The 55153-nt window shown below is 72.0% G+C and carries 58 protein-coding genes (1 of these 58 cut by a window edge); 33 read left to right on the top strand and 25 right to left on the bottom strand.

Annotation, left to right across the window (positions count from 1 at the left end):
- On the bottom strand, window positions 1–770 hold the 5' portion of the coding sequence (locus AB0J57_RS22090) for a neutral zinc metallopeptidase (protein ID WP_366130251.1). 181 nt of this gene lie to the left of the window's left edge; only the first 770 of its 951 coding nucleotides appear in the window; it begins with the start codon at window positions 768–770; its stop codon lies off the left edge, out of view.
- A gap of 169 nt (window positions 771–939) precedes the next feature.
- Between AB0J57_RS22090 and abc-f the strand changes: the two genes are divergently transcribed.
- The 3 genes from abc-f (at window position 940) to AB0J57_RS22075 (ending at window position 4044) form a co-directional block, all read left to right on the top strand.
- Complete coding sequence (abc-f, locus tag AB0J57_RS22085) at window positions 940–2538, top strand: ribosomal protection-like ABC-F family protein (RefSeq protein WP_366129979.1); 1599 nt, start codon at window positions 940–942, stop codon at window positions 2536–2538.
- A gap of 337 nt (window positions 2539–2875) precedes the next feature.
- Window positions 2876–3097, top strand: coding sequence for a helix-turn-helix domain-containing protein (locus AB0J57_RS22080; RefSeq protein ID WP_006123601.1), 222 nt, complete (start codon window positions 2876–2878; stop codon window positions 3095–3097).
- Between the two features lie 146 nt (window positions 3098–3243).
- On the top strand, window positions 3244–4044 hold the full coding sequence (locus AB0J57_RS22075; protein WP_366129978.1) for an enoyl-CoA hydratase/isomerase family protein: 801 nt from the start codon (window positions 3244–3246) through the stop codon (window positions 4042–4044).
- Here AB0J57_RS22075 and AB0J57_RS22070 read toward each other — a convergent pair.
- Window positions 4002–4724: a hypothetical protein gene (locus tag AB0J57_RS22070; RefSeq protein ID WP_366129977.1), complete on the bottom strand. Its 723-nt coding sequence runs from the start codon at window positions 4722–4724 to the stop codon at window positions 4002–4004. The genes AB0J57_RS22075 and AB0J57_RS22070 overlap by 43 nt on opposite strands.
- Before the next feature lie 91 nt (window positions 4725–4815).
- On the opposite strand from AB0J57_RS22070, the gene AB0J57_RS22065 reads away from it, so the two are divergent.
- Genes AB0J57_RS22065 through amaP form a run of 5 tightly spaced genes read left to right on the top strand, consistent with a single transcriptional unit; the run spans window position 4816 to window position 7101 of the window.
- Complete coding sequence (locus AB0J57_RS22065) at window positions 4816–5334, top strand: Asp23/Gls24 family envelope stress response protein (protein ID WP_366129976.1); 519 nt, start codon at window positions 4816–4818, stop codon at window positions 5332–5334.
- 21 nt (window positions 5335–5355) lie between these two features.
- Complete coding sequence (locus AB0J57_RS22060; protein WP_366129975.1) at window positions 5356–5547, top strand: hypothetical protein; 192 nt, start codon at window positions 5356–5358, stop codon at window positions 5545–5547.
- Window positions 5522–5920 (top strand): Asp23/Gls24 family envelope stress response protein, encoded by a 399-nt coding sequence (locus AB0J57_RS22055; protein WP_366129974.1) that lies wholly within the window; start codon window positions 5522–5524, stop codon window positions 5918–5920. The genes AB0J57_RS22060 and AB0J57_RS22055 overlap by 26 nt, the downstream gene beginning before the upstream one ends.
- Window positions 5917–6531, top strand: coding sequence for a DUF6286 domain-containing protein (locus AB0J57_RS22050; RefSeq protein WP_366129973.1), 615 nt, complete (start codon window positions 5917–5919; stop codon window positions 6529–6531). The genes AB0J57_RS22055 and AB0J57_RS22050 overlap by 4 nt, the downstream gene beginning before the upstream one ends.
- Window positions 6532–6537: 6 nt before the next feature.
- Window positions 6538–7101: an alkaline shock response membrane anchor protein AmaP gene (amaP, locus tag AB0J57_RS22045; protein WP_366129972.1), complete on the top strand. Its 564-nt coding sequence runs from the start codon at window positions 6538–6540 to the stop codon at window positions 7099–7101.
- A 436-nt stretch (window positions 7102–7537) separates the two neighbouring features.
- Here amaP and AB0J57_RS22040 read toward each other — a convergent pair whose 3' ends face one another.
- The 6 genes from AB0J57_RS22040 to AB0J57_RS22015 all read right to left on the bottom strand — a co-directional run bounded on the left by AB0J57_RS22040 (window position 7538) and on the right by AB0J57_RS22015 (window position 13281).
- On the bottom strand, window positions 7538–8293 hold the full coding sequence (locus AB0J57_RS22040) for an SDR family oxidoreductase (protein WP_366129971.1): 756 nt from the start codon (window positions 8291–8293) through the stop codon (window positions 7538–7540).
- Between the two features lie 4 nt (window positions 8294–8297).
- Complete coding sequence (locus AB0J57_RS22035; RefSeq protein ID WP_366129970.1) at window positions 8298–10088, bottom strand: glycoside hydrolase family 15 protein; 1791 nt, start codon at window positions 10086–10088, stop codon at window positions 8298–8300.
- A gap of 76 nt (window positions 10089–10164) precedes the next feature.
- Window positions 10165–10965 carry an SURF1 family protein gene (locus tag AB0J57_RS22030; protein ID WP_366129969.1) on the bottom strand — a complete coding sequence of 267 codons (801 nt, stop codon included), beginning with the start codon at window positions 10963–10965 and terminating at the stop codon, window positions 10165–10167.
- 109 nt (window positions 10966–11074) lie between these two features.
- On the bottom strand, window positions 11075–11311 hold the full coding sequence (locus tag AB0J57_RS22025; RefSeq protein ID WP_064071372.1) for a hypothetical protein: 237 nt from the start codon (window positions 11309–11311) through the stop codon (window positions 11075–11077).
- A 53-nt stretch (window positions 11312–11364) separates the two neighbouring features.
- A complete protein-coding gene (locus AB0J57_RS22020; RefSeq protein WP_366129968.1) occupies window positions 11365–12351 on the bottom strand; it encodes a DEDDh family exonuclease in 987 nt (328 codons plus the stop codon).
- 288 nt (window positions 12352–12639) lie between these two features.
- Window positions 12640–13281, bottom strand: a complete 642-nt coding sequence (locus AB0J57_RS22015; protein ID WP_366129967.1) for a TetR family transcriptional regulator — start codon at window positions 13279–13281, stop codon at window positions 12640–12642.
- A 108-nt stretch (window positions 13282–13389) separates the two neighbouring features.
- Between AB0J57_RS22015 and AB0J57_RS22010 the strand changes: the two genes are divergently transcribed.
- From AB0J57_RS22010 to AB0J57_RS21990, 5 genes are read left to right on the top strand one after another with little or no spacing between them, the layout of a single operon-like run.
- Window positions 13390–14196, top strand: a complete 807-nt coding sequence (locus AB0J57_RS22010; RefSeq protein ID WP_366129966.1) for an acetoacetate decarboxylase family protein — start codon at window positions 13390–13392, stop codon at window positions 14194–14196.
- Window positions 14193–15077 carry an SDR family NAD(P)-dependent oxidoreductase gene (locus tag AB0J57_RS22005; RefSeq protein WP_366129965.1) on the top strand — a complete coding sequence of 295 codons (885 nt, stop codon included), beginning with the start codon at window positions 14193–14195 and terminating at the stop codon, window positions 15075–15077. The genes AB0J57_RS22010 and AB0J57_RS22005 overlap by 4 nt, the downstream gene beginning before the upstream one ends.
- A 12-nt stretch (window positions 15078–15089) precedes the next feature.
- On the top strand, window positions 15090–16379 hold the full coding sequence (locus AB0J57_RS22000; protein WP_366129964.1) for an amidohydrolase family protein: 1290 nt from the start codon (window positions 15090–15092) through the stop codon (window positions 16377–16379).
- Window positions 16372–17589, top strand: a complete 1218-nt coding sequence (locus AB0J57_RS21995) for an amidohydrolase family protein (protein ID WP_366129963.1) — start codon at window positions 16372–16374, stop codon at window positions 17587–17589. The genes AB0J57_RS22000 and AB0J57_RS21995 overlap by 8 nt, the downstream gene beginning before the upstream one ends.
- Before the next feature lie 24 nt (window positions 17590–17613).
- Window positions 17614–18324, top strand: coding sequence for a VIT family protein (locus AB0J57_RS21990; RefSeq protein ID WP_366129962.1), 711 nt, complete (start codon window positions 17614–17616; stop codon window positions 18322–18324).
- A gap of 3 nt (window positions 18325–18327) precedes the next feature.
- Here the strand turns inward: AB0J57_RS21990 and AB0J57_RS21985 are convergent, their stop codons facing one another.
- Both AB0J57_RS21985 and AB0J57_RS21980 read right to left on the bottom strand, forming a co-directional pair.
- Window positions 18328–19740, bottom strand: a complete 1413-nt coding sequence (locus AB0J57_RS21985; protein ID WP_366129961.1) for a CoA transferase — start codon at window positions 19738–19740, stop codon at window positions 18328–18330.
- Between the two features lie 135 nt (window positions 19741–19875).
- Window positions 19876–21417 carry a S8 family serine peptidase gene (locus AB0J57_RS21980; protein ID WP_366129960.1) on the bottom strand — a complete coding sequence of 514 codons (1542 nt, stop codon included), beginning with the start codon at window positions 21415–21417 and terminating at the stop codon, window positions 19876–19878.
- A gap of 272 nt (window positions 21418–21689) precedes the next feature.
- On the opposite strand from AB0J57_RS21980, the gene AB0J57_RS21975 reads away from it, so the two are divergent.
- The 3 genes from AB0J57_RS21975 (at window position 21690) to moaA (ending at window position 24839) form a co-directional block, all read left to right on the top strand.
- Window positions 21690–22055 (top strand): DUF485 domain-containing protein, encoded by a 366-nt coding sequence (locus AB0J57_RS21975; RefSeq protein ID WP_366129959.1) that lies wholly within the window; start codon window positions 21690–21692, stop codon window positions 22053–22055.
- Window positions 22052–23686 carry a cation acetate symporter gene (locus tag AB0J57_RS21970; RefSeq protein ID WP_366129958.1) on the top strand — a complete coding sequence of 545 codons (1635 nt, stop codon included), beginning with the start codon at window positions 22052–22054 and terminating at the stop codon, window positions 23684–23686. Before AB0J57_RS21975 ends, AB0J57_RS21970 begins: the two co-directional genes overlap by 4 nt.
- Window positions 23687–23849: 163 nt before the next feature.
- Window positions 23850–24839, top strand: coding sequence for a GTP 3',8-cyclase MoaA (gene moaA / locus AB0J57_RS21965; RefSeq protein WP_366129957.1), 990 nt, complete (start codon window positions 23850–23852; stop codon window positions 24837–24839).
- Between the two features lie 54 nt (window positions 24840–24893).
- Here moaA and AB0J57_RS21960 read toward each other — a convergent pair whose 3' ends face one another.
- Both AB0J57_RS21960 and AB0J57_RS21955 read right to left on the bottom strand, forming a co-directional pair.
- A complete protein-coding gene (locus AB0J57_RS21960) occupies window positions 24894–25121 on the bottom strand; it encodes a hypothetical protein (RefSeq protein ID WP_366129956.1) in 228 nt (75 codons plus the stop codon).
- 200 nt (window positions 25122–25321) lie between these two features.
- The gene (locus tag AB0J57_RS21955; protein ID WP_366129955.1) at window positions 25322–25741 is read right to left on the bottom strand and encodes a DUF3099 domain-containing protein; all 420 of its coding nucleotides are present in this window, start codon (window positions 25739–25741) and stop codon (window positions 25322–25324) included.
- 215 nt (window positions 25742–25956) lie between these two features.
- On the opposite strand from AB0J57_RS21955, the gene AB0J57_RS21950 reads away from it, so the two are divergent.
- On the top strand, window positions 25957–26232 hold the full coding sequence (locus tag AB0J57_RS21950; RefSeq protein ID WP_366129954.1) for a GlsB/YeaQ/YmgE family stress response membrane protein: 276 nt from the start codon (window positions 25957–25959) through the stop codon (window positions 26230–26232).
- A 113-nt stretch (window positions 26233–26345) separates the two neighbouring features.
- On the opposite strand, the gene tyrS is transcribed toward AB0J57_RS21950, so the two are convergent.
- The 3 genes from tyrS to AB0J57_RS21935 form a co-directional block, all read right to left on the bottom strand.
- Window positions 26346–27614: a tyrosine--tRNA ligase gene (gene tyrS / locus AB0J57_RS21945; RefSeq protein ID WP_366129953.1), complete on the bottom strand. Its 1269-nt coding sequence runs from the start codon at window positions 27612–27614 to the stop codon at window positions 26346–26348.
- A gap of 88 nt (window positions 27615–27702) precedes the next feature.
- Window positions 27703–29094 (bottom strand): metallopeptidase TldD-related protein, encoded by a 1392-nt coding sequence (locus AB0J57_RS21940; RefSeq protein ID WP_366129952.1) that lies wholly within the window; start codon window positions 29092–29094, stop codon window positions 27703–27705.
- A complete protein-coding gene (locus tag AB0J57_RS21935) occupies window positions 29091–30614 on the bottom strand; it encodes a TldD/PmbA family protein (protein ID WP_366129951.1) in 1524 nt (507 codons plus the stop codon). Before AB0J57_RS21935 ends, AB0J57_RS21940 begins: the two co-directional genes overlap by 4 nt.
- A 197-nt stretch (window positions 30615–30811) precedes the next feature.
- On the opposite strand from AB0J57_RS21935, the gene fabG reads away from it, so the two are divergent.
- From fabG to AB0J57_RS21920, 3 genes are all read left to right on the top strand, one after another.
- On the top strand, window positions 30812–31516 hold the full coding sequence (fabG, locus tag AB0J57_RS21930) for a 3-oxoacyl-[acyl-carrier-protein] reductase (protein WP_366129950.1): 705 nt from the start codon (window positions 30812–30814) through the stop codon (window positions 31514–31516).
- A gap of 5 nt (window positions 31517–31521) precedes the next feature.
- The gene (fabI, locus tag AB0J57_RS21925) at window positions 31522–32289 is read left to right on the top strand and encodes an enoyl-ACP reductase FabI (RefSeq protein WP_366129949.1); all 768 of its coding nucleotides are present in this window, start codon (window positions 31522–31524) and stop codon (window positions 32287–32289) included.
- 189 nt (window positions 32290–32478) lie between these two features.
- On the top strand, window positions 32479–32832 hold the full coding sequence (locus tag AB0J57_RS21920; RefSeq protein WP_366129948.1) for a hypothetical protein: 354 nt from the start codon (window positions 32479–32481) through the stop codon (window positions 32830–32832).
- Here AB0J57_RS21920 and AB0J57_RS21915 read toward each other — a convergent pair.
- Complete coding sequence (locus tag AB0J57_RS21915; RefSeq protein WP_366129947.1) at window positions 32801–33490, bottom strand: FadR/GntR family transcriptional regulator; 690 nt, start codon at window positions 33488–33490, stop codon at window positions 32801–32803. The two genes, AB0J57_RS21920 and AB0J57_RS21915, sit on opposite strands and share 32 nt — an antisense overlap.
- A 79-nt stretch (window positions 33491–33569) precedes the next feature.
- Between AB0J57_RS21915 and AB0J57_RS21910 the strand changes: the two genes are divergently transcribed.
- The 4 genes from AB0J57_RS21910 (at window position 33570) to AB0J57_RS21895 (ending at window position 36027) form a co-directional block, all read left to right on the top strand.
- Window positions 33570–34901 (top strand): MFS transporter, encoded by a 1332-nt coding sequence (locus tag AB0J57_RS21910; RefSeq protein ID WP_366129946.1) that lies wholly within the window; start codon window positions 33570–33572, stop codon window positions 34899–34901.
- A gap of 17 nt (window positions 34902–34918) precedes the next feature.
- Entirely contained in the window at window positions 34919–35038 is a 120-nt protein-coding gene (locus tag AB0J57_RS21905; protein ID WP_366129945.1) for an SGM_5486 family transporter-associated protein, read from the top strand.
- 199 nt (window positions 35039–35237) lie between these two features.
- Complete coding sequence (locus tag AB0J57_RS21900; RefSeq protein WP_366129944.1) at window positions 35238–35450, top strand: hypothetical protein; 213 nt, start codon at window positions 35238–35240, stop codon at window positions 35448–35450.
- Between the two features lie 58 nt (window positions 35451–35508).
- Entirely contained in the window at window positions 35509–36027 is a 519-nt protein-coding gene (locus AB0J57_RS21895; protein ID WP_366129943.1) for a histidine phosphatase family protein, read from the top strand.
- A 161-nt stretch (window positions 36028–36188) separates the two neighbouring features.
- Here the strand turns inward: AB0J57_RS21895 and serB are convergent, their stop codons facing one another.
- Complete coding sequence (gene serB, locus AB0J57_RS21890; protein WP_366129942.1) at window positions 36189–37394, bottom strand: phosphoserine phosphatase SerB; 1206 nt, start codon at window positions 37392–37394, stop codon at window positions 36189–36191.
- 92 nt (window positions 37395–37486) lie between these two features.
- On the bottom strand, window positions 37487–39025 hold the full coding sequence (locus AB0J57_RS21885) for a streptophobe family protein (protein WP_366129940.1): 1539 nt from the start codon (window positions 39023–39025) through the stop codon (window positions 37487–37489).
- Window positions 39026–39292: 267 nt separating this feature from the next.
- Between AB0J57_RS21885 and AB0J57_RS21880 the strand changes: the two genes are divergently transcribed.
- On the top strand, window positions 39293–41986 hold the full coding sequence (locus tag AB0J57_RS21880) for an FHA domain-containing protein (protein ID WP_366129939.1): 2694 nt from the start codon (window positions 39293–39295) through the stop codon (window positions 41984–41986).
- Window positions 41987–42056: 70 nt separating this feature from the next.
- Here AB0J57_RS21880 and AB0J57_RS21875 read toward each other — a convergent pair whose 3' ends face one another.
- The 3 genes from AB0J57_RS21875 to AB0J57_RS21865 all read right to left on the bottom strand — a co-directional run bounded on the left by AB0J57_RS21875 (window position 42057) and on the right by AB0J57_RS21865 (window position 44871).
- Window positions 42057–42803, bottom strand: a complete 747-nt coding sequence (locus tag AB0J57_RS21875; protein WP_366129938.1) for a transglycosylase SLT domain-containing protein — start codon at window positions 42801–42803, stop codon at window positions 42057–42059.
- Window positions 42804–43120: 317 nt separating this feature from the next.
- Window positions 43121–44173, bottom strand: coding sequence for an S-adenosylmethionine:tRNA ribosyltransferase-isomerase (locus AB0J57_RS21870; RefSeq protein WP_366129936.1), 1053 nt, complete (start codon window positions 44171–44173; stop codon window positions 43121–43123).
- Window positions 44170–44871, bottom strand: a complete 702-nt coding sequence (locus AB0J57_RS21865) for an SDR family oxidoreductase (RefSeq protein ID WP_366129935.1) — start codon at window positions 44869–44871, stop codon at window positions 44170–44172. The genes AB0J57_RS21870 and AB0J57_RS21865 overlap by 4 nt, the downstream gene beginning before the upstream one ends.
- A gap of 173 nt (window positions 44872–45044) precedes the next feature.
- On the opposite strand from AB0J57_RS21865, the gene AB0J57_RS21860 reads away from it, so the two are divergent.
- From AB0J57_RS21860 to AB0J57_RS21850, 3 genes are all read left to right on the top strand, one after another.
- The gene (locus tag AB0J57_RS21860) at window positions 45045–46202 is read left to right on the top strand and encodes a GAF domain-containing sensor histidine kinase (RefSeq protein WP_366129934.1); all 1158 of its coding nucleotides are present in this window, start codon (window positions 45045–45047) and stop codon (window positions 46200–46202) included.
- Window positions 46195–46839 carry a response regulator transcription factor gene (locus AB0J57_RS21855; protein ID WP_366129933.1) on the top strand — a complete coding sequence of 215 codons (645 nt, stop codon included), beginning with the start codon at window positions 46195–46197 and terminating at the stop codon, window positions 46837–46839. Before AB0J57_RS21860 ends, AB0J57_RS21855 begins: the two co-directional genes overlap by 8 nt.
- 147 nt (window positions 46840–46986) lie before the next feature.
- On the top strand, window positions 46987–47232 hold the full coding sequence (locus AB0J57_RS21850; protein WP_366129932.1) for a chaplin: 246 nt from the start codon (window positions 46987–46989) through the stop codon (window positions 47230–47232).
- Between the two features lie 389 nt (window positions 47233–47621).
- On the opposite strand, the gene AB0J57_RS21845 is transcribed toward AB0J57_RS21850, so the two are convergent.
- Entirely contained in the window at window positions 47622–48425 is an 804-nt protein-coding gene (locus AB0J57_RS21845; RefSeq protein ID WP_366129931.1) for a hypothetical protein, read from the bottom strand.
- 200 nt (window positions 48426–48625) lie between these two features.
- Between AB0J57_RS21845 and AB0J57_RS21840 the strand changes: the two genes are divergently transcribed.
- The 4 genes from AB0J57_RS21840 to AB0J57_RS21825 all read left to right on the top strand — a co-directional run bounded on the left by AB0J57_RS21840 (window position 48626) and on the right by AB0J57_RS21825 (window position 51847).
- A complete protein-coding gene (locus tag AB0J57_RS21840; protein ID WP_366129930.1) occupies window positions 48626–49417 on the top strand; it encodes an ABC transporter ATP-binding protein in 792 nt (263 codons plus the stop codon).
- A gap of 52 nt (window positions 49418–49469) precedes the next feature.
- Window positions 49470–49898, top strand: coding sequence for an NfeD family protein (locus AB0J57_RS21835; RefSeq protein ID WP_366129929.1), 429 nt, complete (start codon window positions 49470–49472; stop codon window positions 49896–49898).
- Window positions 49899–50042: 144 nt separating this feature from the next.
- Window positions 50043–50993 carry an SPFH domain-containing protein gene (locus tag AB0J57_RS21830; protein WP_031072403.1) on the top strand — a complete coding sequence of 317 codons (951 nt, stop codon included), beginning with the start codon at window positions 50043–50045 and terminating at the stop codon, window positions 50991–50993.
- Window positions 50994–51076: 83 nt separating this feature from the next.
- On the top strand, window positions 51077–51847 hold the full coding sequence (locus AB0J57_RS21825; protein ID WP_366129928.1) for a sulfite exporter TauE/SafE family protein: 771 nt from the start codon (window positions 51077–51079) through the stop codon (window positions 51845–51847).
- A gap of 99 nt (window positions 51848–51946) precedes the next feature.
- Here AB0J57_RS21825 and AB0J57_RS21820 read toward each other — a convergent pair whose 3' ends face one another.
- The 3 genes from AB0J57_RS21820 to AB0J57_RS21810 all read right to left on the bottom strand — a co-directional run bounded on the left by AB0J57_RS21820 (window position 51947) and on the right by AB0J57_RS21810 (window position 53999).
- Complete coding sequence (locus AB0J57_RS21820) at window positions 51947–52453, bottom strand: HNH endonuclease (RefSeq protein WP_366129927.1); 507 nt, start codon at window positions 52451–52453, stop codon at window positions 51947–51949.
- Window positions 52454–52618: 165 nt separating this feature from the next.
- The gene (locus AB0J57_RS21815; protein WP_366130250.1) at window positions 52619–53155 is read right to left on the bottom strand and encodes a YbhB/YbcL family Raf kinase inhibitor-like protein; all 537 of its coding nucleotides are present in this window, start codon (window positions 53153–53155) and stop codon (window positions 52619–52621) included.
- A gap of 61 nt (window positions 53156–53216) precedes the next feature.
- Window positions 53217–53999, bottom strand: coding sequence for a sporulation protein (locus AB0J57_RS21810; RefSeq protein WP_366129926.1), 783 nt, complete (start codon window positions 53997–53999; stop codon window positions 53217–53219).
- 94 nt (window positions 54000–54093) lie between these two features.
- Here AB0J57_RS21810 and AB0J57_RS21805 point away from each other — a divergent pair, with 94 nt between their 5' ends.
- The gene (locus AB0J57_RS21805; protein WP_366129925.1) at window positions 54094–54738 is read left to right on the top strand and encodes a DNA-3-methyladenine glycosylase; all 645 of its coding nucleotides are present in this window, start codon (window positions 54094–54096) and stop codon (window positions 54736–54738) included.
- The last annotated feature ends 415 nt before the right edge of the window (window positions 54739–55153 follow it).

The following is a 55153-nucleotide window of genomic DNA, read 5'->3' as shown; positions in this document are numbered from 1 at the left end:
CCGCCCACCGCCGCGGCCGCGGCCAGCCCCTCGCGGACGTCGGCCTCCGTCAACCGCGCCGGCACCGGCCGGCCCGTCCTGCCGTCCGGGGCCGCCGCCGCGTGGCGCGCCCACACGCCCGCGTAGCAGTCCGCCTGGAGCTCCACCCGCACCGCGCCGCCATCCGCCCCCGGCCGGCCGTCCCGGGTCCGGCGCAGCGTCCCCATCAGGTCCTGCACGTGGTGCCCGTACTCGTGCGCCACCACGTACGCCCGCGCGAACCGTCCGCCCGTCGCACCGAAGCGCGTCCGCAGCTCCCCGAAGAACCCCAGGTCCAGATAGACCCGCCCGTCACCCGGGCAGTAGAACGGCCCCACCGCCGGGGCCGCCGTCCCGCACCCCGTACCGACCCGGCCCGTGAACAGCACCGTGCGGGCGTCCGCGTACCGCCCGCCCCGCCGCGCGTACTCCCCGCGCCAGTAGTCCCGCACGCTGTCGGCCAACCCGACGACCCGGCAGTCCTCCCGCGCGTCCGCGTCCGAGCGCTCGCGGCACTCCCGGGCGACTTGCGCCGCCGGGGCGACCTGCGCCGCCGGCGAGGCGCTCGCCGCCGGGTCGGAGCCGTCCTCCGTCAGCCCCAGCTCCTCCGGGCCCACGCCGAAGAAGACGCCGAGGACCAGTGCGACCAGCCCGGCGATCCCGCCGCCGACGGTGGCCCGGCCGCCCGGGAAACGGCTGCCGCGCGCGTCCCGGACCTCCGAGGTGCCGGGGCCGGCGTCGTCGAACCGCATGGGCCACCACCCTCCGCGCGTCTCCCAGCGCTCCAGCATGGCCGAAAACCAGTTGCACACGCCCGTTAGACTGGCCCGTATGGCCATTCTCCCTGTGCATTAGACCGGCGTCGAAGCCACCGCACCCGCCGTCCTTCCGCCGTCTTCCCCACCGCCCTGGAGTCTGTCCGTGATCACCGCTTCCGGTATCGAGCTGCGCGCCGGCGCCCGCGTTCTCATCGAGTCCGCTTCCTTCCGCATCGCCAAGGGCGACCGCATCGGCCTGGTCGGCCGCAACGGCGCCGGCAAGACCACGCTCACCAAGTGCCTCGCGGGTGAGGGCATCCCCGCCGGCGGCACGATCGCCCGCTCCGGCGAGGTCGGCTACCTCCCGCAGGACCCCCGCACCGGAGACCTCGACGTCCTGGCCCGCGACCGCATCCTCTCCGCCCGTGGCCTGGACGTCCTGCTCCGCAAGATGCGGCAGAACGAGGAGCGCATCGCGGGCGGACAGGGCGCCACCCGCGAGAAGGCACTGCGCCAGTACGAGCGCCAGGAGACCGAGTTCCTCACCAAGGGCGGGTACGCCGCCGAGGCCGAGGCCGCCACCATCGCGCACGCCCTCGGCCTGCCCGACCGGGTGCTGGGCCAGCCGCTCCACACCCTCTCCGGCGGTCAGCGCCGCCGTGTCGAGCTCGCCCGCATCCTCTTCTCGGACGCCGACACCCTGCTCCTCGACGAGCCGACCAACCACCTCGACGCCGACTCCATCGTCTGGCTGCGCGACTACCTCAAGACCTACCGCGGCGGCTTCATCGTCATCTCCCACGACGTCGACCTCGTCGAGACGGTCGTCAACAAGGTCTTCTACCTGGACGCCAACCGGTCGACGATCGACATCTACAACATGGGCTGGAAGCTCTACCAGCAGCAGCGCGAGGCCGACGAGAAGCGCCGCAAGCGCGAGCGTGCCAACGCCGAGAAGAAGGCCGCCGCCCTCAACGCCCAGGCCGACAAGATGCGCGCCAAGGCCACCAAGACCGTCGCCGCGCAGAACATGGCCCGCCGCGCCGAGCGCCTGCTGTCCGGCCTGGAGGAGGTCCGCGCCTCCGACAAGGTCGCCAAGCTCCGCTTCCCGGAGCCGGCGCCCTGCGGCAAGACCCCGCTGACCGCCGAGGGGCTGTCCAAGTCGTACGGGTCCCTGGAGATCTTCACCGACGTGGACCTCGCCATCGACAAGGGCTCCCGGGTCGTCATCCTGGGCCTCAACGGCGCGGGCAAGACGACGCTGCTGCGCCTGCTCGCCGGGGTCGAGCAGCCGGACACCGGCCAGGTGACACCGGGCCACGGCCTCAAGCTCGGGTACTACGCCCAGGAGCACGAGACCCTCGACCCGGACCGCACCGTCCTGGAGAACATGCGCTCCGCCGCGCCCGACCTCGACCTCGTCGAGGTGCGCAAGACGCTCGGCTCCTTCCTCTTCTCCGGCGACGACGTCGACAAGCCGGCGGGCGTCCTCTCCGGCGGTGAGAAGACCCGGCTGGCGCTGGCCACCCTGGTCGTCTCCTCGGCCAACGTCCTGCTCCTCGACGAGCCGACGAACAACCTCGACCCGGCCAGCCGCGAGGAGATCCTGGGCGCCCTGCGCACCTACAAGGGCGCCGTCGTCCTCGTCACGCACGACGAGGGCGCCGTCGACGCCCTCCAGCCGGAGCGGATCATCCTGCTGCCGGACGGGGTCGAGGACCTGTGGGGCGCGGACTACGCGGATCTCGTGGCGCTGGCGTAGCGGCACGGGCGCGGGGGACCGCCGCGATCACGGCCTGATCGTCCCCGTATGGATCATTCGGCTTACGCGTGATCCATCATCTGAGTGAGGACGTCTCATACTGCGGCGTGGCGCCGGGCGGATTTCCCGTCCCGGCCACACGCCGCGCCTCCCCTCCTCCCACCTCCCTGACCTGGTGTTTCGTCCCCAGGTGCGCTCCTGGCGCGGAAATGCCGCCCGGAATACCGCCGCCGGGCGGCGAAACCTTGCGGCACAGACCTTGTCGAATGGCTGGCCAGGAAGCGCCCGAGGGGTGATCATGAGAAGACCAGAGCGCACTTCCCATGAGGAGGCACGGGTGGCCGAGACTCTGAAGAAGGGCAGCCGGGTGACCGGCGCCGCGCGCGACAAGCTCGCGGCAGACCTGAAGAAGAAGTACGACTCCGGTGCGAGCATCCGGGCATTGGCCGAGGAGACCGGCCGATCCTATGGATTCGTCCACCGGATGCTGAGCGAGTCCGGAGTCACGCTGCGTGGACGCGGCGGAGCGACGCGAGGCAAGAAGGCCGCTTCGGCCTGACGGCCCCAGTGACCTGACAGTTCGAGCGCGGCTCGTCCGGCCCCACCGGTTCCGGCAGGGCCACCCGGTCGATCGCAGTGTCGGCCGGGTGGTTACTGTGCAGTCACTTGATGGCTGCACTGCTGCACCGGACCCGGAGGCGCCCCATGACCTCGCTCGACCCAGTCCTCGAAGTGCTCGACAAGGACGGCGTACGGCTCACCGTCGAGGACGCCGTTGCCACGGTGACCCTGACCAATCCGGCCAAGCGCAACGCCCAGTCCCCCGCTCTGTGGCGGGCGTTGGCGGAAGCCGGACGGTCGCTGCCGGGCAGCGTGCGGGTCGTGGTGCTGCGCGGTGAGGGCAAGTCCTTCTCCGCCGGACTCGACCGGCAGGCGTTCACGCCGGAGGGCTTCGACGGCGAGCCGTCGTTCCTCGATCTGGCACGCGGCTCCGACGCCGAGCTCGATGCGGTCATCGCCGAGTACCAGGAGGCATTCACCTGGTGGCGCCGTAACGACATCGTGTCGATCGCTGCTGTCCGGGGACACGCGATCGGGGCCGGCTTCCAGCTCGCCCTGGCGTGCGACCTGCGGGTGGTGGGCCAGGACGTGCAGTTCGCCATGCGCGAGACCAGCCTGGGCCTCGTCCCCGACCTGACCGGGACGCATCCCCTCGTCTCGGCGGTGGGCTACGCCCGCGCGCTCGAGATCTGCGCCACGGGCCGGTTCGTCCACGCCGCCGAGGCCGAGCGCATCGGGCTGGCCAACCTCGTCGTGCCCGTCGACGACCTCGACGGCGCGGCACGGGACCTGGCGGCCGCGCTGCTGGCGGCGCCCCGTGACGCGGTCATCGAGACCAAGGCGTTGCTGCGGGGCGCGGCGGAGCGCACGTACGAGGAGCAGAGGACGGCTGAGCGCGCCGCTCAGGCCCGCCGCCTGCGCGACTTGGCGGGCCTGGCCGACTGACCTCCCGGCGCGATGTCCGTGACCACCACGGTCACGGGCAGCTCGCCGCCGACGGCCCCGCGTACCGCCAGTGCCACGTCCAGCGCACGGTGGTCCGGGGCCGTCGCCAGTTCGATACGGAGGTGGTCGGCGGCCCGGTGGACCGAGTGCCCCAGGACCGTCGTCAGCCGGGCCACGCCCGGGACGGCGGCGGCGACGGCGGCCACCGGGTCGTCGATCGCCGGTGCGGACGGGGCCGGGCTGTCCGCGGCCCCCGGTTGGGGAGCGGTGGTCTCCGGCGGGGCGTCCAGGAGGGCCGTCACCCGGAGGTCCACCTCCGACACGGTCAGCCCGAGCCGCCGCTCCGACGCCGTGTACAGCGCGGCTCGCAGCCGCTCGGCGAGGTCCGGCAGCGGTACGCCGTGCCCGGCGGCGAAGTCCGCCTCGATCCGCAGCGGGCCGGGAGGCACCGAACCCGGGGGAGCCGGAAGGGCCGGCGCGGTCGCGGCCTGTGCGTCCGCGAGGGTGATCCGCAGCCGGCCGGGCTCCACCCCCGGCACCTCCCGCGCCACCCGGCGCAATACTCCGTCGGCGGCGCGCTCCGCGAGCCAGGCGCCGTCCGCCGGGCCGCCCAGCGGAAGCAGGCGCCCCAGTCCGATCCGGCTCCGTACCGCCGCCACCCATCCGTCAGCCGTCGTCATTGCTCCAGCCTGCCGCATCCCCGGCGCGAGATCAGCGAACCACCCTTAATGTGAGCAAAGGAGCTGAAAACCTCCCGAAGGGATCACGGTGATGACCGACGCGTCGCAGTCCGAGCCATCCGCTCAGGCCGCCCAGGCGGCGAAGGCCGCGCGGGTGAAGGAACCGGCGGCCGAGGAGGCCAGGCGGACGTCCGTCGCCAAGCGGGGCGGTGCCGGCGGCGACCCGGCGTCCCGGGGCCGTACCACCATCGCCGACGGGGTCGTCGAGAAGATCGCCGGGCTGGCGGCCCGCGACGTCGTCGGCGTCCACGCGATGGGCAGCGGCATCTCCCGGACCTTCGGCGCGGTGCGCGACCGGGTCCCCGGCGGCAGACCCAGCGTCACGCGTGGCGTGAAGGCCGAGGTCGGAGAGGTGCAGACGGCGCTCGACCTGGAGATCGTCGTCGAGTACGGCGTCTCCATCCGCGACGTCGCCCGGGCGGTGCGGGAGAACGTGATCTCGGCGGTGGAGCGGATGACCGGCCTGGAGGTCGTCGAGGTCAACATCGCGGTGAGCGATGTGAAGCTGCCGGAGGAAGAGGAAGAAGAGCCGGAGACACGGCTTCAGTAGCGAGCTGCTGAGGAGAGCGCGATGAGCATGGCGATGGTCGGCCTGTTGGCCGGAATGGCGCTCGGCTTCGCCGGATACTTCGGCGGCTTCGGGGCGTTTTTGCTGGTGGCCGCGTTGGGAGCGGTCGGATTCGTGGTGGGCCGGTTCCTCGACGGGGACTTGGAGCCCGGCGACCTGTTCCGGAGCCGTGACCGCGACGACCGGCGGCGGTGACGCGGTGACGGGGGTCCTGGCTGCCGAACGGGGCGCGACCACCATCGCCGACCGCGTGGTGGCGAAGATCGCCGCGCACGCGGCGCGTGAGGCGCTCGACGAGGTCCCGGAGGACCAGCGAGGCACCGGCACCGGGGAGGCCGGCCGGCCGCCGCACGCGACGGTCCTCGTGCACCGGGACACCGCGCGCGTCCGCATCAGCCTGGAGCTCCGCTACCCCTCCGACATCGGCGCCCAATGCGGCGCGGTACGCCGCCAGGTGGTCCGGCGCGTGCGGACGCTCGCGGGCATGGAGGTGCCGGAAGTGGCGGTCCAGGTGGAGCGGCTGCACTCCGCGTACACGCGCGACAAGGGCCGCGGGAGGGTCCGATGAGCACGACCGCGCCCGCCGAACCGGCGGCCGACGAGCCCGTGCCCGTGCTGGAGGGCACGCCCGGCGGCGCCGCGCACCGCTTCTGGTCCGTGCGGCGCGTCCCGGCCGCGCTGCTGGCGCTCCTGGTGCTCGCCGGCGCGGGCCTGCTGCTGTACGACGTCGCCGCGGTACGCGCCGGACGGCCCGGCATGCGCTGGCGCCGCGTCCTCGCCGACGACCTGGCCACCCGGCCGCTGGACGACGTGGCGGTGCTCGCCGGAGCGGTGGCCGCGATCGGGCTGGGCGTGTGGCTGCTGGTGCTGGCCTGCACGCCCGGGCTGCGCGCCGTCCTGCCGATGCGGCGCGGCGACGGCCCGCTGCGCGCCGGGCTGGGCCGGGAGGCGGTCGAGATCGTGCTGCGCGACCGGGCGATGGCGGTGGCGGGCGTGCGGTCCGTACGGGTCCGGGCGCGGCGTCACAAGGCGGTGGTGCGGGCCGTGTCCCACTTCCGCGACCTCGACGACGTACGCACCGACCTGGACGCCGCCCTGCGGGCCGCGGTCGAGGAACTGGGCCTGGCACGGCCGCCGGACGTGTCCGTGCACGTCGCCCGGCCGTCACGGAAGGGGTGAGCGGACATGCTGCGGACCGTCAACCGGGTGCTGCTGGGCCTGGCCGGGGCCGTGCTGGTGTGCGCGGGCGGCGGGGTGCTCGCGGCCGGCCTGGACCTGGGCGTGCCGTCGTGGTGGCCGTGGCGGGGCCCGGACGCCGTGCTGCTCGGCGCGTCGACCCGGCGGGGGTGGGCGTGGGCTGCCGTCATCGCGGTCCTGGCGGTGGTGGTCCTCCTGGCGCTGTGGTGGGTGCTGGCGCAGTTGCGGCGGCCCCGGCTGGCGGAGGTGCTGGTCGACAGCCGGGACGGGGAGAGCGCGGTGCTGCGCGGCCGGGCGCTGGAGGACGCCGCCGAGTCGGAGGCCGAGGCGCTGGACGGCGTGGCGGGCGCCCGCGTCCGCCTGACCGGCCGCAGCACCGCACCCTCGGCGCGCGTATCGCTGCTGCTGGAGCCCCACGCGTCACCGGCCGATGCCCTCGCCCGCCTCCGCGACGGCGCGCTCCGCCACGCCCGCGACTCGGCCGGCCTCCCCAGCCTCCCCACGGAGGCCCACCTCCGCGCCGCCAGACACCCGGCACGCCGGGTCACCTGACGCCACGCCAGGTCACGCGGCCGGCCCGGGGCACACCGCCCCGAAGGGAGACCCCGTCCGGAGGGAAGCCGCCGCGGAGCAGCCCCCCCGCCCCGGCCAGAAGCCCCCCGACCCCGTCAGCAGCACCCCGCCCGGCCACAAGCGCCCCGATCGGCAGCCCCCGCCCCGGCCAGAAGCCCCCCGACTCCGTCAGCAGCACCCCGCCCGGCCACAAGCGCCCCGACTCCGTCAGCAGCACCCCGCCCGGCCAGAAGCCCCCCGACCCCGTCAGCAGCACCCCGCCCGGCCACAAGCGCCCCGATCGGCAGCACCCCGCCCCGGCCAGAAGCCCCCCGACCCCGTCAGCAGCCCCCCGCCCCGGCCAGAAGCCCCCCGCCCGATCAGCAGGACGCCCGGTCAGAAGCCCTCCGCTCCCGGCAGCAGCGCTCCCTCCCCGTCAGAAGCCGTGCCGGGCGCCGCCGTCGATGGGGAGCATGACGCCCGTCAGGTAGGAGGCCGCGGGGGAGAGGAGGAAGGCGGCCGTGGTGCCGAACTCCTCCGGGGTGCCGTAGCGGCGTAGCGGGATGCGGGACTCGGAGGCCGCGCGTGCCGCGGAGGCGTCGCCGGACAGGGCGTCCAGCTCGCGGACGCGGTCCGTGTCGATGCGGCCGGGGAGCAGACCGACCACGCGGATGCCGCTCGGGCCCAGGTCGTTGGCGAGCGACTTGGCGAACCCCGCGAGGCCCGGGCGCAGGCCGTTGGAGATGGTGAGTCCCGGGATCGGCTCGTGCACCGAACCGGACAGGACGAACCCGATCACCCCGCCCTCCGGCAGCGCGGCGGCCGCCGCCCGGGCCATCCGTACCGCGCCCAGGAACACCGCGTCGAACGCCGCCTGCCACTGCTCGTCCGTGTTGTCCGCCGCCCATCCCGGGGCCGGGCCGCCCACGCTGATGAGGATGCCGTCGAAGCGCCCGAAGTGGGACCGGGCGGCGCCGATCAGCCGGTCGGCGGCCGCCGGGTCGGAGTTGTCCGCCGCGACGCCCACCGCACCGGCGCCCAGCTCGGCCGCGGCCTCGGCCACCGCCTTCTCGTCGCGCGAGGAGACGACGACCTTCGCGCCGTCCGCCACCAGGGCCCGTGCCGAGGCGTTGCCCAGTCCCCGGGACGCGCCGGTCACGACGTACACACGGTCCTTCAGTCCAAGATCCATGGCCCTATCCTGCTGCGTCGCCCTCCTCCCGCGCCAGCGCGAGGGCCGTCCCCACGAGGCCGATGTGGCTGAACGCCTGCGGGAAGTTGCCGAGCTGCCGCCGCGCCGCCGCGTCGTACTCCTCGGCCAGCAGCCCCACGTCGTTGCGGAGCGACAGCAACCGCTCGAACAGCTCCCGCGCCTCCTTCGTCCGGCCCGTCATGCGCAGCGCGTCCGCCATCCAGAACGAGCAGACCAGGAACGTCCCTTCGTCGCCCGGCAGCCCGTCGACCGCCACGCCCTCGGTGCTGTACCGCCGGATGAACCCCTCGTGGCTCAGCTCCGCGCGCACCGCGTCCACCGTCCCGATCACGCGCGGATCGTCCGGCGGCAGGAACCCGACCCGGGGGATCAGGAGCGTCGCCGCGTCCAGTTCCCGGGAGCCGTACGACTGCGTGAAGGTGTTCCGCTCCGGGTCGTACGCCTTCTCGCACACGTCCCGGTGCACCTCGTCGCGCATCGCCCGCCACCGGTTCGCGTCGCCGCGCAGCGACGGGTCCTTCTCCAGCGTGCGCACCGCGCGGTCGGCGGCGACCCACGCCATCACCTTGGAGTGCGTGAAGTGGCGGCGCGGCCCGCGCACTTCCCACAGTCCCTCGTCGGGCTGCCGCCACGTCGACTCCAGGAACCCCAGCAGGCTGAGCTGGAGGTTCCACGCGTGCGACTGCGCGGCCAGCCCCGCCTCGCGCGCCAGGTACAGGGAGTCGATGACCTCCCCGTACACATCGAGCTGCAACTGCCGCACGGCGGCGTTGCCGATGCGCACCGGCGCCGACCCGGCGTACCCGCGCAGCCACGGCAGCTCCGTCTCCGGCAGCCGGCGCTCGCCCGCGAGCCCGTACATGATCTGGAGGTCCGCCGGGTCACCGGCCACCGCCCGCAGCAGCCAGTCCCGCCACGCCGCCGCCTCGTCCAGGTACCCGGCCGACAGCAGCGCGCCGAGCGTGAGCGTCGAGTCCCGCAGCCAGCAGTGGCGGTAGTCCCAGTTGCGTACGCCCCCGATGTCCTCGGGCAGCGAGGTCGTGGGCGCGGCGACGATCCCGCCCGTCGGGGCGTACGTCAGCGCCTTGAGGGTGATCAGCGACCGCAGCACGGCCTCGCGGTACGGCCCTTCGTAGCTGCACTGCGCCGCCCACGACTTCCAGTCCTCCAGCGTGTGCTCCAGCGCCTCGTGCGGGTCGATCAGCGGGGGCCGGGGCCGGTGCGAGGGGTGCCAGGTCAGCACGAACGCCACCTTCTCGCCCGCGCCGACCGTGAACGACGAGCGGGTGCTGAACTGCTGACCCCACGTCTTCACCTCCGGCTCGCTGCGCAGCCATATGGAGTCGGGGCCCGCGACCGCCACCCGGTGGCCGTCGGTCCGGCGCACCCACGGCACGATGTGGCCGTAGTCGAAGCGGAGCCGCAGCACCGCCGCCATCTCGACCGTGCCGGTGACACCCTCCACGATGCGTACGACGTCGGGGGCCTCGTCGCGCTGCGGCATGAAGTCCAGCACCTTGACCGTGCCGGTACGGGTCTCCCAGACGGACTCCAGGACGAGCGAGTCGCCGACGTAACGGCGCCGGGTGCAGCTCTGCGCGTCCTTGGGGGCGAGCCGCCAGTGGCCGTTGTTCTCGTCACCGAGCAGCGCGGCGAAACAGGCCGCCGAGTCGAACCTCGGCAGGCACAGCCAGTCGATCGAACCGTCCCTGCCCACCAGGGCAGCGGTCTGGAGATCGCCGATGAGCGCGTAGTCCTCGATGCGTTGCGTCACGCTCTGGCGTGTTCCCGCGCGGACGGACGGCTAAGCAAGGGCGTACGGCGTGCGCCGCGGGTGGCCGCCGGGCGCTCTACGCGGCGGCGTGCGCGGCCGGTTCGGAGTCGCCCGGCGTTCCGGTGGCGGCCGCCGCCGCGCGGTCGCGCTTCTCGCGGCGTACCAGCACCACCCAGCCGACCGGTACACCGGCCGCGAACAGCCACCACTGCACGGCGTACGCCATGTGCGCGCCGATGGAGTCGTGGTCCGGCTCGGGGATCAGCTCGGGGGTGTCCCCGGCGGGCCGCGGCTCGGTCTGCTCCAGGTAGCCGCCGAGGACCTCGCGGCCGAGGCGCTCGGCCTGCTGCTCGCTGTTGATCAGCATCACCTGGCGGGGCGGCAGGCCGCTGAGGTCCTTGATGCCGCTGGCGCCGGTCGTCTCGTCGGCCTTGAGCCGGCCGGTGACGGTCACCTTCCCCTTGGGGGCGGGCGGCACGTCGGGGAAGGACACCTGGTCGGCGGCGGCCGGTACCCAGCCCCGGTTGACCAGGACGGTACGGCCGTCGGTGAGGACCAGGGGGGTCAGGACGAGGACGCCGACCTTGTCGTCGGAGTTGGTCCGGCGGCGTACGACGACCTCGTGGGCCGCGTCGAAGGTGCCGGTGGCGGTGACGCGGCGCCAGTAGTCGGAGCGGGGGACGGTGTGACCGGGGGAGGTGAGCTCCGTCACGGGGACGGGCTTCGCCTTCAGGTTGTCCTCGATCAGTTGGTTCTGCGCGACCCGGTGCTCATGCCGGTGGAACTGCCAGAAGCCCAGCTCGATCATCACGGGGATGAGGACGAGGGCGATGAGGGTGAGGATCACCCACTGCCGGGACAACAGGAAGCGGTACACGGCTTCGACCGTACCTGTTCCGGTTTGGGACCCCGATGGGGGGTCCCTTCCGGGCTCCCGTCCGGCTCTCCGTCCGGGCCTGTCCGTCCGGCTCTCCGTCCGGGCTGGGTCACACTTTGTCGACGATGCCCACCTGGCCCTTCTCCGCGCGGGCGCAGTGCGCCCCGCAGAACCACTGGCCGTCGGCCTCGACGCCCTGACCGATGATCTGGACCCGGCAGTGCTCGCAGATGGGCGCCATGCGGTGAATGGCGCAGGCGAAGCAGTCGAAGACGTGCACGGCGCCTTGCGCGTGCACCTCGAAGGACATGCCGTAATCGTTTCCGCAGACCTCACAACGTGCCATGCGCCACAGGGTGCGGTCCGGCGCCCCGCAGGGGGCGGCGAAACGCCCGGCGGTCACCCGTCTGCCTGGTCGCCTGCCGGGGCCACGTCACGCAGCAACTGGGTGAACGCCGCCTCGTCGACGATCGGCGTGCCGAAGGACTTGGCCTTGACCGTCTTGGAGGTGGCGGCGTCCGGGTCGTTGGTGACGAGGAGGCTGGTCAGCCGCGAGACGCTCGTCGCCACATGGAGGCCGGCCTCGACGGCGCGGTCCTCCAGCAGTTCGCGGTCGATGGACGTATCACCCGAAAACGCCACCCGCATGCCCTGCTTGAGTGGTTTGTCCACTTCGTACCGCCCGGGGTTCGGGTACGGGCAGGCCGGCCGCTTGCGGGACGGCCGCCAGCCGTTGGAGCGGTACGACGCCTGCTGCCCGATGCGGCCCAGCGGCGTGGACGCCCACTCGGTGAGCGGACGGCACTCCAGCAGCGGCAGCCGTACGCCCCGCTCGGCCGCCGCGTGCAGGCTCGGGCGGAACGCCTCGGCCAGCACGCGCGCGTCGTCCAGCGCGTTGTGCGCGCGCCGCTGCACGACGCCGAAGTGCGCGGCCAGCGTCTCCAGCTTGAAGTTGGACAGCGGCAGCCCCAGCTCCTTGGAGAGCGCGATGGTGCACAGCCGCTGCCGCACCGGCGCGGTCCGCTCCGCCCGTGCGTACTCGCGGGCGATCATCGACCAGTCGAACATGGCGTTGTGCGCCACCAGCACCCGGCCGTCGAGCCGGGCGGAGAACTCCGCCGCGATGTCCGCGAAGAGCGGCGCCCCCTCCAGCACGTCGCTCGTCAGACCGTGGATCCACACCGGGCCGGGGTCACGCTCCGGATTGACCAGCGTGTACCAGTGGTCCTCCACATCGCCCTGCGCGTCCAGCCGGTAGACGGCAGCGGACACTATCCGGTCGTCGCGGGCGAGGCCGGTGGTCTCCACGTCGACGACCGCGTACCCCTGCGTCGGGTAGGCGGTCGGCCACGGTGCTGCTGTCGTACGGTCGTCGAGCATGGTCACTGAGAATAGAGGCCGCCACTGACAACGCCGCCGCCGGGCATGCCCCGCCGGTACGCCATGTTGACGCCCCGAGCCCGTAAGGCGGTGCGCCGCACGGCAGTTGGGCCCGTCGGCCGGGCGCGGCGGCGATCCGAGCCCGCGCGGCCACCGGCACCGCTCATCGGGCGCCCGGTCGTCTCGCCCCGGGCCGATGGCAGCGGGGCGCACGCCCTCCCGGGTGCGCGGGTCCGGCGGCAGGCTGCCCAGGTCCGGCCCCCGGGGCGACGGGGACCCCCGGCGGCCGGGGCGTCACGGGGACGGGGCCCGGCCCTGCCCGGCCCCCAACAGGCCGTCCACCAGGGCTCGTACGGAGACCGTGAACAGCCTCTCCGGGTCCACCGGGCGGGCAAGCGCGCGGGCCAGCGCCTGGTCGTGCTCGGCGGTCTCCGTGTCCCACAGCTCCTGCTCGCCCGGCGACTGCACCGGTGCCCGCTCGCGGTTGCGCTCCACCAGGACGTACCCGACGACCTGGAACTGCACCGCCCGCACCACCTCGGCCGCGCGGGCGCCGCGCAGGCCCGCCGCGTGGACCTCGTGGACCAGGACGCGCTGTGCGGGCAGGAACATCCGCTCCGTCAGACCGCGTTCGTGGACCATCGCCACCAGGTGCGGGCGGTCCAGCAGCTCGCGGCGCAGCGTGCGGGCCACCGAGACGATCCGCGCGGCCGGCGTGGTGCCCCGGGGCGTGATCGCGCCGAGGTCGGCCACCGTGCGGGCGGCGAGGGCGTCCAGGAGCGACTCGCGGTTGCCGACGTGCCAGTAGATCGACGTGACGGCCGTGCCCAGCTCGGCGGCCAGTTTGCGCATGGTCAGTGCGGCCGGGCCGTCCCGCTTCACCAGGCGGGCGGCGGCGTCCAGGACCTCTTCGCGGGTCAGTGACGGCTTCCGCATCGGTGCTCGACCCCCCGTACGTACGCGCACGACTGTTCCCACTTCATCGCGAGCGGTGTAACAGTGTTACAGACTTGCTCCTCACCCGCCGACGAAGGGTGGTACGCCATGGCACGCGTACGGTACGGCGCCCGCACCGAGCAGGAGATCGCCGCGGCCCGCGCCGCGAGCACACGGCTCCCCGACATCTGGTCCACCGGCGTGGTCGCCGTGTGGGAGACGGACCCCGACGTGGTCGCGGCCGTGCTGCCGCCACCGCTCAAGCCCGCCCCGCGCCCGCTCGTACGGGCCGCCATCAGCAAGGTCGACCTGCCGGGGTACCCCCTGGGCGCGGGGTCCGTGGCGGTCGCCGCCACCCACGACGACCAGGACGGCTGGTACCCGCTCGTCATGCCGATGACCCACGAGCGGGCGCTGACCGGTGGACGGGAGGTGTTCGGAGAGCCGAAGAAGCTGGGCGAGGTGACCGTCGAGCGGGACGGTCCGGTGGTACGGGCGGCCCTCGCCCGGCACGGCATCGCCTTCGTCGAGGTGCGCGGCGCCGTGGACGGCCCGCTTCCGCTGCCCGCCGAGCCCGTCGGGAAGGTGGACTTCTACTTCAAGTTCCTGCCCGCCGTGGACGGCTCGGGACTGGACACCGACCCCGTCCTGGTGCACTGCGTACGCCGGGAGAAGGTGCGCACGCTGGAGCGGATCACGGGAGACGTGGTGCTGCGCGAGTCGATGTACGACCCGGTCGCCGACCTGACCGTACGCCGCCTCGTCGAGATCACGATCGGGGAGAAGACCACCGACCAGCGCGGCAGGGTGGTGGAGCGGGTCAGCGCCCAGGCCCTCCTCCCGTACATCCACCAGCGCTACGACGATCCGCAGCAGGTCCTCGACGCCCCGCCGCCGCGAGGGGGCGGACGGTGAGGCTGGCAGCGGGCCAGGTCGCCGTCGTCACGGGTGCCGCGAGCGGCATCGGCCTCGCGATGGCCCGCCGCTTCGCCGCCGAGGGGCTGAAGGTCGTCCTCGCCGACGTGGAGGAGGCCGCCCTGGAGAAGGCGTTCACGCGACTGCGCGACGAGGGCGCCGAGGTCCTCGCCCGCACCGTCGACGTCGGCGACCGCACGGCCGTGCTGTCCCTGGCCGACGCGGTGTACGACACCTTCGGCGCCGTCCACGTGCTGTGCAACAACGCGGGCGTCGGCTCCGGGGCCGAAGGCCGGATGTGGGAACACGACCCCAACGACTGGAAGTGGGCCTTCTCCGTCAACGTCTGGGGCGTCTTCCACGGCATCCAGGCCTTCGTCCCGCGCATGATCGCGTCCGGTGAGCCCGGCCATGTCGTCAACACCTCCTCCGCCGACGGGGGCATCGCCCCCCTGCCCACCGCGTCCGTGTACGCCGTCACCAAGGCGGCCGTCGTCACCATGACCGAGTCCCTGTACGCCCACCTCAAGGCGGAGCACGCGCGCGTGGGGGCCTCCGTGCTCTTCCCCGGCCCCCACATGCTCCGCACCGGCCTGTGGGAGTCGCACCGCAACCGGCCCGGCCGGTACGCCAAACAGCGCCCCCGCAAGACCCCCTACCGCAGCCTCGACCAGTGGGAGGCCGCCATGAAGGAAGCCGGCCACGAGGTCGCCTTCACACCGGTCGAAGAGGTCGCCGAGCACGTGGTGGAGGGCATCAGGGCGGACCGCTTCTGGATGCTGCCACCGAGCGAGCACAGCGACCGGCAGATCAGGGCGCGGGCCCGGTCCATGCTCGACCGCGCCGACCCGACGTACCTGGAGAGCTTCGTACTCGACTGAGGGGTGTGCCCCATGACCGACGCGAACGATCCGTATCTGATCATCTCCTCCGACTGCCACGCCGGACTGCCGACCGAGCGGTACCGGCCCTACCTGGACTCCCGCTTCCACCGCGCCTTCGACGACTTCCTCGCCGGACGGGACGCCCGCCGCGCCGAGATGACCCGCCTCGGCGTGCGCAACGAGGCCTTCGCGGACAAGTGGTTCACCGACCACGAGGAGGGGCTGCGGGGTGGCTGGGAGCCCGCCCAGCGGCTCAAGGAACTCGACGGCGACGGGGTGGCCGCCGAGGTCGTCTTCCCCGACGCGGACGCCGTCGACAGCCGGACCGCCGCCCCCTTCGGCGTGGGCCTGGGCCTGTCCGGCGACCAGGACCCCGAGCTGGGCATGGCGGGCGCGCAGGCGCACAACCGCTGGCTGGCCGAGTTCGTCTCCGAGAACCCCGAGCGGCACTGCGGGGTGGCCCTGCTGCCCGTCACGGGCGAGGTGGACCGGGTCGTCGCCGAGATCCACCGGGCCAAGGAGTCCGGGCTCGGCGCGCTGATGATCCCCGCCATGTGGGTCGACAAGGCGCCCTACCACGACCGCCGTTACGACCCGGTGTGGGCGGCCGCCGCCGAGACCGGCATGCCCGTGGTCACCCACTCCGGCGCGGCGCCACGCCACGAGTACGGCGACCACCTCGGCATCTACGTCAGCGAGGTCACCTGGTGGCCGGCCCGGCCCCTGTGGTTCCTGCTCTGGTCGGGCGTCTTCGAACGCCACCCCGGACTGCGGTTCGGCGTCGCCGAGTCGGGCTGCTGGTGGCTGCCGAACCTGCTGTGGTTCATGGACCGGCTCTACCTCGGCGCCCACGGCGGCAAGAAGCTCTCGCCCTTCGCCGAGCTGAAGCGCCCGCCCAGCGAGTACCTCGACCGCCAGGTCTTCATCTGTGCCACCAACACCAAGCGGCGGGAGCTGGCCCAGCGGTACGAGATCGGCGTCGACAACATCCTGTGGGGCAGCGACTTCCCCCACCCCGAGGGCACCTGGCCCGACACGCGCGCGTGGCTGCGGAAGACGTTCCACGACATCCCGGTCGCCGAGACCCGGCGCATGCTGGGCCTCGCGGCGGCGGAGGTCTTCGGCTTCGACGTGGCGGCCCTGCGGCCCCTCGCCCGCCGGATCGGCCCCACCCCGGCCGACCTGGGCCAGAGCGACGACCAGGCGGCCGTGGAGGCGTCCTGGGCGCGCTCGCGGGACGTCGGCCGCCACTGGCTGACGGACCACGACTTCCCAGTCCTGGGGGTGGCCCATGAGTGACCGGTACACGGTCATCTCCGCCGACTGCCACGCCGGCGCCGACCTCCTGGACTACAAGCCGTACCTGGAGAAGAAGCACCACGACGACTTCGACGCCTGGGCGGCCACGTACGTCAACCCCTACGAGGACCTCCTCGCCGACACCGCCGACCGCAACTGGAACTCGGAGCGGCGCCTCGCCGAACTGGAAGCCGACGGCATCGTCGCCGAGGTCGTCTTCCCCAACACCATCCCGCCCTTCTTCCCGTCCGCGTCCCTGATGGCGCCCGCGCCGACCCGTGAGGAGTACGAGCAGCGCTGGGCGGGCCTGCGCGCCCACAACCGGTGGCTCGCCGACTTCTGCTCGCTGGCCCCCGGGCGGCGGGCGGGCGTCGCCCAGATCCTGCTGAACGACCCGGAGGAGGCCGCCCGCGAGGTGCGCCGCACCAAGGAGGCGGGCCTGACCGGCGGCATCCTGCTCCCGGGCGCCCCGCCGGGCTCGGGCGTCCCGGAGCTGTACTCGCGGGCGTACGACCCGATCTGGGCCGTGTGCGAGGAGCTCGACGTGCCCGTCAACCACCACGGCGGCTCGGCGTCCCCGCCGCTGGGCGACGAACCGGCCGCTCGGGCGGTCTTCATGGTGGAGACGACATGGTTCTCGCACCGCGCCCTGTGGCACCTGGTCTTCGGCGGGGCGTTCAGGCGCCACCCCGGGCTGAAGCTCGTCCTCACCGAACAGGGTTCCGGCTGGATCCCCGGCGTCCTGGAGATGCTGGACTACTACCACGCCCGCCTGGTCGCGGCCTCGGCGTCGGCCGAGTCCAAGTTCGGTGCCGGACTGGCGGCCTCGATGGGCAAGGGCCCGAGTGAGGTGTGGCGGGACAACTGCTTCGTCGGCGCGAGCTTCATGCGCCCGCACGAGGTGCCGCTGCGGCACCGGATCGGCCTCGACAAGATCATGTGGGGCAGTGACTACCCGCACGACGAGGGCACGGCCCCGTACTCCCGCGAAGGGCTCCGCATCGCGTACGCGGGTCTGCCGCGCGCCGAGGTCGCCGCCATGGCCGGCGGCAACGCGGCCCGCGTGTACGGCTTCGACCTCGCGCTCCTCGACCCGATCGCGGCCGTCCACGGCCCCACGGTCGCCGAGATCGCCGAACCGCTGGCCGAGGCCCCGCCGGACGCCACCAGCCCGGCGTTCGCCCCGGGCGGGTCGGTCCGGGTCTGGTGAACCGGACGATGAGACCCTCCCGTGGTGACTGACGCACCCCATGAAGAGGAACACGGCGGCGCGCTCGGCACACGCCTCAACTGGCTGCGTGCCGCCGTCCTCGGCGCCAACGACGGCGTCGTCTCCACCGCGGGCCTCGTCGTCGGCGTCGCCGGCGCCACCGACGACCGCGCCACGCTCCTCACGGCGGGCCTCGCGGGCCTGCTGGCCGGCTCCATGTCCATGGCGGCCGGCGAGTACGTCTCCGTCTCCACCCAGCGCGACTCCGAGAAGGCCGCGCTCGCCCAGGAGCAGCGGGAGCTGCGCGAACAGCCCGAAGCGGAACTCGACGAGCTCACCGACCTCCTGGAAGCCCGCGGCCTGACCCGCGACGTCGCCCGCGAGGCCGCCGAACAGCTCTCGGAACGCGACGCACTGCGCGCCCACGCGCGCGTGGAGCTGGGTATCGACCCCGAGGAACTGACCAACCCGTGGCACGCGGCGGCCGCCAGTTTTCTGGCCTTCACGATCGGCGCCCTGCTCCCGCTCCTCGCCATCGTCCTGCCGCCCCCGTCCGTCCGCCTCGCCGTCACGGTGCTGTCCGTCCTCGCGGCCCTCACTCTCACCGGCTGGTCCAGCGCCCGCCTCGGCGACGCCCCGGCCCGCCCGGCCATCCTGCGCAACGTGGGCGGCGGAGCGCTCGCGATGGCCGTGACGTACGGGGCCGGGTCGCTGCTGGGCGCGGCGGGGGTGTGAGGGTCAGGCCCGGAGCCACTCCGCGCGGTCCGTGCCCCACAGGCCCGGCGGGCGCGCCCAGTTCGGCGGGCCTCCGTCGTAGGAGACCGGGGGCAGGGCGTGCCGGAGCCGGCCCATCGGGCTGTCCGTCTCGGTCATCCAGCGCTCCGGGTCGTACGAACGGCCGCCCTCAGGGCCCTTGGACAGGTCGTGCACCAGCCAGTGCGCGGTCTGGGTGAGGGCCAGCCGGGCGAGCCACGTACCGCCACCGGCCCCGCCGTGCCGCTCGGTCAGCGCCCGCAGCACGGCGGCGGCCAGGAGGTACCCGGTGCCGTGGTCCAGGGCCTGCGCGGGCAGCGCGCCCGGCTCGTCCTCGGTGCCCTCCAGCAGGGCGATGCCGGTCGCCGCCTGGACCAGGCTGTCGAAGCCGCGCCGCTCGTGCCAGGGCCCGTACCGGCCCCATGCCGAGAGCTGGGCGACGACCAGGCCGGGGCGGCGCCCGGCCAGCGCCTCGGGGGAGAGCCCGAACCGGTCCAGCGCGCCCGGCCGGTAGCCGGTCACCACCACGTCGGCGCCCGCGAGCAGCTCCTCGAACGCCTGGCGGTCCGCGCCGCGCCCGAGGTCCAGGGCCGTCGACCGCTTGCCCATGCCGGTGTCGTTGTGGGCCTCCTGGCTCTCCGGCAGGTGCGGCGGGTCGATCCGCAGGACGTCCGCGCCCAGCAGCGCCAGCGTCCGCGTGGCGACCGGCCCGGCCAGCACCCGCGTCAGGTCCAGCACCCGCAGCCCGGCGCAGGGCAGCAGCGGCGTACCGGAAATCCGGCTCCACGCGCGCGTGGGCCCCGCCCCCCGCCCCGCCCCCGGTCCCGCCTCCCCGATCCGCTCCAGCGTCAGCAGCGGCTGCCCCGCCACCAGGGCGCCCTGCTCGTGCGCCGCCCACTCCTCCGTGCCGCGCACCGCGACGGCGAGGCCGCCCGCCGCGTACACCATGTCCTCCACGTCGACGGCGCGGCGCCCGGCGATCGCCCCGGCTACCGCGTCGACCGCGTCGGAATCCCCCGAGCCGTCCGGCAGCCCGAGCGCGGCGAGCAGCCGGGCCCGGTGGTGCGGGTAGTTGGCGTGCGTACGCACCCACCCGTCGGCCGCCCGCCAGAACCGCGACAGCGGCGCGAACGTCGTCCACGCCCGCCCGTCCACCCTGACCAGCCGGTCGCTGAGGAACGCGGTGGCGACCGCCCCGTCGTCGACCCGCACGCGCGGCACCCGGCCCCCGGTGCGTACGGCGGTGAGCTCGGCGGCCGCTAGCGCGCACACCGCGACGGTCGCGCGGGCCAGCTCCATCACGGGCACCCGCGCGGGCAGGCCGTCCGGCGGACCACCGTAGGAGACCCGCTCCAAGAGCACCGGATCGGCACCGAGTGCCGCCCAAGCTCGGGACATTCCGGCAGGAAGTTCAGTGTCCATACCAGCACTATGGCACTCAGTGTCATGCGGGGGAACCCCTGTGATCACACGGCAGAGCCCCGCGCGCGGCACCCCACACCGCGCCCGGGGCTCAGTGAGCCGTGGGTCCCGTTACCTCCGCACCGCGTCCAGCGCGTCGGTCATGCCCGTTCCGTAGAAGCCGTTGTCGCGCTTGCCGCCCTCGCACACCGCGTCGACCTTGCCGTCGCCGTTGATGTCGTACGGGTTGGTGCACGCCATGTCGTCGGCCTGCTTGTACAGCAGCGCCTTCACCTCGGCGGCCGAGGCGTACGGGCGCGTCGACTTGATCAGTGCGGCCACACCGGCCACGTGCGGCGACGCCATCGACGTACCGCCCTTGTAGCCGTACTTGCCGCCCGGCAGCGTCGACAGGATCAGCCCGCTGGTGGCCGGCGCCTCCGGCGGCTGGTACGCCGTCGAGTCACCGCCCGGGGCGGCGATGTCCACGACCCCCAGGCCGTAGTTCGAGTACGAGGCCTTCAGGCCCTTCGCGCCCGTCGCCGACACCGTCACCACACCGTCGAGCATGGTCGGAACGTCCGGGCACTCGCTCGGGTCGACGACCCGCTCGACCGGCGTGGTGTCGTTCGGGCTGGTCTTGTCGACCACCTCGTCCGACGCCAGGTCCGTACGGGAGTTGCCCGCCGCGGCGACATTGACCGCGCCCTTGCGCTCCGCGTACCGGGTGGCCCGCTGCAACGCCTCGACCAGGGCGCCCTGGTCGGGGTCGTTCTTGCACGTGTACAGCCACGGGTCGACGTAGTAGCTGTTGTTCGTCACCTCGACGCCGTGCTCGGCGGCCCAGATGAAGCCGCAGACCACCGACTCGGTGTAGAAGAAGCCGTCGGGGTTGGACACCTTGATGCCGGAGACCTTCACACCCGGGGCGACACCGGTGATGCCGACGCCGTTCTTCGCGGCGGCGATCGTGCCGGCCACGTGCGTGCCGTGGTCGCTCTCCGTGGGGCCCGGCCGCCAGGAGCCCTCGGTGGTGTCGGGCGCGCCGGTCACGCAGTTCGCGGAGGCGGCGCGGTCGAAGTTGGGCGCCAGGTCCGGGTGGGTGTCGTCGACACCGGTGTCCAGGACGGCGACGGTGACCTTCTTGTCGCCGAGGGACTTCTGGTGGGCCTTGTCGGCCTTGATGGCCGGCAGGTCCCACTGGAGGGGCTCGAACGGGTCCTGGCCGTCGGTCGCCTGGTCGGCGGCCGCCCGTGCCTCCTTGGCGGACAGGGGCTGCTCGGCCCCGATGTCGGTGGTGGACTGGGCGGCCAGCGGCGTGGTTCTCGTGGCGCCCGCCGACTTCACGCCCCGCACCTCGCGGATGGTCTTGGCGAAGTCGGGGTTCTGCGAGTGGACGACGATGACACCGATCTGGTCATACGCGATCACCACGGTGCCGCCGGCCTCGGATATCGCCTTCTTCACCGCCTTGACGGTGGAGTGACCACCCGTCACATTCACGACGTACGACAGCTTCGGGCCGTTCGTGGCGACGGCAGGGGCCGTGGCCGGGGCCCCCTCCAGCGGGGCCGCCGAGGCCGCGCCGGCCGGCAGCAGACCGAGCGAGGCCGTGAGGGCCAGACCGGCGGGCAGCGCGAGTATGCGGCCGCGTCCGGATCCCAGATGAGCCATGGGTTCTCCACATCATCCGTGAACGTCCGCCCACACACCGGGTGCGCATGGGCGGGTACATGACGAGCGAAGCTATCGCCGATCATCCCGGCCCATCAATGACTTGGAGGGATTGAATGACTGGAAGAGAGATTGGAGGAAGAAAACGCCGCAGGTGAACCGCGTCGCCATGGCTTCCGTGCCGTTGACAGGGGAGGAGTACGAGCGAGCACCAGCCCCCGACCCTGAGGTCCTTGTCCATGCCCAGCGCACCCGCGTCGCGAGGAGTTCCCGTGGTTACCGATGCACCGCCGCCCGAGGGCGGTACGGACACAAGTCCCGCCCAGCCCACGACGGAGTCGTTCGTCGAGGTGCAGGAGAGTGCGGAATTCGGCGAACTGCGCCGCACGTACCGCTCCTTCGCCTTCCCCCTGACCGTCGCCTTCATCGCCTGGTACCTGCTGTACGTCCTGCTGTCCAACTACGCGGGCGGCTTCATGGGCACCAAGGTGTTCGGCAACATCAACGTGGCACTGGTCCTCGGCCTCGGCCAGTTCCTGACCACCTTCCTCATCGCCTGGTTCTACTCCCGGCACGCCGCCGAGAAGCTCGACCCCAAGGCGGAGGCCATCAAGTCCCGCATGGAGGCCGACGCATGAACACCACCACCGGTACCGTCCTGCTGGCGGCCGCGTCCGACGCCTCGGAGCACCGGCCGCTGATCATCACCCTCTTCGCGGCCTTCGTCGTCGCGACCCTCTTCATCACCGTCTGGGCCGGCCGCCAGACCAAGAACGCGTCCGACTTCTACGCGGGCGGCCGCCAGTTCACCGGCTTCCAGAACGGCCTCGCCATCTCCGGCGACTACATGTCCGCGGCGTCGTTCCTCGGCATCGCGGGCGCCATCGCCCTCTTCGGTTACGACGGGTTCCTCTACTCCATCGGATTCCTGGTCGCCTGGCTGGTCGCCCTGCTGCTGGTCGCCGAGCCGCTGCGCAACTCCGGCCGGTACACCATGGGCGACGTCCTCGCCTACCGGATGCGCCAGCGTCCCGTCCGTACGGCCGCCGGCACCTCGACCATCGTCGTCTCGATCTTCTACCTGCTCGCCCAGATGGCCGGCGCGGGCGTCCTCGTCTCGCTGCTGCTCGGCATCACCTCGGACGGCGGCAAGATCGCGATCGTCGCCCTCGTCGGCGTACTGATGATCGTGTACGTGACCATCGGCGGCATGAAGGGCACCACCTGGGTGCAGATGGTCAAGGCCGTCCTGCTCATCGCGGGCACCCTGCTCATCACCTTCCTGATCCTGCTGAAGTTCAACTTCAACCTCTCCGACCTGCTCGGCACCGCCGCCTCCAACAGCGGTAAGGGCACGGCCTTCCTCGAACCGGGCCTCAAGTACGGCGCCACCGGCACCTCGAAGCTGGACTTCATCTCGCTCGGCATCGCGCTGGTGCTCGGCACCGCGGGCCTGCCGCACATCCTGATCCGCTTCTACACGGTGCCCACGGCCAAGGCCGCCCGTAAGTCGGTCAACTGGGCCATCGGCATCATCGGAGCCTTCTACCTGATGACCATCGTGCTCGGCTTCGGCGCCGCCGCCCTGCTCAAGCCCGGCGACATCATCGCCTCCAACAAGGCGGGCAACACGGCGGCCCCGCTGGCCGCCCTGGAGATCGGCGGCGGTGGCGACTCCGCGGGCGGCGCGATCCTGCTCGCCGTGATCTCCGCGGTCGCCTTCGCCACCATCCTCGCCGTCGTCGCCGGCCTCACCCTCGCCTCGTCGTCCTCCTTCGCGCACGACATCTACGCCAACGTCATCCGCAAGGGGAAGGCCACCGAGAAGGAGGAGGTGCGCGCCGCCCGCTGGGCGACCGTCTTCATCGGCATCGTCTCCATCGCCCTCGGCGCACTCGCCCGCGACCTCAACGTCGCCGGCCTGGTCGCCCTGGCCTTCGCGGTGGCGGCCTCCGCCAACCTGCCGACGATCCTCTACAGCCTGTTCTGGAAGCGGTTCACCACCCAGGGCGCCCTGTGGTCCATCTACGGCGGTCTCACCGCCTCCGTGGCGCTCGTGCTGTTCTCGCCGGTCGTCTCCGGCAAGCCCAGCTCGATGTTCCCGCAGGCCGACTTCGCCTGGTTCCCGCTGGAGAACCCCGGCTTGATCTCCATCCCGCTGGGCTTCCTGCTCGGCTGGCTCGGCTCCCTGCTGTCGAAGGAGGAGCCGGACAAGGGCAAGTACGCGGAACTGGAGGTCAAGTCCCTCACCGGTGTCGCAGCGCACTGACGCGCACACCCTGTGCCACCGTTCGCGGCCGCGCCGTGGGGATCGTCGTAGATCCCTACGACGCGGCCGCGCCGCTGCTGTGGACAATGGCCCGTGTTGTTGTCAGTGGTCTCACGTAGGCTCCTTGATAGACGGAACCTGGAAACCGGGGGAGGCGCCCACAGTGCTCATCGACACCTACGGCCGCGTGGCCACTGACCTGCGCGTCTCGCTCACCGACCGCTGCAATCTTCGGTGCACGTACTGCATGCCCGAAGAGGGCCTGCAGTGGCTGGCCAAGCCCGACCTGCTGACCGACGACGAGATCGTCCGCCTGATAGACATCGCCGTCACCGACCTCGGCATCACCGAGGTGCGCTTCACCGGCGGCGAACCGCTCCTGCGCCCGGGCCTCGTCGGGATCGTCGAGCGCTGCGCCGCCCTGGAGCCCCGCCCCAAGATGTCGCTGACCACCAACGGCATCGGTCTCCGGCGCACCGCGACCGCCCTCAAGGCCGCCGGTCTGGACCGGGTCAATGTCTCCCTCGACACCCTGCGTCCCGACGTCTTCAAGACCCTGACCCGCCGCGACCGCCACAAGGACGTCCTGGAGGGCCTTCAGGCCGCCCGCGACGCCGGGCTCACCCCCGTCAAGGTCAATTCCGTCCTGATGCCGGGTCTCAACGACGACGAGGCCCCCGACCTGCTCGCCTGGGCCGTCGAGAACGACTACGAGCTGCGCTTCATCGAGCAGATGCCGCTGGACGCCCAGCACGGCTGGAAGCGTGACGGCATGATCACCGCCGGTGACATCCTGGAGTCGCTGCGTACGCGCTTCACGCTCGACCCCGAGCCCGACGAGGCGCGCGGCTCGGCCCCCGCCGAGCGCTGGATCGTCGACGGCGGACCGCACCGGGTGGGCGTCATCGCCTCCGTCACCCGGCCCTTCTGCCGCGCCTGCGACCGGACCAGGCTCACGGCCGACGGGCAGGTGCGCACGTGCCTGTTCGCCCGGGAGGAGACCGACCTCAGGGCAGCGCTGCGCTCGGACGCGCCGGACGAGGAGATCGCCCGCATATGGCGGCTCGCGATGTGGGGGAAGAAGGCCGGCTCCGGGCTCGACGACCCGAGCTTCCTCCAGCCCGACCGCCCGATGTCGGCGATCGGCGGCTGACCCGGCCCGGCGGCCGCGTCGGCCCGGCCCGGTGGCCGGCCAGGCCCGGCCCGGTCACCCCTCGGACGAGCGGGACTCCCACTCGGCGAGCGTGACCACGTCCTTCAAGAAGCCCCGCACACCCAGGAATTGGGACAGGTGCTCGCGGTGGTCGTCACAGGCCAGCCAGGTCTTGCGGCGCTCCGGCGTGTGCAGCTTCGGGTTGTTCCACGCCAGCACCCACACCGCCGCGGTGCGGCAGCCCTTGGCGGAACAGACCGGAGTGGTGGTCTCGTCGCTCACAACACGTCCAAAGAAAGCCCGAACAAGCCCGACACAAAGGCGACGCCGGGCAGCCACGGGGGGAGCTGCCCGGCGTCGGTCCGTCGCTCCGACGGGGGATGCGGAGCGCCTACGAAGTATGTCACGGGGACCGGGGTGGAGTGCACTGAAACCACATGATTGATCTGAGCTTTTCTTGAGCTTTGCAGACCGGTGACGGCTCAGCTCTGCTCGTACTGGCGTTCCTGCCGGGGTGTTCGGTCGTCCCGGCGGTCGTCCGCCACCGATTCCGCAGCGGGTTCCGCGTGCGCCCGCGCCCCGGGTTCCTCCGCCGGACGCCCCGGCGCCAGCATGGGTCGCTCGATCATAGGCGTCGCCACGAACGTCTGCGGCGGCGAAGGCGCCGTCTCCCGGCCCGCGTTGGCGATCACCACCGCGATGTACGGGAGCACCGCGCCCAGGACCAGGGCCACGATCGCCACGTGCCGTTCGACGTTCCACAGGGACGCGGCCGCGATGACCGCGACGGTCCGTACCGACATCGAGATGACGTAGCGCCGCTGCCGGGCCCGCACGTCGTCCGCGAGCCCCTGACGGGCCCCGGTGATCCGGAAGACCTCGTCGCTCCCATGCTTCCGCATCACATTCCACCACCCGACGTCAGCGCCGGATCGCTCCCCGGACCGGCCTGCTTCCACGGTACGCCCGCCCTCCGCCGCGTACGAGACCGGGTCCCCCTCACCTGGCCGGACGCCCCGGGCCGTCGCACGTACGGAGCCGTCCGACATGCGCCGTACGCAGAGTGGGCCGAGACTTGTCGGGACTGCTCACGTCAATCCGTACCGAGGAGGCAGCCATGGGCTGGTTGTGGGCGATTATCGTCGGATTCGTACTGGGTCTGCTGGCCAAGGCGATCCTGCCGGGCAAGCAGCACAGTCCGCTGTGGCTGGCCACCATCTTCGGCATCATCGGCGGCATCGTCGGTAACGCCCTCGCCAGGGCATTCGGCATCGAGGCGACCCCCGGCATCGACTGGGGCCGGCACGCCCTCCAGGTCGCGGCGGCGGTCGTCATCGTCGGCCTCGGCGACATGCTCTACATGTCGATGCGCGGCAACAGACAACGCGCCTGACGTCAGGCCTGACGTCAGCGGCGACGTACACGACGAGCCGACGCACACGACGAGAGGCGGCGCCCCGGGTGCTCCACGCACCCGGGACGCCGCCTCGTCACGTCCGGCGCGGGTCAGCCCGCGGCGACCTCGATCGCGGCCAGGTTCTTCTTGCCGCGCCGCAGCACCAGCCAGCGCCCGTGCAGCAGCTCGCCGGCGGACACCACGGCGTCCTCGGCGGTGACCTTGACGTTGTTCACGTACGCGCCGCCCTCCTTGATCGTGCGGCGCGCCGCCGACTTGCTCGGCGCCAGGCCGACCTCCGCGAAGAGGTCCGCCACCGGGCCGGGCTCGGCGACCCGGGCGTGCGGCAGCTCCGCGAGGGCGGCGGCCAGCGTCGCCTCGTCCAGCTCCGCCAGGTCGCCCTGCCCGAACAGCGCCTTCGAGGCGGCGATCACCGCGGCGCACTGCTCGGCGCCGTGCACCAGCGTCGTCAGCTCCTCCGCGAGCGCGCGCTGGGCCGTACGGGCCTGCGGACGCTCCTCGGTGACCTTCTCCAGCTCCTCCAGCTCCTCACGGCTCTTGAAGCTGAGGATGCGCATGTACGTCGAGATGTCCCGGTCGTCCACGTTCAGCCAGAACTGGTAGAACGCGTACGGCGTGGTCATCTCCGGGTCCAGCCAGACCGCCCCGCCCTCGGTCTTGCCGAACTTGGTGCCGTCCGACTTGGTCATCAGCGGGGTGGCCAGCGCGTGCACACTGGCGTGCGGCTCCAGCTTGTGGATCAGGTCCAGGCCGGCCGTGAGGTTGCCCCACTGGTCGCTGCCGCCCTGCTGGAGCACACAGCCGTAGCGCCGGTACAGCTCCAGGAAGTCCATGCCCTGGAGCAGTTGGTAGCTGAACTCCGTGTAGCTGATGCCCTCCTGGGACTCCAGCCGCCGGGCGACCGAGTCCTTGGTGAGCATCTTGTTGACCCGGAAGTGCTTGCCGATGTCACGCAGGAACTCGATCGCGGTCATGCCCGCGGTCCAGTCCAGGTTGTTGACCATGATCGCGGCGTTCTCGCCCTCGAAGGACAGGAACGGCTCGATCTGCGAGCGCAGCCGCGTCACCCACTGCGCGACGGTCTCCGGATCGTTCAGGGTGCGCTCCGCGGTCGGGCGCGGGTCGCCGATCTGACCCGTCGCCCCGCCCACCAGCGCCAGCGGCCGGTGCCCGGCCTGCTGGAGCCGGCGGACGGTGAGCACCTGCACCAGGTGCCCGACGTGCAGGCTGGCCGCGGTCGGGTCGAAGCCGCAATAGAACGTGATCGGACCGTCCGCGAGAGCCTTGCGCAGAGCGTCCTCGTCGGTGGACTGGGCGAACAGCCCGCGCCACTTCAGCTCGTCGACGATGTCCGTCACGGTGTCGTGTCTCCTTGAACGATTCCATTGATGCGCTGTGCAACGGTGCGGCGATGCGAACAGCGACGTGAACGCCAGTCTATGGGGGTCACACGCCCTGGCTGACCGAACTCATGTTGAAATCCGGCACCCGCAGCGGCGGCATGGCGGCCCGGGTGAAGTAGTCGCTCCACTCGCGCGGCAGCGTCCGCTCCGTCCGGCCCGCCTCCGTGGCCCGCGACAGCAGGTCCACCGGTGACTCGTTGAACCGGAAGTTGTTCACCTCGCCGACGACCTCGCCGTTCTCGACCAGGTACACACCGTCCCTGGTCAGCCCGGTCAGCAGCAGCGTCGCCGGGTCGACCTCGCGGATGTACCACAGGCACGTCAGCAGCAGCCCGCGCTCCGTGGCGGCGACCATGTCCTCCAGCGACCGCTCGCCACCGCCGTCCAGGACCAGGTTGCCGATCCCGGGGGTCACGGGCAACCGGGTAAGGCCGGCGCTGTGCCGCGTGGTGATCAGGTGCTCCAGCCGGCCCCCGCGCACCCAGTCGGTCGGCGCCAGCGGCAGCCCGTTGTCGAACACCGACGAATCGTCGCCCGACGAGTGCGCGATCACGAACGGCGCCGACTCCAGACCCGGCTCGTTCGGGTCGCTGCGCAACGTGAGCGGCAGCGGGGACAGCGTCTCGCCGATCCGGGTGCCGCCGCCCGGCTTGGAGAAGACGGTGCGGCCCTCCGCCGCGTCCCGGGCGGCCGACGACCAGAGCTGGTAGATCAGCAGGTCCGCCACGGCCGTGGGCGGCAGCAGCGTCTCGTACCGCCCGGCGGGCAGCTCGATCTTGCGCTCCGCCCAGCCCAGGCGCTGCGCCAGCTCCGCGTCCAGCGCGGTCGGGTCGACGTCCTTGAAGTCCCGCGTCGAGCGGCCGGTCCACGCCGAGCGCGTCCGGTCCGGCGACTTGGCGTTCAGCTCCAGCGTCCCGGACGGCTGGTCGTGCCGCAGCCGCAGCCCCGTCGACGTACCCAGGTACGTGGACGTCAGCTCGTGGTTGGCGAACCCGTACAGCTCCCGGCCGCCCGCACGGGCCCGGGCGAACGCCTCGCCCAGCGCGGGCGCGAAGTCCGCGAACACCGCCGACGAGGTCTCGGCGGGCGCGTCCGTGAAGTCGGGCGACGCCTCCCCGCCGGTCACCAGCGGCTGGGCGTCCTCGGCCGGCCCGGCGCCCCGCGCGGCGGCCTCGGCCGCCCGTACCAGCGGCTCCAGCTCCTCGGCGGTGACCGCCGAGCGGGACACCACGCCGGACGCGGTGCCCTCCGCCCCGTCGACGGTGGCGATCACGGTGAGGGTCCGGCCGCGCGTGACGCCGTTGGTGGTCAGGGCGTTCCCGGCCCAGCGCAGGTTGGCGGACGACTCCTCGTCCGCGATGACGACGCACCCGTCCGCGCGGGACAGCTCCAGGGCCCGCTCGACGATCTCGTACGGCTTCGCTACGGGGCTCATCGGCCACCCTCCTGCGCGGTGTTAAGGATGTTCACGCCCCGGAACAGGGCCGAGGGGCAGCCGTGCGAGACCGCCGCGACCTGGCCCGGCTGGGCCTTGCCGCAGTTGAAGGCGCCGCCCAGCACGTACGTCTGGGGGCCGCCGACCTTCTCCATGGAGCCCCAGAAGTCCGTCGTCGTCGCCTGGTACGCGACGTCGCGGAGCTGACCGGCGAGCCGCCCGTTCTCGATGCGGAAGAACCGCTGACCGGTGAACTGGAAGTTGTACCGCTGCATGTCGATCGACCACGACCGGTCGCCGACCACGTAGATGCCGCGCTCCACCCCGCCGATCAGGTCCTCCGTCGACAGCCCGCCCGGGTCCGGCTGCAACGACACGTTCGCCATGCGCTGCACCGGCACGTGCCCCGGCGAGTCCGCGTACGCGCAGCCGTTGGACCGGCCCAGGCCCGTCAGCTTCGCGATCCGCCGGTCGAGCTGGTAGCCGACCAGCATGCCGTCCCTGACCAGGTCCCAGCTCTGCGCCTCGACGCCCTCGTCGTCGTACCCGATCGTGGCCAGCCCGTGCTCGGCGGTCCGGTCACCGGTCACGTTCATGATCGGCGAGCCGTACACCAGTTTGCCGAGCTGGTCGAACGTGGCGAACGACGTCCCCGCGTACGCCGCCTCGTAACCCAGCGCCCGGTCCAGCTCCGTCGCGTGCCCAATCGACTCGTGGATCGTCAGCCACAGGTTCGACGGGTCGACGACCAGGTCGTACGTCCCCGCCTCCACGCTGGGGGCCCGCATCTTCTCGGCGAGCAGCTCCGGGATCTGCTCCAGCTCGGCGTCCCAGTCCCAGCCGGTGCCCGTCAGGTACTCCCAGCCGCGCCCGACCGGCGGCGCGATCGTCCGCATCGAGTCGAACTCGCCCGTCGTCCCGTCCACCGCGACCGCCGTGAGCTGCGGGTGCAGCCGTACGCGCTGCTGCGTGGTGACCGTGCCGGCCGTGTCCGCGTAGAACTTGTTCTCGTGGACGGTCAGCAGGGAGGCGTCCACGTGCGCCACCCCGTCCGCCCGCAGCAGCCGCGCGCTCCACTCCGCCAGCAGCCCGCTCTTCTCGGCGTCCGGCACGGTGAAGGGATCGATCTCGTACGACGACACCCACGTCTTGTCCGCGTGCACCGGCTCGTCGGCGAGCTCGACTCGCTCCGCCGACCCCGCCGCCGCGATCACCTGCGCCGACAGTTGCGCCATGGCCACCGCCTGCGAGGCCACCTTCGCGGCCGCGTCCATGGACAGGTCGACCCCGGAGGCGAATCCCCAGGCCCCGCCGTGCACGACCCGCACCGCGTACCCGAGATCGGTGGTGTCCGACGATCCGGCCGGCTTGGCGTCCCGCAGCCGCCACGAGGCGCTGCGCACCCGCTCGAAACGGAAGTCGGCGTGCTCGGCGCCGAGCGCCCTGGCCCGCGCGAGCGCCGCGTCGGCGAGCGCCCGCAGCGGCAGCGCCGTGAAGGCTTCGTCGATGGAATGAGGCACGAATGTCTCCTGTCGTATGAGACCGGTCGCCCCGATCATGTCGCGCCGCACGCCCCCGTGCCCAGTGCTTTCCGCAGGGCTTTCTGTAGGGACCCGACAGTGACACCCGTACGCCACTGTCAGGGGTCGATTCTCCGTAGCGGGGGCCGGACCGATAGGTTTTCGAGGTACCACACCGCTATGGAAAGGGTGATCCGTTGAGCCGCTCGGTTCTCGTCACCGGAGGTAACCGGGGCATCGGCCTCGCCATCGCCCGCGCTTTCGCCGACGCCGGCGACAAGGTCGCGATCACGTACCGCTCCGGCGAGCCCCCGGAGGGGTTCCTCGCCGTGCGGTGCGACATCACCGACGCCGAGCAGGTGGAGCAGGCCTACAAGGAGATCGAGGAGAAGCACGGTCCGGTGGAGGTGCTGGTGGCCAACGCCGGCGTCACCAAGGACCAGCTCCTGATGCGGATGTCCGAGGAGGACTTCACGTCCGTCCTCGACACCAACCTCACCGGCACCTTCCGGGTGGTCAAGCGCGCCAACCGCGGCATGCTGCGCGCCAAGAAGGGCCGCGTCGTCCTGATCTCCTCCGTCGTCGGCCTGCTGGGTTCGGCGGGACAGGCGAACTACGCCGCCTCCAAGGCCGGACTGGTCGGCTTCGCCCGCTCCCTCGCCCGCGAGCTGGGCTCGCGCAACATCACGTTCAACGTCGTCGCGCCCGGCTTCGTCGACACCGACATGACCAAGGTGCTGACCGACGAGCAGCGCGCGAACATCGTGTCGCAGGTACCGCTCGGCCGCTACGCGCAGCCCGAGGAGATCGCCGCCGCGGTCCGCTTCCTGGCGTCCGACGACGCCTCGTACATCACTGGAGCCGTCATTCCCGTTGACGGCGGATTGGGCATGGGTCACTGAGTCACATGAGCGGAATTCTCGAGGGCAAGCGCGTCCTGATCACCGGTGTGCTGATGGAGTCCTCCATCGCCTTCCACGCCGCCAAGGTGGCCCAGGAGCAGGGCGCCGAGATCATCCTGACGGCCTTCCCCCGGCCCACGCTGACCGAGCGCATCGCCAAGAAGCTGCCCAAGCCCGCCAAGGTCATCGAGCTGGACGTCACCAACGACGAGCACTTGGCCCGCGTCGAGGACGTGGTGCGCGAGGAGCTCGGCGGCCTCGACGGCGTCGTCCACTCCATCGGCTTCGCCCCGCAGGACGCGCTCGGCGGCAACTTCCTGAACACGCCGTTCGAGTCGGTGGCCACCGCGATGCACGTCTCGGCGTTCTCGCTGAAGTCGCTGACGATGGCCTGCATGCCGCTGATGCAGAACGGCGGCTCGGTCGTCGGCCTGACCTTCGACGCGCAGTTCGCGTGGCCGCAGTACGACTGGATGGGCCCGGCCAAGGCCGCGCTGGAGGCCACCAGCCGCTACCTGGCCCGTGACCTCGGCAAGCAGAACGTCCGCTGCAACCTGATCTCGGCCGGCCCGCTCCGTTCGATGGCCGCCAAGTCCATCCCGGGCTTCACCGAGCTGGCGAAGGTGTGGGACGAGCGCTCTCCGCTCGAGTGGGACATGAACGACCCCGAGCCGGCCGGCCGCGGCATCGTCGCGCTGCTGTCGGACTTCTTCCCGAAGACGACCGGCGAGATCATCCACGTCGACGGCGGCGTGCACATCATGGGCGCCTGACCCTCTCTGCCTCCGGGCCACGAGGCCGCGCACCGCTCCGGGGGAGTGGTGCGCGGCTTTCGTCTGTGTTCGCGCGTATTCGTACTCGTGTACGCTCCGGAGCCTCCTCAAGTCGAAGAGTCACCGATCTCACGGCAGACTGGTGCACAACGGACATTCGCGTCCGTTGTTCGGGGAGGAGGTGTGGCTGTGCGTACGAAGCGCCGAGCACAACACCGCAGAGCGGTGGCCCTGAGCGCCACCGCGGCCCTGCTGGCGGGCCTCGCCGTCAGTGCCCAGGCATACGCCGCCGAGAGGGACGCGTACGTCGCCTCATGCCGTACGTCGGTCGAGGGCTCCCGCGTCACCGCGTACTGCCACAACCCCTATCCGGGCACGGACCGCGTCCAACTGCACGTCGAGTGCGCCCGGTGGTGGGACATCGACTCCGACAGCGCGCCCGTCGACGTCGGGCCCACGGCCTATGCCGAGCTGACCCAGCGCTGCTGGAAAGAGGTCGACGACGCCTGGATCAGCCACCAGCCGGTGCCCGATCGCCGCTGAGGCACACGAACGGGTACCCGGCCGCCTCGGTGGCCGCCGCGTCCGCGTCCCCGGCGCGGATCGCCTCGACCAGCCGGCCGTGGTCCATGTGGTTCTCCGGCCGCAGCTCCTGGCCCACGTCGTCGCGCAGCCAGTCCCGCAGCAGGTGGCCCAGGTCGGCGTAGAGCTCGGTCATGACCTCGTTGTGCGAGGCGGCGACCACGGCCAGGTGGAACGTCGCGTCGGCCGCGACGAACCGCTCCGCGTCGCCCGCCGCCCAGGCCTCCTCGCGCCGGGCCAGCAGGGCGTCCAACTGCTTCATGTCCCGCTCCGTACGCCGCTCGGCGGCCAGCCGGGCGGCCGACGACTCCAGCGTGGAGCGCAGCTCGGCGATGTGCCGGGGGTCGGCGGACGCGAACCGCCGGTGCATCACCCCGGCCAGCTCGCTGGTCGCGATGACGTACGTGCCCGAGCCCTGGCGGATGTCCAGCAGGCCGTTGTGGGCGAGCGCCCGGACCGCCTCACGAACCGTGTTGCGGGCCACGCCCAACTGCTCCACCAGCTCCGGCTCGGTGGGGATCCGGGAGCCGACCGGCCACTCGCCCGAGGTGATCTGGTTCCGTAGCTCGGCGATCACCTGGTCGGAGAGCGCGGATCGGCGGGGGGAGCTGAGCGCCATGGTGTTCCCTGGCTCCTTCGAAGAGGCCTCGGAGAGGAGGATTGGACAGCCAATCATCCCATGATTCTATGATGGATCCATGTCCGACGAGCCGCAGACCGAGACCCTCCCGCCCCGCACCCCCGCACCTACCCCCTCCGAGGCTCCGCCACAGCCCGCGCTGCCGGTCTGGCTCACCCGGCTCCTGATCGTCGGCCTGGTCCTCGCGGCGCTCAACCTCCGGCCCGCCATCACCAGCCTCGGCGCCCTCCTCGAAGAGGTACGCGAAGGCCTCCACATGAGCGGCGGCGTCGCCGGCGTCCTCACCTCCGTACCGCCGCTCTGCTTCGCGGTCTTCGGCATCACCGCGCCCCGGCTCGCCCGCCGCTTCGGCCCCGGCGCCATCGTCTTCGCGGGCATGGCCGCCATCACGGCCGGCCTGGTCATCCGGCCCTTCACGGGCGGCACCGCCGCCTTCCTGGCCGCCAGCGCCCTCGCGCTGATGGGCATAGCCGTCAGCAACGTCCTCATGCCGGTGATCGTCAAGCGGTACTTCCCCGACCGCGTGGGCACCATGACGGGCCTGTACTCCATGGCCCTCGCCCTCGGCACCTCCCTCGCGGCCGCCGCGACCGTCCCCGTCACCGACGCCCTCGGCGGCAACTGGCGCACCGGCCTGGCCGTCTGGGCGGTCCTCGGCGCCCTGGCGGTGGCGGCCTGGCTCCCGCTCGTCCGCGACCGGGGCCGCGGCGCGACGGAGACTCCCGCCGGGGGCGCCGGGGGCGCCGGGGGCGCCACGGGCGCGACGGACGCTACGGGCGCGGACGGCACGGGCGGCCAGGGGGCGCCCGCCCGGCGGATCACTCGGAGCCGCACCGCATGGGCGCTCGGCTGCTTCTTCGGGATCCAGGCCACCGGCGCTTACATCACCATGGGCTGGATGCCGCAGATCTTCCGCGACGCCGGGGTCTCCGCCGGTACCGCCGGAGTGCTGCTCGCCGTGACCATGGTGATGGGCGTGCCGCTCGCCTTCGTCATCCCCCGGCTGGCCACCCGCATGAAGAACCAGGGCCCCATCGTCGTCGCCCTCGGCCTGTGCGGACTGAGCGGTTACGCCGGCCTCCACTTCGCCCCCGCGGCCGGAGCGTGGGCCTGGGCGCTCCTGCTCGGCGTCTCCAACTGCGCCTTCCCGCTCGCCCTCACCATGATCGGCATGCGCTCGCGGACCAGCGGCGGTGTCGTACGCCTCTCCGCCTTCGCCCAGAGCGTCGGCTATCTGATCTCCATCCCCGGACCGATCCTGATCGGCGCCCTCTACGAGCACACCGGCGGCTGGGAGACCCCGCTCACGCTGATGGCGGGGCTGATGGTGCCGCAGATGATCGTCGGGGTCATCGCCGGCCGGGACCGGACCATCGAGGACGAAACCTGAGATGCGAGACTGGGCCCATGCAACCTGTGCTCGACCCGAACCCCCAGAACGGCCAGAAGAAGCTCCTCATCGTGGTCGGCACGATGCTGGCGATCGGCGTGGTCATCGGCATCATCGCGAGCATCGCCTCGCCGTGAGCCGGTGAGCCGGTGAGCCGGTGGGCCGGTGGGCCGGTGGGCCGTGTCCCGGCGGGATGGTGGGGCTGGCCCCACCATCCCCTAGGGGGTCAGGCTCAGGGTCAAGTGGGTGGCTTGCCGGATGGGCCCGGCGACCCATGATCCGTAGCGTTGATGTCACCTCGACCTCGGCATCACGGACCCACTCACGGAGGCGGCCATGTCGGCCCGTACGCACCAGCGATGGACGCACGCCACCAGCGGCAGCGGCGGCGCCGGCACCCGGCTGCCGTGGTGGGGCGTGGCACTGCCCGTGCTCGCGTTCGCCGTCCTCTTCGCCCTGATAGCCGGGGGTGCTGAGGCGCATGCGGCGGGTGGTGACCCGGCGGTCGCCCGGATCGTCGAGCAGATCCAGCACACGCTCGCGCGCTAGGGGCCGAGCTCGCCAACACCCACCGCTCCCTGGCGTGTTTCGTGCGAAGCTGGGGACCATGAGCGTCGATACACCCCGCAGGATCGTGCTACTCCGGCATGCGAAGGCCGACTGGCCCCAGGTGTCCGACCACGAGCGGCCCCTCGCCGAGCGAGGCCGCAAGGACGCCCCCGTGGCCGGCCGCCGTCTCGCCGAGACCGGCATCACCTTCGATCTGGCCCTGTGCTCGACCGCGGCCAGGACCCGCGAGACCTGGAAGCTGGCGGTGCAGGAGCTGCCCCAGCGGCCCAAGACCGTGTACGAGGAGCGGCTCTACGAAGCCTCGCTCGGCGAGATTCTCGCGCTGCTCAACGAAACCCCCGAGGACGTGAACGACCTTCTCGTCATCGGCCACAACCCCGGCATGCACGCCGTCGCCGACGCCCTCGCCGGCCAGGCCGACGGCGACGCCCTCGCCCGGATGAACCGGAGCGCCTTCCCGACCTCCGCCTTCGCCGTCGTCGGCTTCAGCGGCTCGTGGAAGTCCGTGGAGCACGGCGTGGGCCGGCTGCTGAGCTACTGGGCGCCCCACGACTGACCCGTGCCCTTGCGCGGGCGAAGGCCCGGACGCCAAGGGGCGTCCGGGCCTTTCCGGTCTTCCCGGCCATTCGGTCTTCCCGGCCCGTCCGGTCCACCCGGCCGTCCGGTCCAGCCGGTCAGGTCCGTCCGTAGCGCCTGTAGGCCGGCGCCTGTCGGCCGCTAGGCCTGCCCGGCGTCCGCCGCCTCGACCTCTTCGCGGGTGATGCCCAGCAGGTACAGCACCGTGTCAAGGAACGGCACGTTCACCGCCGTGTGCGCCGCCTTGCGCACCACCGGCTTGGCATTGAAGGCCACGCCCAGACCGGCCGTGTTCAGCATGTCCAGATCGTTGGCGCCGTCGCCGATCGCCACCGTCTGGGAGAGCGGTACGCCCGCCTCGGCGGCGAACCGGCGCAGCAGCCGCGCCTTCCCCGCCCGGTCGACGATCTCGCCGGTCACCCGTCCCGTCAGCTTGCCGTCCACGATCTCCAGCGTGTTGGCCGACGCGAAATCCAGCCCCAGCCGGACCTTCAGGTCGTCCGTGACCTGGGTGAAGCCGCCCGACACCACACCGACCTGGTACCCGAGCCGCTTGAGCGTCCGGATCAGTGTGCGCGCGCCCGACGTCAGCCTGACCTCGGCCCGCACCTTGTCCACGACCGACTCGTCCAGCCCGGCGAGCAGCGCCACGCGCGCGTGCAGCGACTGCTCGAAGTCCAGCTCGCCGCGCATCGCCCGCGCCGTCACCTCGGCGACCTGCTCCTCGCAGCCGGCGTGCGCCGCGAAGAGCTCGATCACCTCGTCCTGGATCAGCGTCGAATCCACGTCCATGACGACCAGCCGCTGAGCCCTGCGGTGCAGCCCCGCCGACACCACCGCCACGTCCACGCCGATCTCATGGGCCTGGGTGGCCAGCGCGGTGCGCAGGGGCTCCGTCTCCGTACCCGACACCGCGAACTCCACGGCCGTCACCGGGTACTTCGCCAGCCGGAAGATACGGTCGATGTTGCCGCCCGTCCCGGTGATCGTGGCCGCTATGGCCGCCGTGTCCTCGGCCGTCAGCGGGTGCCCCAGCACGGTGACGTGCGAGCGCCCCGAGCCGCGCGGCCGGTTGTCGCCCGTACCGGAGATGATCTCCGCCTGGAGCTTCAGGGACTCGGCCCAACTGTGCACGGTCGCCCGCAGCTCCCCCTCGGTGCTCACGGTGGGCTCCGTGACGAGCGCGCACAGGACGATGCGCCCACGGGTGACGACCTGCTCGATGTCGACGACGTCGACCGAGAAGGCGGCCAGGGTGTCGAACAGCCCGGCGGTGATCCCGGGGCGGTCCTTCCCGAAGATCTTGACGAGAAGGGTGGGAACGTCAGAGGTCTGCGATGCGCTCATGGTCCCCCCACCGTATCGGCCCCGGGAGTCCGGGGCGCGCCCCGTCCCGACCAGCGGACACCATCAGTGGCCGGGAAGTGCCCCGCGCCGCCTCATCCGCCCGGGCGCCCCTGCTCCGGCCCCTGCTCCGGTCCCTGCTCCGGCCCCTGCTCAGGCCATCCCTCCGGCCACCCCTCCGCCCGCCCGTCCGGCAGGGCGCCGGGGCCCGGTAGCCGCAGATACGGGTTCGTGTCCGGATTCGGCGGCCGGTACGGCACCGACGGTGTGTACGGCCCCGGCACGCCGGGTGCCCCGGGCCCCCACCACGGCACCGGAACCGCCCGGGCCGCCGCGGGCAACCGCGCCCCGCGCCCCGCCACGCCCGCCCCATGCGCCAGCAGCGCCCCGGCGCCGCCCGCCACCGCACCCCACCCCGCACCCAGCAGCAGCGCCATGGCCCCGTCGCCCCGCAGCTCCACGCCCCCGCCCACCCCACCAGCACCGGTGACACCCCCCAGCCCGACCCCCAGCACCGACAGCGACGCGCTCGCCGACACCCCCGCCAGCCACACCACCAGCGGCAGCGCCACCGCCGTCACCGCCCCCAGCCGCACCGCGCACCGCCCCGCGAAGGCCACCGCCCCGAGCCCGCCCCGCGCCGTGCGCACCGCGGTGAGCAGACCCGCGCCCAGCATCAGCAGCCCCGCCGCGACCACCAACAGCCACACGCCCCGGTCCAGTTCGGCCAGCCGCCCGACCGTCACGGCCTCGCCGGACGACACCCGCATCAGCTCGCCCAAGGGATCCGGCAACGCCCCCGCCAAGCCGCCGGACGCCCGCCCCTCCCAGGGCACGAAGAGCCCGACGGCGACCCCGAGCCACACCCCGTTCGGCGCGCCGAGCAGCGCGGCGCCCACCACCCGCCCCGGATGCTCGTCGCCGACCGCCGCGTACCCCGCCGCCGCCCACCCCGCGGCCACCGCCACCACCGCGACCGTCACCAGTGCGGAGACGGCGGGCCGCACCACACGCCGTACCGCGTCCCAGCCGCGCCCGGGCGGCAGCGGCGCGCGGGACGACGCGAGCAGGGCGAGCGTCACCACACCCAGCACCCAGAAGAGCGCACCTGTCAACGAGTCCGCCGTGTCCACCCGGAAACCGACCGGCGCCTCCACAGGCAGGACCGAAACCCCGCCGATGTCCTGGCCCAACCACGCCAACCCGCCCACCGCCGCCACGAAGAGTCCGGCCAACACCCCCACCCGGGCGGCGAGTTCAGCCCCCGGCACATACGCCGGCCCCGCCGCGGCCCGCAACGACCGCAGGAAGACGTACGACAGCGGCAGCGCCCCCACCAGGCCCACCCCCAGTGGCGTGAAGTCGATGGCCGACTCGGCCGCCGCGCCTTCCAGCCCGGACACGGACACCTCGGCCCATGGCGTCACGGAACCGCCCACCCCCAGCACGACGACGGCCACCGCACCCCTCAGCCAATGCGTCGTAACCGCCGTATCCCACGTATCCGCCCCAAGCAGGTGCAGACCGAGCGCCGCGACGCCCGTCATGGCAACCAGCGCCCAGCTCACGGCGGCGATCGAGGCCAGGATCACATCACCCCACCGGATGCCTCCGCCACCGCCGTCCTCGTACATCAGGACCCCCCGAAGGACCCGCGATCCGTACCGAGTTGTCCCATTCGCGCATGATCCGTACGCACTCATGGGTGCTTAACACTCTCCGGGTGCATTTCTCCGGAGTCAACGGCACGCGGATGCGGGGCGCCGCAGTGCCTGCGCGCTGTCTTCACACCGCCCGACTTTCGATTCCGGCACCGGGCCTGAAATAGTTCCCCCCGATGTTCGCCATCCCTAGACTCCCTGCCACGGGGGGAACTCGGGGGACAAGTAGTGGGGCATGGAGTGCCGGAACTCGTACTGGAATTGAACGGAAGGACCTGGACTCTCGATCCGTCCAGGCCGTACACCCTCGGACGTGATCCGCAGGGCGACCTGGTGATCGACGACGCCAGGGTTTCGTGGCGGCATGCCACGGTGAGCTGGAACGGCCGCAGTTGGGTCATCGAAGACCACGGCTCCACCAACGGCACGTATGTGCAGGGCCAGCGGATCCACCAGATGGAGATCGCCCCCGGCTCTGCCGTGCACCTCGGCAACGCGACCGACGGTCCCCGGCTGAGCCTGACCGACGCCGCGGCGGGCGCCGGCGCGTACAGCGCGCAGGCCGCAGCCCCGCAGGCCCAGGCGCACGCCCAGTCGGCCGCGCCGCAGCAGGCCTGGCAGCAGCAGGCCCAGGGCCAGGCCCCGGCCGCCGCCCCGCACCAGCAGCCCCAGCAGCAGGGCTGGCCCCAGCAGCCACAGCCCCAGCAGCAGCCACAGCCTCAGTACCCGCACCAGGCAAACGCGCAGGTACCGGCACAGGCACCGGCCCAGGGCCAGCCGCACCAGGGCCAGCCGCAAGCCCAGCCGCACGTCCCGCACCAGCCGCCCGGGCCCGCCGGTCACCCCGGCGGCCCTGTCGAGCAGTTCGCGCAGAAGGCGCCGGGCCAGGGCGGCGGCAGCGCCGCGGCGGTCCCGCCCGTCCACGCCGAGCGCAGCCCCACCACCTTCCACCAGGTGGCGCTGGGCCGCGTCATGCGCATCGGTCGTGCGCTCGAGAACGAACTGGTCGTCTCCGACCTCCAGGTCTCGCGCCACCACGCCGAGTTCCACGCCACGCCCGACGGCCGGTTCGAGATCCGCGACCTCGGCTCGCACAACGGTACGTACGTCAACGGTCAGCCGCTCGCCAAGTCCGGCTCCGCGCTCATCGGCCCGAACGACATCGTCGGCGTCGGTCACTCGACGTTCCGGCTCGTCGGCGACCGGCTCGAGGAGTTCGTCGACACCGGTGAGGTCTCCTTCTCGGCCCGCCACCTCACCGTCACGGTCGACGGCGGCAAGCAGATCCTGAAGGACGTCTCCTTCGGCGTTCCGGAGAAGTCGCTGATCGCGGTCATCGGCCCGTCCGGCTCCGGCAAGTCGACCCTGCTGAAGGCGCTCACCGGCTACCGCCCCGCCAACCAGGGCGACGTCCTCTACGACAACCGGAACCTGTACAAGCAGTTCGCCGAGCTCCGCCAGCGCATCGGTCTGGTCCCGCAGGACGACATCCTGCACAAGGAGCTGACCGTCCGCACCGCGCTCAAGTACGCCGCGAAGCTCCGCTTCCCCGCGGACACCACCGAGCAGGAGCGCGAGGCGCGGATCGACGAGGTCCTGCGGGAGCTCAAGCTCGACATCCACAAGACCAAGAAGATCACCGCGCTCTCCGGCGGCCAGCGCAAGCGCGTCTCCGTCGCGCTGGAGCTGCTGACGAAGCCGTCGCTGATCTTCCTGGACGAGCCGACCTCCGGCCTCGACCCGGGCATGGACCGCGACGTCATGCAGTTGCTGCGCGGGCTGGCCGACGACGGCCGTACGGTCCTCGTCGTCACCCACTCCGTCGCCGAGCTCGCGCTCTGCGACAAGCTGCTGGTCATGGCGCCCGGCGGCTCGGTGGCCTACTTCGGCCCGCCGGAGGAGGCGCTCAACTTCTTCGGCTACGACACCTGGGCGGACGTCTTCTCCGCGTTCGAGAACTACCGCGACTACGACTGGGCGGGCCGCTGGAAGGGCTCGCAGCACTACCAGATGTACGCCGCGGACCTCGACGCCGTCGCCCCGCAGGTGGTGGAGATGCCGTCGGCCCACGCGATGCGGCCGCCCAAGCCGCAGGGCTGGGGCGCGCAGCTCTGGACCCTGATCCGCCGCTACCTCTCGGTCATCGCCTCCGACAAGGGCTTCATGGCCCTGATGGTGATCCTGCCGGCCGTTCTCGGTGTGGTCTCCACGCTGATCAGCTCGAACTACGGGCTCCGGCCCAGCCCGCGCGGCCCGAACGGCAGCGCGGCGACGATCCTGCTGATCCTCGCGGTGGGCGCCTGCTTCGCCGGTGCCGCCAACTCCGTACGAGAACTGATCAAGGAACGGGTCATCTACGAACGGGAACGGGCCACGGGCCTGTCACGTTCGGCGTACCTCATGTCGAAGGTGATCGTCCTCGGTCTGATCACGATCATCCAGGGCGCGATCATCGGCGGCATCGGCTTCGGTATGCGTGACGTGCCGGACGAGGGCCTGCTCTTCGGCTCCTCCCTGGTACGGCTCGAACTGAGCCTGCCGATCATGGCGCTCGGCTTCACCTCGATGATGTTCGGCCTGATCATCTCCTCGCTGGTGAAGACCGCCGAGAAGACGATGCCGCTGCTGGTGATGTTCGCGATCATCCAGGTCGTCTTCACCGGCTGCCTGTTCACGCTGCACGGCCAGGTCGGCGTCAACGAGTTCTCGTACCTGATGCCGTCCCGCTGGGCCGTCGCCGCCGCCGGAACGACCGCGCAGCTCAACGTCCTGTTCCCCAACCAGGACGACCCCACCGACACGGACCCGCTGTGGGACCACGAGGTGGGCCAGTGGATGGTCGACATGGGCGCGCTCCTGGCGCTCGGCGCCATCTGCGGCGTGATCGTGGCGCGCCTGCTGCGCCGCCACGAGCCCGAGGTCATGCGCAAGTAGTACGCGTGGACACACGCGCCGAAGGGCGGCACCCGCACGGGGTGCCGCCCTTCGGCATGAGTGAACCGGCTCAGTAGGCGCTGTTCACGTTGTCCATGGAGCCGTAACGGTCGGCCGCGTAGTTGCAGGCGGCGACGATGTTGGCGACCGGGTCGTACTGGTCGAACTTGGTGCCCGGCACGTGGTAGGCCTTGAAGGTCGGGTAGATGACCTGCAGCAGGCCCTTCGACGGGACACCGTTGATGGCGTTGATGTCCCAGTTGTTGATGGCCCGGGGGTTACCGCTGGACTCCCGCATGATGTTGCGGTGGATGCCCTCGTAGGTACCCGGGATGTTGTGCTTCTTCATGATGAAGAGCGCCTCGCGGATCCAGCCGTCGAGGTTGTTGGCGAACACCGGCTTGCGGGCGGCGGCGCGGCTCGCGGCGGCCTTGGCGGCGGCGCGCTTCTTCGCGGCGGCCTCGGCCTTCGCCTTCGCGGCGGCGGCCTTGGCCTTGGCGGCAGCGGCGGCCTGGGCCTTCGCCTTCGCGGCGGCGGCGTCGGCCTTCGCCTTCAGCTCGATGGTGGTCTGCTGCTCGGTGATGCCGAGGTGCAGGGGCTTGCTCTGGGTGTTGGCCAGCGTGTGGGTCAGCGCGACCGGAGCGGCAGCGGGAGCGGCGGCGACAGCCTGCGGCTCGGTCTCGGCGGCGGCGTCGTTGCCCGGAACGACGGAGAACGCGAGCGCGGCGGCGCTCAGCGTGGCGATGCCGGCGAGGGAGAGCTTGTGGTTCTGCTTGAGACGGCTGAAGCCGGGGCGGCGGGTGCTGGACGCGGACATGCAGTCGTACCTCTTCGAATAGCGGGACGTCGCTTGGCCGGGGCGGCGCTACGCCTGCTGCGGCGGGCGACGGCTGCAATTCTTAGCGGCCGCAAAATCCTGTGGCAAAGGTGTGACGTACGAAGCCGGGTAGTGGATCAGCGGGTGCCGGAGAGCGCCTCCGCACCCGCCACGCACCCGCTGGACCAGCACTCATCCGCTACTTATGTCCTCCACTAGCCCGGTTCGTAAGTGACCTGGGTCCTATGTGCGGGCTCACATCGGGCACGTAACAGTCTCACCATCTGTTGCACGAGCAATGCGCTCAGTGAGGCCCCTCATCCGGCCTCGTCCGGCAGGATGAGGTGGACGTCGCCGAACTCGTGCCACAGGTAGAGCCGCCTCAGCGCCTCGGCGTACGCACGGCCCAGCGCCGCCCGCCCCGCGATCGCCTCCAGCATCAGCAGATGCGAGGCCTCCGGCTCGTGCAGCCCGGTCAGCAGCCCGTCCACGGCGCGCACCCCACGCCGCGGCGTGACCACCAGGTCCGTCCAGCCCTCGGCCGGGCGCACGACACCGTCGTCACCGGCCGCCGACTCCAGCGCCCGCACCGCCGTCGTCCCCACGGCCACGATCCGGCCGCCACCCGCCCGCGCCGCGCCCACCAGCCACGCGGTGGCCGCCGGCACCTCGAACCGCTCCGGGTACGGCGGCTCGTGCGCCTCCGCCGACGCCACGCCCGCGTGCAGCCGCACCGGCGCGAACTGCACGCCCCGGCTCACCAGCTCCGCCACCATCCCGGCCGTGAAGGGCCGCGCCGCACTCGGCATCTCCGCGGAACCCGCGCCGTCCCGGGACGGCCGCGCGAAGACGGTCTGGTACGCGGCCACCGGCTGGTCCCGCTCCGTGTACCGGTACCGGATGGGACGCCCGTACCCGGCCAGCAGCCCCGGCACACCCACCGAGACGGAAGCCCACCACAACCGCCCCGACCCCGGGCTCAGCGGCTCCTCCAGCACGAGCTGCGCCCCACCGGGCAGCCGCACCACCCCTCCCGCCGGCCCACCGGCCCTGGGCCGCGTACTGCCCCGCCCGTCCGGGTCCCGCAGCTCCACCGACCACCGCCCGTCGTCCCCGCGCGTGGAGAAGTGCACCACCACGGTGTCCCCGCCGAGCCGCCCGGTCACCGCCGCGGCCAGGGTCGGCGAGGTGTTCACCACCAGCACGTCCCCGGCCCGCAGCAGCCCCGGCAGCTCCCGGAACGCGTGGTGCGACACCTCGGTCCCGCGCGACACCAGCAGCCGTACGTCGTCCCGCCCCGCGCCCCGCTGCTCGGCCGGCACCCGCGCGGACAGCTCCTCGGGCACCCGCAGCGCCTCCAGCACGCTCACGCGTCCACCCCCAGCAGCGCCGCCGCCGCGAACCGCCCGTTCGCCGGCCGCTCCGCCAGCAGCCGCAGGAAGCCCGGCACCACCGACTCGGGGCTGGGGCGGCCGGAGTCGTCGTCGAGGGGGACGGCCGCCTGGTACAGGTCCGTCCGCATGTCGCCCGGGTCCACCGCCCACACCCGCAGCTCCGGCTCCTCCACGGCCAGGACCGCCGCGAGCTGGTCCAGTGCGGCCTTCGACGCCCCGTACCCGCCCCACGTCTCGTACGCCTCCGCAGCCGCGTCCGAACTGAGCGCGATCACCGTGCCGGACCCACTCGCCCGCAACAGCGGAAGGGCCTCCTGTACGAGGCCGAGGGCGGCCACCACGTTCGTCTCCAGCGCCGCCCGCAACCCCTCCAGCGGGAGCGCGTCCAGCCGTACGAGAGGCTCGGCCCCCAGCGCGCTCGCATTGCTGACCAACAGGTCCAGCCCGCCCAGCTCGCGCGCCGCCGCCACCAGCGCCGCCCGGTGCCACTCGTCCGTGACGTCCCCCGGCAGCGCCACCACCCGCGTCCCGTACGCCCGCGCCTCCCGCGCGCTCTCCTCCAGTACGGAGGCGGTCCTGGCGTCCAGCACCAGATCCCAGCCCTGCCGGGCGAGCCCTGCGGCCAGCGCCCGCCCCAGCCCCTTCGAAGCACCCGTGATGATCGCGACAGCCATGACATCCATCCCTTGTCCGAGTCGACTGCCCTCAGCCTGGAACCCGCCCCCCGGCGCCCGCCTCGGCCCCGGGACCCGGACCCGCAAGGGACTTCGGCCTAGGCCTTCCGCCCTAATCGACCGCCGTCCCCGGTCCGATACGGACTGTCACACCCCGCCGGTAACGTGAACGCATGACCGATCGACCGCCCCGCTCCGGCCTCGCCGCCGTCAGCACCGCCCTGCTCGCGATGAGCCGGCACCTGGAGGTGCGCGACGTCCTCAAGACGATCGTCGCCTCCGCCCGTGAGCTGCTCGACGCCGAGTACGCGGCGCTGGGCGTGCCGGACGACCACGGCGGCTTCGCCCAGTTCGTCGTGGACGGCGTCAGCGAGGAGCAGTGGAAGGCGATCGGCCCGCTGCCCCGCCAGCACGGCATCCTCGCGGCGATGCTTCACGAGGCGAAGACCGAGCGCCTCGCCGACGTCCGCAAGGACCCCCGCTTCGAGGGATGGCCCTCCGCCCACCCCGACATGTCCGACTTCCTGGGCCTGCCCATCCGGGACGGCGACGAGACGATCGGCGCGCTGTTCCTCGCCAACAAGCGCTGCCCCGATGGCCCGGTCCCCGAGGGCGGCTGCGGCTTCACCGAGGACGACGAGGAGCTCCTCGGCATCCTCGCCCAGCACGCCGCGATAGCCCTCACCAACGCCCGGCTGTACGAGCGCAGCCGCGAGCTCACCATCGCCGAGGAGCGCTCGCGCCTCGCCCACGAGCTGCACGACGCGGTCAGCCAGAAGCTGTTCTCACTGCGCCTCACCGCCCAGGCCGCCGCCGCCCTCGTCGACCGCGACCCGTCCCGCGCCAAGGGGGAGCTCCAGCAGGTCGCCGTGCTCGCCGCCGAGGCCGCGGACGAGCTGCGCGCCGCCGTCGTCGAGCTGCGGCCCGCCGCGCTCGACGAGGACGGCCTCGTCCACACCCTCCGTACACAGATACAGGTCCTGGACCGCGCCCACACCGCCCACGTGACCTTCGACAGCTCCGGCGTACGGGCCCTGCCCGCCGCCCAGGAGGAGGCCATGCTCCGGGTCGCCCAGGAGGCGCTGCACAACGCCCTGCGCCACTCCGGGGCCGACCACGTGGCCGTCTCCCTCGTACGGCGCGGCCAGGGCGCCCTCCTCAGCGTCACCGACAACGGCAAGGGCTTCGAACCGCGCTCGGTCCGCCGGGCCGGCCGGCACCTCGGCCTGGTCTCCATGCGGGACCGGGCGGGCGGCGTCGGCGGAAAGCTCACCGTCCAGTCCGCGCCCGGCAAGGGCACCACGATCGAGATGGAGGTCCCCGGTGGCTGACAAGACCATCCGCGTCCTGCTGGTCGACGACCACCAGGTGGTCCGCCGCGGACTGCGCACCTTCCTGGAGGTCCAGGACGACATCGAGGTGGTGGGGGAGGCGGCCGACGGTGCCGAGGGCGTGGCCCGCGCCGAGGAGCTCCGCCCCGACGTCGTCCTCATGGACGTGAAGATGCCCGGCATGGACGGCATCGAGGCGCTGCGCAAGCTCCGCGAGCTGGGCAACCCGGCCAAGGTGCTGATCGTCACCAGCTTCACCGAGCAGCGCACGGTCATCCCCGCACTGCGGGCGGGCGCGTCGGGATACGTGTACAAGGACGTCGACCCGGACGCGCTGGCCGGCGCCATCCGCTCCGTACACGCCGGGCACGTCCTGCTCCAGCCGGAGGTGGCCGTGGCGCTCCTCTCCCAGGAGGACACCAACGGCGGTACGGGCCGGGGCGGCACCCTGACCGACCGGGAGCGGGAGGTCCTCGGCCTGATCGCCGACGGCCGCTCCAACCGCGAGATCGCCCGGGCGCTGGTCCTCTCCGAGAAGACCGTCAAGACGCACGTCTCCAACATCCTGATGAAGCTCGACCTCGCCGACCGCACCCAGGCCGCGCTCTGGGCGGTCCGCCACGGCCTGACGGGCTGACCGAGTCAATCCGAGGCCCCTCACCGGTACGAGATTCATACCGTCGGGTGTATGTCACCCACTCGGCGCAACCCGAGCGCCGGGTGGGCGTTCTCCATGGCGTGCTGCGGTGATCGCCGCAGCGATAGTCAACGGAGGATTTCCGAAGTGAAGAACCTGAAGAAGGCCGCTGCCGTCACCATGGTCGCCGGTGGACTCGTGGCCGCCGCCGCGGGCGCCGCCTCCGCCACCGGTGGTGCGCACGCGGACGGCGCCGCCGTCCACTCGCCCGGTGTCGGCTCCGGCAACCTGGTGCAGGTCCCCGTTCACGTCCCGGTGAACGTCTCGGGCAACAGCGTCAACGTGATCGGCCTGCTGAACCCGGCCTTCGGCAACACCGCCGTCAACCACTGACGGCCGAACGACTCCCCCCGGCCCCCAGCCCCGCCTGGGGGCCGACCCCTTCCCCCACAATCCCGGCCACCACCCAACGGCCCCGGCCACCGGCCCGCCCGGACGCCGACCCCACCCGCGCCGCTCACCCCAGCCCAGCTACCGGGCCCGGATCCGCTCAGCTCGCCCCCTCTCCCGGTCACCCCCTATGCCCGGGCAGCGAAGGTACGGGGCGACTCGACACACACCGCCCCAGCCCGGCGCCGCTCGCTGGCTGCGCGCCGCTCACCCCCACCCCTACCGGCCACCCCCATGCCCGGGCCCCGAAGGGCGCGCCGTCCCCACCACGGCCGCCCCACCCCCCATGCCCCGAAGGGCGGGGCGTCCTCGCCCCGCCCACCCCCATCCGCTCACCCCCGCTCGCGTTCCTCCACCCACGCGTTGAACGCCGCCACCTGGGCCCGCCTGGCCACGCGTTCCACCGGGCGCAGGGCCTCCGCCCGGGCTGCCATTTCCGACGCGCTCACCGCCCCGCCGTGCGCGCCGCCCGACCCGTAGGCCGGCGAATAGGCCAGCGAGACCAGCAGCCCCACCCGCTGGGCCAGCTCCAGGACGCGCACCGCCCGCGGCGGATACCCCGGCGCCAGCACCTGGCGCCCGGCCTCCGCCCGCGCCCGGTACGCGTCCAGCGCCGCCTCCGCCACCGGCCCCGACGCCGCCACGTCCAGCCGCGTCAGCACCACCGTCGCGTCCCGCAGCGCCTCGGCCAGCTCCCGCTCCGCCTCGCCGAGCGACGGCACGTCCGCCGGCGGCGCCTCCCGCACGGGCAGGCAGTGCCACAGGACCTCCACATGCAGGTCCCCGGGCTCCGGCCCCGCCTCGTACACCTCCGGCACCAGGCCGAAACCGGCCCCGTACCCGACGACCGCCTCCTCGGCCTCCAGCGCCCGCGCGTTGAATTCCGGCGGGCCGCTCAGCCCCAGCGGATGCCCCGGCGCCGGCAGCGCCACCCGCCATCCCTTGACGCCCAGCGCCCGCAGCCGCCCCAGCGCCAGAGTCAAACCGACCGGCCCCTCCTCGCCCGGCAGGCCCTCCACCCGGTGCACGGCGTCGTCCCCGACGATCGCGAGCACGGCCTCATCCGGCGACACCAACCCGGCCAGCAGGGCGTTCCCCCATGCGGCCAACCGTCCTGAACGTGGTTCCGAAAGCATTCCCCCACCCTAGGCACTGCCACCGGGACACCGTGCCCCGAACCGGACCGAGCAGACAGGGCAGAACGACAGGGGAGAACCCGACAGGGGAGACCTAACGACCGGCTCCCGCCACCGGTGGCGTAGGTTTTCCCCTGGGAGCTTCGCCCACAGGCGCAAGCGACGACGAGACTCGACCGCATAGGGGAGACAACGCGCTCATGAGCGATGTACTGGAGCTGGTGGACGTATCCGTGGTCCGCGACGGACGCGCTCTGGTGGACGACGTCTCCTGGTCGGTCAAGGAGGGCGAGCGCTGGGTCATCCTCGGCCCCAACGGCGCCGGCAAGACCACCCTTCTCAACGTCGCGTCCAGCTACCTCTTCCCGAGCACCGGCACCGCCCGCATCCTGGGCGACCAGCTCGGCAAGGTCGACGTCTTCGAACTGCGCCCGCGCATCGGCATGGCGGGTATCGCCATGGCCGACAAGCTGCCCAAGCGCCAGACCGTCCTCCAGACCGTGCTCACCGCCGCGTACGGCATGACCGCGACCTGGCACGAGAACTACGACGCCGTCGACGAGGACCGCGCCCGCGCCTTCCTCGACCGCCTCGGCATGACCGAGTTCCTGGACCGCACCTTCGGCACCCTCTCCGAAGGCGAGCGCAAGCGCACCCTGATCGCCCGCGCGATGATGACCGACCCCGAGCTGCTCCTCCTCGACGAGCCGGCCGCCGGCCTCGACCTCGGCGGCCGTGAGGACCTGGTGCGCCGCCTCGGCCGCCTCGCCCGCGACGCGTACGCCCCCTCGATGGTCATGGTCACCCACCACGTCGAGGAAATCCCGCCGGGCTTCACCCATGTCCTGATGATCCGTCAGGGCAAGGTGCTCGCCGCCGGGCCGGTCGAGACGGAACTGACCTCCCGCAACCTCTCGCACTGCTTCGGCCTGCCGCTCGTCGTCGAGCGCGTCGGCGACCGCTACACGGCCCAGGGCCTTCCCTTGTCGTAACGCGGCGCCCGCGCCCTGTCCGCGAACCGATTCCCGGTCCTACCATGACCACGTGGACATCGACGCATGGGTCTGGTGGCTGATCGGCGCGGTGGGACTCGGCATCCCGCTCGTCCTGACAGCGATGCCGGAATTCGGAATGCTGTCCGTGGGAGCGATCGCGGGAGCCGTCACCGCGGGCCTCGGCTTCGGCGTCGTGGCCCAAGTGGTCGTCTTCGCCGCCGTCTCCGTCGCGCTCATCGCGGTGGTACGCCCGATCGCGGCCCGCCACCGCGACGGACGGCCACAACTCGCCACCAACGTCGATGCCTTGAGAGGCCGCCAAGCCCTCGTGCTCGAACGCGTCGACGGCGCCGGCGGCCGCATCAAGCTGGCCGGCGAGGTCTGGTCCGCCCGCGCCCTCGACGGCGACCAGACATTCGAACCGGGTCAGCAGGTCGACGTGGTCGAGATCGACGGCGCGACCGCCGTAGTGATGTGATGTGACCCGCGGTCAGGTCCCGCAACCTGGTCAACTCCCGCCGAACGGCGCACGCGAGAGCCCGCCGTCTGCGAAACTCGATCATCGAACCAACCGGCAACGAACCGGCAGACAACCGGCAGCGAAGGGCACGGGGAACACACGATGCCATCAGTCATCATCGTCCTGGTCATCCTGGTGGTGCTCGTCTTCATCGCCCTGATCAAGACGATCCAGGTCATCCCGCAGGCCAGCGCCGCCATCGTCGAGCGCTTCGGCCGCTACACCCGCACCCTCAACGCGGGGCTGAACATCGTCGTCCCGTTCATCGACTCGATCCGCAACCGGATCGACCTCCGCGAACAGGTGGTCCCCTTCCCGCCCCAGCCGGTGATCACCCAGGACAACCTCGTCGTGAACATCGACACCGTCATCTACTACCAGGTGACCGACGCCCGCGCCGCGACCTACGAAGTCGCCAGCTACATCCAGGCGATCGAGCAGCTCACCGTCACGACCCTCCGCAACATCATCGGCGGCATGGACCTGGAGCGCACCCTCACCTCCCGCGAGGAGATCAACGCGGCCCTCCGCGGCGTCCTCGACGAAGCCACCGGCAAGTGGGGCATCCGCGTCAACCGCGTCGAGCTCAAGGCCATCGAGCCGCCCACCTCCATCCAGGACTCGATGGAGAAGCAGATGCGCGCCGACCGCGACAAGCGCGCCGCCATCCTCACCGCCGAAGGCATCCGGCAGTCCCAGATCCTCACCGCCGAGGGTGAGAAGCAGTCCGCGATCCTCCGCGCCGAAGGCGAGGCCAAGGCCGCCGCCCTCCGCGCCGAGGGCGAAGCACAGGCCGTCCGCACGGTCTTCGAAGCCATCCACGCCGGCGACCCCGACCAGAAGCTCCTCTCGTACCAGTACCTCCAGATGCTCCCGAAGATCGCCGAAGGCGACGCCAACAAGCTCTGGATCGTCCCCAGCGAAATCGGCGACGCCCTCAAGGGCCTCTCCGGCGCCTTCGGCAACATCGGCAACGGCACCCCCGGCTTCAACACCGGCGGCGCCGCCAAGCAGCCGCCGCAACAGCGCCGCGAAGAGCCCCCGGTCGACTGAAACGCCCACCCCTTCGTGCATGATCAGTGCATCAAGCACCGATCCGGCAAGCACTGATCCTGTACGAAGGGCGAGGGCACCGCGTGACGATCTGGGAGATGCTCGCCGTCTTCGCCGCAGGCATCGGCGCCGGCACGATCAACACCATCGTCGGATCGGGAACGCTCATCACCTTCCCGGTCCTGGTCGCCACCGGCCTCCCACCGGTCACCGCCACCGTCTCCAACGCCCTCGGCCTGATCCCCGGCTCCATCAGCGGCGCCATCGGCTACCGCGCCGAACTCACCGGCCAGCGCCGCCGCATCCTCCGCCTGAGCATCGCCGCCGCCACCGGAGGCCTCGGCGGAGCCATACTGCTCCTCCTCCTGCCCGCCGCCGCCTTCGAGACCATCGTCCCGGTCCTGGTCGGCCTCGCCCTCGTGCTGGTCCTCCTGCAACCCCGCATCTCGCGCGCCGTCCAGCGCCGCCGCGACCGCGAAGGCACCCACGGCAACCCCGACGGCGGCCCACTCCTCTTCGCCGGCCTCCTCCTCGCCAGCGTCTACGGCGGCTACTTCACCGCCGCCCAGGGGATCATCTACCTCTCCCTCATGGGCATGCTGCTCCACGACACCTTGCAGCGCCTCAACGCGACGAAGAACATCCTCGCGGCAGTCGTCAACACCATCGCCGCGCTCTTCTTCCTCTTCGTCGCCCACTTCGACTGGACGGCCGTGCTGCTGATCGCCGTCGGCTCCACCATCGGCGGCCAGATCGGCGCCAAGGTCGGCCGTCGCCTGCCACCGGCCGTGCTACGCGCGGTGATCATCGTGGTCGGCGTCCTCGCGATCGTCCAACTCACCACCAGGGAATGACGACCCCGGAACACACGAGAAGCCCGTCCCGGTCCGACGACGAGTCGGACGACGAGACGGGCTTCCACTCACCGGGCGCCGTTCACCCGGCGGCGCGGTTCACGCGGCCGCCGAGGACAACCACTCCGGCAGCTCTTCCCGGCCCCGTACCCCGAGCGCGAGCAGCATCGCGTCGGCCGGCGACGGGATGAACGGCTGGTGCAGCAGCGGCATCCCCGCCTGCTCCGGCGTACGGTCCGCTTTGCGGTGATTGTCCTCCGCGCAGGACGCCACCGTGTTCAGCCAGTCGTCCCCGCCACCCTGCGCCCGCGGCACCACGTGGTCCACGGTCGTCGCCCGCCTCCCGCAGTACGCGCACCTGTGCTGGTCCCGAACCAGCACACCCCTCCGCGACCACGGGGCCTGTCTTCGGAACGGCACCCTGACGTACCGGCAGAGCCTGATCACCCGGGGCACCGGAAGTTCCACGGCGGCAGCCCGCATGCGCAGACGCGGATGCTCCTGCTCGACAACGGCCTTGTCCTGAAGCACAAGCACCACCGCACGGTTGAGTGTCACCGTCGACAGCGGCTCGAAGCTCGCGTTGAGTACCAGCGTGTCCCGCATCCTGCCCACCTCCCGTGTGCCGGCCCGGCCCTGTTCGGCGGGCCTTGGGCTGGGATCAACTCTGGCCGGGCGCGCCGGGTTGGACAACGCAATATCCGTGCGCAACGAAAGATGCCCGCTCCTGATCTCTCCAAGACCAGGAGCGGGCAAACAAAAAGCGAACGATCAGCTCTCCGCCGGTTCCGCGTAATGACCGATGAGCTGAGCACGCGCCAGCGTGTGGAACCGGAGGTTGAACCCGACCACGGCCGGCGACACGTCCGCGTCCGGCCCGAGCTTCTCCGTGTCCACCGCGTACACGGTGAAGACGTAACGATGGTCCTCGCCCGCCGGCGGAGCCGCCCCGCCGAAGTCCTTAGACCCGTAGTCGTTACGGACGTGCACCGCCCCTTCGGGCAGCCCCTCGAACTTCCCGCTGCCCGCACCCGCCGGCAACTCGGTGACCGACGCCGGGATGTCGAACAGCACCCAGTGCCAGAACCCGCTCCCGGTCGGCGCGTCCGGGTCGAAGCACGTCACGGCGAAGCTCTTGGTCTCCGCCGGGAAGCCCTCCCACCGCAGATGCGGCGAGGTGTTGCCCTTCGCGTAGACCTGCGCGTCCGCCAGCACGGCCCCCGCCGCGACGTCATCGCTCACCACGGTGAACGACGGCACCTGCGGATGGAAGTCGTGAGGGAGCGGCGCCCTCTTCTCCTCGGCCACGGTCACGTCAGAACCTCCGTCTCACTGTTCTTTCGAAGGGTTGGCATGAGCTCCGACGAGCCTAGAGCCAGTTGCGCCGGCCGCCGACATCGGCGAGCCACTGGTTGAGGTACGCGGCCCAGTCGGTGTTCTGGAAGTCGTTCAGCCCCACCTTGAACGCCCGGTACGAGTCGCTGCCCTCACTGAACAGACCCGGCTTCTTGTCCATCTCCAGGACGACGTCCATCTCGTGCTCGTCCGCGACGAACGTCAGCTCGACCTGGTTCAGCCCCCGGTACTGCTGCGGCGGCAGGAACTCGATCTCCTGGTAGAACGGCAGTTGCTGCCGCGTCCCCCGGATGTGCCCGCGCTCCATGTCCGCACTCTTGAAGCGGAAGCCGAGCTGGATGAAGGCGTCCAGGATCGCCTGCTGGGCCGGCAGCGGGTGCACATTGATCGCGTCCAGGTCACTGGAGTCCACGGCCCGCGCGATCTCCAGCTCCGTCGACACACCGATGTCCATCCCGCGGAGCTGCTGCCCGGCGATGGTCGTGACCGGCGTCTCCCACGGAATGTCCAGGCCGAACGGCACCACGTGCACCGCCCCGGCCTTCACCTCGAAGGCCCCACCGAGCCGCACCTTCGTGAACTCGATGTCCTGCTTGACCTCCTGGTCACCGCCCTCCACCTCGACGCGCGCCTGGAGACCGACCGACAGCCCCTCGATCCGCTGATCCACCGAGCCGCCCTGGATGCGCACCTCACCCTGGACGACGCCACCGGGCACCACGTTCGCCTCCGTGAGTACCGTCTCCACGGACGCGCCCCCCGCGCCCAGGCTCGCCAGCAGCTTCTTGAACCCCATGTTCACTCCTTTTCGGACCGGATCTGATCCTGACCCCTATACATACGCGCATACGCGGAAGGACCGCGGCCGGTTCCCAGTACGCTCGTACGACATGATCGAGAGCTCCGACCGTACGCCGCTGCCGCGGGCCTTCTTCGACCGCCCCGTACTGGAGGTCGCCCCGGACCTCCTCGGCCGCACCCTCGTGCGCATGACGGACGACGGCCCCATCGAGCTCCGCCTCACCGAGGTGGAGGCGTACGCGGGCGAGGCCGACCCGGGCTCGCACGCCTACCGTGGCCGCACCGCCCGCAACGCCGTGATGTTCGGCCCGCCCGGTCACGCCTACGTCTACTTCACCTACGGCATGTGGCACTGCCTGAACCTCGTCTGCGGCCCCGAGGGCACCGCGAGCGGTGTCCTGCTGCGGGCCGGCGAAGTCCGGGTCGGCCAGGAGCTCGCCCGCAAACGCCGACTCTCGGCCCGATACGACAAGGAATTGGCCAAAGGCCCCGCCCGCCTCGCCACCGCCCTGGACGTCGACCGCACCCTCGACGGCGCCGACGCCTGCTCCGGCCCGGCTTCCCCCCTCTCCGTCCTGCACGGCACCCCGGTCCACCCCGACCAGGTCCGCACCGGCCCCCGCACGGGAGTGGGCGGCGACGGGGCCACCCACCCCTGGCGCTTCTGGATCGACGGCGACCCCACGGTGAGCCCGTACCGGGCCCACACGCCACGCCGCCGGAGGCGGACTTGACTCGGGGGCCCGAAGCGTCTAACGTCTACCGAGCTGCAAGAGATGGGCCTGCCGTTCGAGGCACCCCAGGAGCAGCCATCCACCACCTAAGATCGACTTCCCGAATGGGTCGGCTTCCGGCGTGTCCGGAATTCAATCCAGCGACTCGATTATGAGTCGTAAGGGAAATGGTCTAAAGTGGTGGAGCGCCGAAAGGGCAAAGGCCTTCCAACGGCCACCGGAAACTGAATCCGAACCGGAAACGGAACGGAAAAGGAATCTGGTAAGGTTGGAAACAACGAAGGGAAGCGCCCGGAGGAAAGCCCGAGAGGGTGAGTACGAAGGAAGCGTCCGTTCCTTGAGAACTCAACAGCGTGCCAAAAGTCAACGCCAGATATGTTGATACCCCGTCCATCTTCGGATGGTCGAGGTTCCT

Origin of the sequence: Streptomyces sp. NPDC049837, from assembly GCF_040674455.1 — a bacterium.
Taxonomy (GTDB): Bacteria; Actinomycetota; Actinomycetes; order Streptomycetales; family Streptomycetaceae; genus Streptomyces.
The sequence above is the reverse complement of the archived record's forward strand: the minus strand, read 5'-3'. Positions and strand labels throughout refer to the sequence as shown.

Bases quoted from the DNA above. Each gene is read 5' to 3' on its own strand.
- AB0J57_RS21865 (WP_366129935.1), bottom strand. From the start codon at position 44,871: ATGGCTGTCGCGATCATCACGGGTGCTTCGAAGGGGCTGGGGCGGGCG.
- AB0J57_RS21875 (WP_366129938.1), bottom strand. From the start codon at position 42,803: ATGTCCGCGTCCAGCACCCGCCGCCCCGGCTTCAGCCGTCTCAAGCAG.
- AB0J57_RS21995 (WP_366129963.1), top strand. From the start codon at position 16,372: ATGAGTGACCGGTACACGGTCATCTCCGCCGACTGCCACGCCGGCGCC.
- AB0J57_RS22050 (WP_366129973.1), top strand. From the start codon at position 5,917: ATGAGCACGACCGCGCCCGCCGAACCGGCGGCCGACGAGCCCGTGCCC.
- AB0J57_RS22015 (WP_366129967.1), bottom strand. From the start codon at position 13,281: ATGCGGAAGCCGTCACTGACCCGCGAAGAGGTCCTGGACGCCGCCGCC.
- AB0J57_RS21895 (WP_366129943.1), top strand. From the start codon at position 35,509: ATGAGCGTCGATACACCCCGCAGGATCGTGCTACTCCGGCATGCGAAG.
- AB0J57_RS21915 (WP_366129947.1), bottom strand. From the start codon at position 33,490: ATGGCGCTCAGCTCCCCCCGCCGATCCGCGCTCTCCGACCAGGTGATC.
- AB0J57_RS22065 (WP_366129976.1), top strand. From the start codon at position 4,816: ATGACCGACGCGTCGCAGTCCGAGCCATCCGCTCAGGCCGCCCAGGCG.
- AB0J57_RS21950 (WP_366129954.1), top strand. From the start codon at position 25,957: ATGGGCTGGTTGTGGGCGATTATCGTCGGATTCGTACTGGGTCTGCTG.
- AB0J57_RS21940 (WP_366129952.1), bottom strand. From the start codon at position 29,094: ATGAGCCCCGTAGCGAAGCCGTACGAGATCGTCGAGCGGGCCCTGGAG.
- AB0J57_RS21810 (WP_366129926.1), bottom strand. From the start codon at position 53,999: ATGGGGTTCAAGAAGCTGCTGGCGAGCCTGGGCGCGGGGGGCGCGTCC.
- AB0J57_RS22060 (WP_366129975.1), top strand. From the start codon at position 5,356: ATGAGCATGGCGATGGTCGGCCTGTTGGCCGGAATGGCGCTCGGCTTC.
- AB0J57_RS21955 (WP_366129955.1), bottom strand. From the start codon at position 25,741: ATGCGGAAGCATGGGAGCGACGAGGTCTTCCGGATCACCGGGGCCCGT.
- AB0J57_RS21970 (WP_366129958.1), top strand. From the start codon at position 22,052: ATGAACACCACCACCGGTACCGTCCTGCTGGCGGCCGCGTCCGACGCC.
- AB0J57_RS21820 (WP_366129927.1), bottom strand. From the start codon at position 52,453: ATGCGGGACACGCTGGTACTCAACGCGAGCTTCGAGCCGCTGTCGACG.
- AB0J57_RS21905 (WP_366129945.1), top strand. From the start codon at position 34,919: ATGCAACCTGTGCTCGACCCGAACCCCCAGAACGGCCAGAAGAAGCTC.
- AB0J57_RS21885 (WP_366129940.1), bottom strand. From the start codon at position 39,025: ATGTACGAGGACGGCGGTGGCGGAGGCATCCGGTGGGGTGATGTGATC.
- AB0J57_RS22010 (WP_366129966.1), top strand. From the start codon at position 13,390: ATGGCACGCGTACGGTACGGCGCCCGCACCGAGCAGGAGATCGCCGCG.
- AB0J57_RS22000 (WP_366129964.1), top strand. From the start codon at position 15,090: ATGACCGACGCGAACGATCCGTATCTGATCATCTCCTCCGACTGCCAC.
- AB0J57_RS22040 (WP_366129971.1), bottom strand. From the start codon at position 8,293: ATGGATCTTGGACTGAAGGACCGTGTGTACGTCGTGACCGGCGCGTCC.
- fabI (WP_366129949.1), top strand. From the start codon at position 31,522: ATGAGCGGAATTCTCGAGGGCAAGCGCGTCCTGATCACCGGTGTGCTG.
- AB0J57_RS21910 (WP_366129946.1), top strand. From the start codon at position 33,570: ATGTCCGACGAGCCGCAGACCGAGACCCTCCCGCCCCGCACCCCCGCA.
- AB0J57_RS21845 (WP_366129931.1), bottom strand. From the start codon at position 48,425: ATGCTTTCGGAACCACGTTCAGGACGGTTGGCCGCATGGGGGAACGCC.
- AB0J57_RS21830 (WP_031072403.1), top strand. From the start codon at position 50,043: ATGCCATCAGTCATCATCGTCCTGGTCATCCTGGTGGTGCTCGTCTTC.
- amaP (WP_366129972.1), top strand. From the start codon at position 6,538: ATGCTGCGGACCGTCAACCGGGTGCTGCTGGGCCTGGCCGGGGCCGTG.
- AB0J57_RS21860 (WP_366129934.1), top strand. From the start codon at position 45,045: ATGACCGATCGACCGCCCCGCTCCGGCCTCGCCGCCGTCAGCACCGCC.
- serB (WP_366129942.1), bottom strand. From the start codon at position 37,394: ATGAGCGCATCGCAGACCTCTGACGTTCCCACCCTTCTCGTCAAGATC.
- AB0J57_RS22075 (WP_366129978.1), top strand. From the start codon at position 3,244: ATGACCTCGCTCGACCCAGTCCTCGAAGTGCTCGACAAGGACGGCGTA.
- AB0J57_RS22025 (WP_064071372.1), bottom strand. From the start codon at position 11,311: ATGGCACGTTGTGAGGTCTGCGGAAACGATTACGGCATGTCCTTCGAG.
- AB0J57_RS21985 (WP_366129961.1), bottom strand. From the start codon at position 19,740: ATGTCCCGAGCTTGGGCGGCACTCGGTGCCGATCCGGTGCTCTTGGAG.
- AB0J57_RS21805 (WP_366129925.1), top strand. From the start codon at position 54,094: ATGATCGAGAGCTCCGACCGTACGCCGCTGCCGCGGGCCTTCTTCGAC.
- AB0J57_RS21840 (WP_366129930.1), top strand. From the start codon at position 48,626: ATGAGCGATGTACTGGAGCTGGTGGACGTATCCGTGGTCCGCGACGGA.
- AB0J57_RS22070 (WP_366129977.1), bottom strand. From the start codon at position 4,724: ATGACGACGGCTGACGGATGGGTGGCGGCGGTACGGAGCCGGATCGGA.
- AB0J57_RS21980 (WP_366129960.1), bottom strand. From the start codon at position 21,417: ATGGCTCATCTGGGATCCGGACGCGGCCGCATACTCGCGCTGCCCGCC.
- AB0J57_RS21900 (WP_366129944.1), top strand. From the start codon at position 35,238: ATGTCGGCCCGTACGCACCAGCGATGGACGCACGCCACCAGCGGCAGC.